Source organism: Pseudoclavibacter sp. RFBA6 (genome assembly GCF_002931575.1).
Lineage (GTDB): Bacteria > Actinomycetota > Actinomycetes > Actinomycetales > Microbacteriaceae > Pseudoclavibacter > Pseudoclavibacter terrae.
In genome coordinates, this window is the sequence record NZ_PSUA01000015.1 from 279472 (window position 1) to 336893 (window position 57422).

At 66.0% G+C, this 57422-nt stretch carries 56 protein-coding genes (2 of these 56 only partly in view); 26 read left to right on the plus strand and 30 right to left on the minus strand.

What is annotated here, in order from left to right:
- Positions 1-472, minus strand: partial view of an LLM class flavin-dependent oxidoreductase gene (locus tag C5C17_RS16025; RefSeq protein ID WP_258066251.1) — the start only. It extends 908 nt beyond the left edge of the window; 472 of the gene's 1380 nt are visible here — the first part of the coding sequence; it begins with the start codon at positions 470-472; its stop codon lies beyond the left edge, outside the window.
- Between the two features lie 230 nt (positions 473-702).
- Here C5C17_RS16025 and C5C17_RS16030 point away from each other — a divergent pair, with 230 nt between their 5' ends.
- A complete protein-coding gene (locus tag C5C17_RS16030; protein WP_104254389.1) occupies positions 703-1797 on the plus strand; it encodes an ATP-binding cassette domain-containing protein in 1095 nt (364 codons plus the stop codon).
- Here C5C17_RS16030 and C5C17_RS19020 read toward each other — a convergent pair.
- Positions 1734-2177: a hypothetical protein gene (locus C5C17_RS19020; protein WP_258066252.1), complete on the minus strand. Its 444-nt coding sequence runs from the start codon at positions 2175-2177 to the stop codon at positions 1734-1736. The genes C5C17_RS16030 and C5C17_RS19020 overlap by 64 nt on opposite strands.
- Here C5C17_RS19020 and C5C17_RS19025 point away from each other — a divergent pair.
- The 4 genes from C5C17_RS19025 to C5C17_RS16050 all read left to right on the plus strand — a co-directional run bounded on the left by C5C17_RS19025 (position 2164) and on the right by C5C17_RS16050 (position 5658).
- A complete protein-coding gene (locus C5C17_RS19025) occupies positions 2164-2730 on the plus strand; it encodes a proline/glycine betaine ABC transporter permease (protein WP_258066253.1) in 567 nt (188 codons plus the stop codon). The two genes, C5C17_RS19020 and C5C17_RS19025, sit on opposite strands and share 14 nt — an antisense overlap.
- A gap of 41 nt (positions 2731-2771) precedes the next feature.
- Positions 2772-3674, plus strand: coding sequence for a glycine betaine ABC transporter substrate-binding protein (locus C5C17_RS16040; protein WP_181028645.1), 903 nt, complete (start codon positions 2772-2774; stop codon positions 3672-3674).
- A gap of 89 nt (positions 3675-3763) precedes the next feature.
- Positions 3764-4552 carry an HpcH/HpaI aldolase/citrate lyase family protein gene (locus C5C17_RS16045; protein ID WP_181028646.1) on the plus strand — a complete coding sequence of 263 codons (789 nt, stop codon included), beginning with the start codon at positions 3764-3766 and terminating at the stop codon, positions 4550-4552.
- The gene (locus tag C5C17_RS16050) at positions 4549-5658 is read left to right on the plus strand and encodes a mandelate racemase/muconate lactonizing enzyme family protein (protein ID WP_104254392.1); all 1110 of its coding nucleotides are present in this window, start codon (positions 4549-4551) and stop codon (positions 5656-5658) included. The genes C5C17_RS16045 and C5C17_RS16050 overlap by 4 nt, the downstream gene beginning before the upstream one ends.
- Positions 5659-5708: 50 nt before the next feature.
- Here C5C17_RS16050 and C5C17_RS16055 read toward each other — a convergent pair whose 3' ends face one another.
- Together C5C17_RS16055 and C5C17_RS18395 are read right to left on the minus strand one after the other, a co-directional pair.
- Positions 5709-6701: an AraC family transcriptional regulator gene (locus C5C17_RS16055; protein WP_104254393.1), complete on the minus strand. Its 993-nt coding sequence runs from the start codon at positions 6699-6701 to the stop codon at positions 5709-5711.
- 211 nt (positions 6702-6912) lie between these two features.
- Complete coding sequence (locus tag C5C17_RS18395; protein ID WP_146079211.1) at positions 6913-7221, minus strand: hypothetical protein; 309 nt, start codon at positions 7219-7221, stop codon at positions 6913-6915.
- Here C5C17_RS18395 and C5C17_RS16060 point away from each other — a divergent pair.
- Genes C5C17_RS16060 through C5C17_RS16080 form a run of 5 tightly spaced genes read left to right on the plus strand, consistent with a single transcriptional unit; the run spans position 7211 to position 9417 of the window.
- Positions 7211-7663, plus strand: a complete 453-nt coding sequence (locus tag C5C17_RS16060) for an Asp23/Gls24 family envelope stress response protein (RefSeq protein WP_104254394.1) — start codon at positions 7211-7213, stop codon at positions 7661-7663. The genes C5C17_RS18395 and C5C17_RS16060 overlap by 11 nt on opposite strands.
- Positions 7660-7860 carry a DUF2273 domain-containing protein gene (locus tag C5C17_RS16065; protein ID WP_104254395.1) on the plus strand — a complete coding sequence of 67 codons (201 nt, stop codon included), beginning with the start codon at positions 7660-7662 and terminating at the stop codon, positions 7858-7860. The genes C5C17_RS16060 and C5C17_RS16065 overlap by 4 nt, the downstream gene beginning before the upstream one ends.
- Complete coding sequence (locus C5C17_RS16070) at positions 7857-8237, plus strand: hypothetical protein (RefSeq protein WP_104254396.1); 381 nt, start codon at positions 7857-7859, stop codon at positions 8235-8237. Before C5C17_RS16065 ends, C5C17_RS16070 begins: the two co-directional genes overlap by 4 nt.
- The gene (locus C5C17_RS16075; protein WP_104254397.1) at positions 8234-8815 is read left to right on the plus strand and encodes a DUF6286 domain-containing protein; all 582 of its coding nucleotides are present in this window, start codon (positions 8234-8236) and stop codon (positions 8813-8815) included. The genes C5C17_RS16070 and C5C17_RS16075 overlap by 4 nt, the downstream gene beginning before the upstream one ends.
- The gene (locus C5C17_RS16080) at positions 8812-9417 is read left to right on the plus strand and encodes a hypothetical protein (protein ID WP_104254398.1); all 606 of its coding nucleotides are present in this window, start codon (positions 8812-8814) and stop codon (positions 9415-9417) included. The genes C5C17_RS16075 and C5C17_RS16080 overlap by 4 nt, the downstream gene beginning before the upstream one ends.
- A gap of 198 nt (positions 9418-9615) precedes the next feature.
- Here C5C17_RS16080 and C5C17_RS16085 read toward each other — a convergent pair whose 3' ends face one another.
- The 6 genes from C5C17_RS16085 to C5C17_RS16110 are packed head-to-tail and all read right to left on the minus strand — an operon-like array spanning position 9616 to position 12572.
- Positions 9616-10020, minus strand: a complete 405-nt coding sequence (locus tag C5C17_RS16085; protein ID WP_104254399.1) for a type II toxin-antitoxin system VapC family toxin — start codon at positions 10018-10020, stop codon at positions 9616-9618.
- Positions 10017-10286, minus strand: a complete 270-nt coding sequence (locus tag C5C17_RS16090) for an Arc family DNA-binding protein (protein ID WP_104254400.1) — start codon at positions 10284-10286, stop codon at positions 10017-10019. Before C5C17_RS16090 ends, C5C17_RS16085 begins: the two co-directional genes overlap by 4 nt.
- Before the next feature lie 13 nt (positions 10287-10299).
- Complete coding sequence (locus C5C17_RS16095; RefSeq protein WP_104254401.1) at positions 10300-11061, minus strand: ABC transporter permease; 762 nt, start codon at positions 11059-11061, stop codon at positions 10300-10302.
- Complete coding sequence (locus C5C17_RS16100) at positions 11058-11837, minus strand: ABC transporter ATP-binding protein (RefSeq protein ID WP_104254402.1); 780 nt, start codon at positions 11835-11837, stop codon at positions 11058-11060. The genes C5C17_RS16095 and C5C17_RS16100 overlap by 4 nt, the downstream gene beginning before the upstream one ends.
- Positions 11838-11839: 2 nt before the next feature.
- Positions 11840-12202 carry a DUF1048 domain-containing protein gene (locus C5C17_RS16105; RefSeq protein WP_104254403.1) on the minus strand — a complete coding sequence of 121 codons (363 nt, stop codon included), beginning with the start codon at positions 12200-12202 and terminating at the stop codon, positions 11840-11842.
- A 1-nt stretch (position 12203) separates the two neighbouring features.
- Positions 12204-12572: a PadR family transcriptional regulator gene (locus C5C17_RS16110; protein WP_104254615.1), complete on the minus strand. Its 369-nt coding sequence runs from the start codon at positions 12570-12572 to the stop codon at positions 12204-12206.
- A gap of 187 nt (positions 12573-12759) precedes the next feature.
- Between C5C17_RS16110 and C5C17_RS16115 the strand changes: the two genes are divergently transcribed.
- Both C5C17_RS16115 and C5C17_RS16120 read left to right on the plus strand, forming a co-directional pair.
- Positions 12760-13296 (plus strand): PadR family transcriptional regulator, encoded by a 537-nt coding sequence (locus C5C17_RS16115; RefSeq protein WP_249312289.1) that lies wholly within the window; start codon positions 12760-12762, stop codon positions 13294-13296.
- Between the two features lie 155 nt (positions 13297-13451).
- The gene (locus C5C17_RS16120; protein ID WP_258066275.1) at positions 13452-15146 is read left to right on the plus strand and encodes an AarF/ABC1/UbiB kinase family protein; all 1695 of its coding nucleotides are present in this window, start codon (positions 13452-13454) and stop codon (positions 15144-15146) included.
- 156 nt (positions 15147-15302) lie between these two features.
- Here C5C17_RS16120 and C5C17_RS16125 read toward each other — a convergent pair whose 3' ends face one another.
- Positions 15303-15929, minus strand: coding sequence for a YdeI/OmpD-associated family protein (locus tag C5C17_RS16125; RefSeq protein WP_104254405.1), 627 nt, complete (start codon positions 15927-15929; stop codon positions 15303-15305).
- Between the two features lie 85 nt (positions 15930-16014).
- Here C5C17_RS16125 and C5C17_RS16130 point away from each other — a divergent pair, with 85 nt between their 5' ends.
- Positions 16015-17721 carry an FAD-dependent oxidoreductase gene (locus tag C5C17_RS16130; RefSeq protein WP_104254406.1) on the plus strand — a complete coding sequence of 569 codons (1707 nt, stop codon included), beginning with the start codon at positions 16015-16017 and terminating at the stop codon, positions 17719-17721.
- 128 nt (positions 17722-17849) lie between these two features.
- On the opposite strand, the gene nhaA is transcribed toward C5C17_RS16130, so the two are convergent.
- From nhaA to rpsF, 10 genes are all read right to left on the minus strand, one after another.
- On the minus strand, positions 17850-19691 hold the full coding sequence (gene nhaA, locus C5C17_RS16135) for a Na+/H+ antiporter NhaA (protein WP_258066254.1): 1842 nt from the start codon (positions 19689-19691) through the stop codon (positions 17850-17852).
- Positions 19692-19826: 135 nt separating this feature from the next.
- Entirely contained in the window at positions 19827-20579 is a 753-nt protein-coding gene (locus C5C17_RS16140) for a S9 family peptidase (protein WP_104254408.1), read from the minus strand.
- 10 nt (positions 20580-20589) lie between these two features.
- Positions 20590-21069 (minus strand): cupin domain-containing protein, encoded by a 480-nt coding sequence (locus C5C17_RS16145; protein WP_104254409.1) that lies wholly within the window; start codon positions 21067-21069, stop codon positions 20590-20592.
- A 71-nt stretch (positions 21070-21140) separates the two neighbouring features.
- Positions 21141-21365 (minus strand): hypothetical protein, encoded by a 225-nt coding sequence (locus C5C17_RS16150; protein WP_104254410.1) that lies wholly within the window; start codon positions 21363-21365, stop codon positions 21141-21143.
- Positions 21366-21491: 126 nt separating this feature from the next.
- A complete protein-coding gene (dnaB, locus tag C5C17_RS16155; RefSeq protein WP_104254411.1) occupies positions 21492-22877 on the minus strand; it encodes a replicative DNA helicase in 1386 nt (461 codons plus the stop codon).
- A gap of 358 nt (positions 22878-23235) precedes the next feature.
- Positions 23236-24804 carry a polyprenol phosphomannose-dependent alpha 1,6 mannosyltransferase MptB gene (gene mptB, locus C5C17_RS16160; RefSeq protein WP_104254412.1) on the minus strand — a complete coding sequence of 523 codons (1569 nt, stop codon included), beginning with the start codon at positions 24802-24804 and terminating at the stop codon, positions 23236-23238.
- 177 nt (positions 24805-24981) lie between these two features.
- On the minus strand, positions 24982-25434 hold the full coding sequence (rplI, locus tag C5C17_RS16165) for a 50S ribosomal protein L9 (RefSeq protein WP_104254413.1): 453 nt from the start codon (positions 25432-25434) through the stop codon (positions 24982-24984).
- A gap of 12 nt (positions 25435-25446) precedes the next feature.
- Complete coding sequence (gene rpsR, locus C5C17_RS16170) at positions 25447-25707, minus strand: 30S ribosomal protein S18 (protein ID WP_068482210.1); 261 nt, start codon at positions 25705-25707, stop codon at positions 25447-25449.
- A 38-nt stretch (positions 25708-25745) separates the two neighbouring features.
- Entirely contained in the window at positions 25746-26339 is a 594-nt protein-coding gene (locus tag C5C17_RS16175; protein WP_104254414.1) for a single-stranded DNA-binding protein, read from the minus strand.
- A gap of 2 nt (positions 26340-26341) precedes the next feature.
- Positions 26342-26731, minus strand: coding sequence for a 30S ribosomal protein S6 (rpsF, locus tag C5C17_RS16180; protein ID WP_104244003.1), 390 nt, complete (start codon positions 26729-26731; stop codon positions 26342-26344).
- Positions 26732-26958: 227 nt separating this feature from the next.
- On the opposite strand from rpsF, the gene C5C17_RS16185 reads away from it, so the two are divergent.
- Positions 26959-28371, plus strand: coding sequence for a hypothetical protein (locus C5C17_RS16185; RefSeq protein WP_146079212.1), 1413 nt, complete (start codon positions 26959-26961; stop codon positions 28369-28371).
- Between the two features lie 102 nt (positions 28372-28473).
- On the opposite strand, the gene C5C17_RS16190 is transcribed toward C5C17_RS16185, so the two are convergent.
- Positions 28474-29904 carry a CCA tRNA nucleotidyltransferase gene (locus C5C17_RS16190; protein WP_104254416.1) on the minus strand — a complete coding sequence of 477 codons (1431 nt, stop codon included), beginning with the start codon at positions 29902-29904 and terminating at the stop codon, positions 28474-28476.
- A 92-nt stretch (positions 29905-29996) separates the two neighbouring features.
- Between C5C17_RS16190 and C5C17_RS16195 the strand changes: the two genes are divergently transcribed.
- From C5C17_RS16195 to C5C17_RS16225, 7 genes are all read left to right on the plus strand, one after another.
- Positions 29997-32411 (plus strand): DUF6049 family protein, encoded by a 2415-nt coding sequence (locus C5C17_RS16195; RefSeq protein WP_104254417.1) that lies wholly within the window; start codon positions 29997-29999, stop codon positions 32409-32411.
- A 2-nt stretch (positions 32412-32413) separates the two neighbouring features.
- Positions 32414-34501, plus strand: a complete 2088-nt coding sequence (gene murJ / locus C5C17_RS16200; protein ID WP_104254418.1) for a murein biosynthesis integral membrane protein MurJ — start codon at positions 32414-32416, stop codon at positions 34499-34501.
- Between the two features lie 71 nt (positions 34502-34572).
- Complete coding sequence (trxB, locus tag C5C17_RS16205) at positions 34573-35565, plus strand: thioredoxin-disulfide reductase (protein ID WP_104254617.1); 993 nt, start codon at positions 34573-34575, stop codon at positions 35563-35565.
- 90 nt (positions 35566-35655) lie between these two features.
- A complete protein-coding gene (gene trxA / locus C5C17_RS16210; protein WP_104244011.1) occupies positions 35656-35979 on the plus strand; it encodes a thioredoxin in 324 nt (107 codons plus the stop codon).
- 24 nt (positions 35980-36003) lie between these two features.
- Positions 36004-36489 (plus strand): Cys-tRNA(Pro) deacylase, encoded by a 486-nt coding sequence (gene ybaK, locus C5C17_RS16215; RefSeq protein WP_104254419.1) that lies wholly within the window; start codon positions 36004-36006, stop codon positions 36487-36489.
- Between the two features lie 104 nt (positions 36490-36593).
- On the plus strand, positions 36594-37916 hold the full coding sequence (locus C5C17_RS16220) for a PLP-dependent aminotransferase family protein (protein WP_104254420.1): 1323 nt from the start codon (positions 36594-36596) through the stop codon (positions 37914-37916).
- A gap of 33 nt (positions 37917-37949) precedes the next feature.
- The gene (locus C5C17_RS16225) at positions 37950-38912 is read left to right on the plus strand and encodes a D-alanine--D-alanine ligase (RefSeq protein ID WP_104254421.1); all 963 of its coding nucleotides are present in this window, start codon (positions 37950-37952) and stop codon (positions 38910-38912) included.
- Between the two features lie 97 nt (positions 38913-39009).
- Here the strand turns inward: C5C17_RS16225 and C5C17_RS16230 are convergent, their stop codons facing one another.
- From C5C17_RS16230 to rpmH, 8 genes are all read right to left on the minus strand, one after another.
- Positions 39010-40050: a ParB/RepB/Spo0J family partition protein gene (locus C5C17_RS16230; protein ID WP_374953926.1), complete on the minus strand. Its 1041-nt coding sequence runs from the start codon at positions 40048-40050 to the stop codon at positions 39010-39012.
- Positions 40051-40448: 398 nt separating this feature from the next.
- Complete coding sequence (locus tag C5C17_RS16240) at positions 40449-41372, minus strand: ParA family protein (RefSeq protein WP_104254422.1); 924 nt, start codon at positions 41370-41372, stop codon at positions 40449-40451.
- A 6252-nt stretch (positions 41373-47624) separates the two neighbouring features.
- Positions 47625-48263 carry a 16S rRNA (guanine(527)-N(7))-methyltransferase RsmG gene (rsmG, locus tag C5C17_RS16245; protein WP_104254423.1) on the minus strand — a complete coding sequence of 213 codons (639 nt, stop codon included), beginning with the start codon at positions 48261-48263 and terminating at the stop codon, positions 47625-47627.
- Between the two features lie 280 nt (positions 48264-48543).
- Complete coding sequence (locus tag C5C17_RS16250) at positions 48544-49053, minus strand: R3H domain-containing nucleic acid-binding protein (protein WP_104254424.1); 510 nt, start codon at positions 49051-49053, stop codon at positions 48544-48546.
- Between the two features lie 43 nt (positions 49054-49096).
- Positions 49097-50107, minus strand: coding sequence for a membrane protein insertase YidC (gene yidC / locus C5C17_RS16255; RefSeq protein ID WP_104254425.1), 1011 nt, complete (start codon positions 50105-50107; stop codon positions 49097-49099).
- A gap of 21 nt (positions 50108-50128) precedes the next feature.
- Positions 50129-50440, minus strand: a complete 312-nt coding sequence (gene yidD, locus C5C17_RS16260; RefSeq protein ID WP_104254426.1) for a membrane protein insertion efficiency factor YidD — start codon at positions 50438-50440, stop codon at positions 50129-50131.
- A complete protein-coding gene (gene rnpA / locus C5C17_RS16265) occupies positions 50437-50892 on the minus strand; it encodes a ribonuclease P protein component (protein WP_258066255.1) in 456 nt (151 codons plus the stop codon). Before rnpA ends, yidD begins: the two co-directional genes overlap by 4 nt.
- Positions 50831-50968, minus strand: a complete 138-nt coding sequence (rpmH, locus tag C5C17_RS16270; RefSeq protein WP_068484134.1) for a 50S ribosomal protein L34 — start codon at positions 50966-50968, stop codon at positions 50831-50833. Before rpmH ends, rnpA begins: the two co-directional genes overlap by 62 nt.
- 418 nt (positions 50969-51386) lie before the next feature.
- Here rpmH and dnaA point away from each other — a divergent pair, with 418 nt between their 5' ends.
- From dnaA to gyrB, 5 genes are all read left to right on the plus strand, one after another.
- Positions 51387-52853 carry a chromosomal replication initiator protein DnaA gene (dnaA, locus tag C5C17_RS16275; protein ID WP_104254428.1) on the plus strand — a complete coding sequence of 489 codons (1467 nt, stop codon included), beginning with the start codon at positions 51387-51389 and terminating at the stop codon, positions 52851-52853.
- 478 nt (positions 52854-53331) lie between these two features.
- Positions 53332-54471 carry a DNA polymerase III subunit beta gene (gene dnaN / locus C5C17_RS16280; RefSeq protein ID WP_104254429.1) on the plus strand — a complete coding sequence of 380 codons (1140 nt, stop codon included), beginning with the start codon at positions 53332-53334 and terminating at the stop codon, positions 54469-54471.
- Positions 54472-54474: 3 nt separating this feature from the next.
- Positions 54475-55656 (plus strand): DNA replication/repair protein RecF, encoded by a 1182-nt coding sequence (recF, locus tag C5C17_RS16285; RefSeq protein ID WP_104254430.1) that lies wholly within the window; start codon positions 54475-54477, stop codon positions 55654-55656.
- Positions 55649-56137 carry a DUF721 domain-containing protein gene (locus C5C17_RS16290; RefSeq protein ID WP_104254431.1) on the plus strand — a complete coding sequence of 163 codons (489 nt, stop codon included), beginning with the start codon at positions 55649-55651 and terminating at the stop codon, positions 56135-56137. The genes recF and C5C17_RS16290 overlap by 8 nt, the downstream gene beginning before the upstream one ends.
- Positions 56138-56302: 165 nt before the next feature.
- On the plus strand, positions 56303-57422 hold the 5' portion of the coding sequence (gene gyrB / locus C5C17_RS16295) for a DNA topoisomerase (ATP-hydrolyzing) subunit B (RefSeq protein WP_104254432.1). The gene runs 1085 nt beyond the window's last position; 1120 of the gene's 2205 nt are visible here — the first part of the coding sequence; it begins with the start codon at positions 56303-56305; the stop codon falls past the right edge of the window.

Sequence of the window (57422 nt, forward strand, 5' to 3'; positions counted from 1 at the left end):
AGCGGTCGTCGTGCGAGCGCTGCTTGCTCACGCTGTGGTTCTTCGCCGCGATGTCCGAGTAGGAGGTCACGACGTTCCAGCCGATGCGTCCCTTCGTGATGTGGTCGAGCGTCGAGAACTTGCGCGCGATGGCGTAAGGATGGTCGTACGCCGTCGACGAGGTGACTCCGAAGCCGAGCCCCTTGGTCGCGGCGGCCATGGCCGGGATCAGGTAGGCGGGGTCGTTCGCGGGGATCTGCGCGGCGTCCCGCAGGGCCTCGTCGACGCTGCCCTTGTAGACGTCGTGGTAGCCGATGTTGTCCGCGAAGAAGATGCCGTCGAAGCACGCACCCTCGAGCAGTTTCGCGTAGTCGACCCAGTAGTCGATGTTCTTGTACTCGGCGCTGCGGTCGGCGGGGTGCCGCCAGATGCCTGAAGACAGGTGCGCTGGACCTGAGTAGTCGAAGGCGAAGATCTTCATGGGTGTACTCACTGCACTACTCCTTTGTGTGCGACGGTCTGTTCATTCTTCGAACGACCTGTTCAATGCATGGCATCACAGTAGGAGTCAATCACGGCCACGTCAAGAACGCGCATCCGCCAATTCCAGAGCAATCCCGGGAGAACCCCTTGACGGAGCGCTTCGGTTCGGTAAAGTGATGCTCAATTGACGAACTCAGCGTTCGTTCAATGAACAGCCAAATGACAAGGAGGTCATGGCACATGAATCCCCGCAGCACCATCAACCCGGACACCACGGTCAACACCGACACCAAGGCGTACCTGCAGCCGAGCATCGTGGTCACCGAGCTGACCAAGGTCTACGAGAAGCCGAAGCCACGAGGCGGCTTCAGGCGAAAGGAAGACGCAGAGCCGACGAGCTTCACCGCCGTCGACAAGGTCTCCTTCGCCGTGAAGCCAGGCGAGATCTTCGTCATCATGGGCCTCTCCGGCTCCGGCAAGTCGACGATCATCCGCATGCTGAACCGCCTCATCGACATCACCGACGGAACTGTCTCCGTCAACGGCGACGACGTGGGCAGCATGGACGACAGCGAACTCCGGGGGTATCGGAACGCGACCATCAACATGGTCTTCCAGCACTTCGGCCTGTTCCCCCACAAGAGCCTCATCGACAACGTCGCCTTCGGACTGAAAGTGCGCGGCGTGCCGGAGGCCACCCGCATGGAGAAGGCGGCAGAGGCACTCCGCATCGTCGGCCTAGGCGAACGCCTCTACGCGCTCCCCGAGCAGCTCAGCGGCGGTCAGCGCCAACGCGTCGGTCTCGCTCGCGCTCTGGCCACCGACGCCGAGATCCTCCTCATGGACGAGCCCTTCAGTGCGCTCGACCCGCTCATCCGCAAGGAGATGCAGGACCTTCTCCTGCAGCTCCAGCGCGACCTCAGCAAGACCATCATCTTCGTCACCCACGACCTCAACGAGGCGATGCACCTCGGCGACCAGATCCTCGTCATGAAGCAGGGCAAGATGGCGCAGCTCGGTCGGGCGATCGACCTGCTCGACAACCCAGCGAACGACTACATCGAGGAGTTCACTGCCGAGGTCGACCGCAGCCGCGTCATCACGGCGCGGATGCTCGCGGTGCCTCCCATGATCGGTGACGAGTTCCGCACCGGTCCCGCCGCACCGAACCGCCCGCATGTCGAACCAGGGATCACTCTCCAGCACCTGCTACCCATCTTCGCCGACGGCGCGGATGCGGTGGAAGTCGTCCGCGCATCCGACGGCAAGAACTACGGGAGCGTGACGCCGACGCAGGCGTTCGCAGCCCTCAGCCCGAAGAGGAGAGCAGCATGAACCCGCACATCGGACAGGGCTTCCAGGCCCTGATCGACTTCCTGCTCGACAACGTCGGCTGGCTGTTGGACTTCACGACCGACCTCGTCTCGCTGGTCGTCGGGCTCATGAACATCGTGCTCATCGCCCCGCACCCGTTCGTGCTCATCGTCGTCTTCACGGTCATCGCGGGGCTGCTCACGCGCAGCATCGGCATGATCATCTACACCGTGCTCGCGTTCGGCCTCATCTACATCTCGGAGCTGTGGGTGCCGACGATGCAGAGCCTGTCGATCGTACTCGTCTCGGTGCTCATCGCGCTCCTCATCGGCATCCCGCTCGGCATCTGGGCGAGCCTCAACAGCACCGTGCGCCATCGTCCGCCCGGTGCTGGACATCATGCAGGCGATGCCGGTCTTCGTGTACCTGATCCCCGCCGTCTTCTTCTTCGGTGTCGGCACCGTCCCCGGCATCGTCGCGACGATCGTGTTCGCGATCCCGCCGGCCGTGCGCCTCACGGAGCTGGGCATCCGCCAGCTCGACCCCGAGCTCGTCGAAGCGGCAACCGCGTTCGGCGCCAAGCGGGGCACGATCCTCAACGACGTGCAGCTCCCGCTCGCGTTCCCCTCGATCATGGCCGGGGTCAACCAGGTCATCATGCTCGCCCTCTCCATGGTCGTGGTGGCGGGGCTCGTCGGTGCCGGTGGCCTCGGCGGCGTCGTCGTCGAGGGTGTCGCGCAGCTCGACGCCGCGAAGGGCTTCGAGGGCGGCGTCGCTGTGGTCGTCCTCGCGATCTACCTCGACCGCGTCACGGGAGGCGCGAAGTACATCACCGAGTACATCCGAAACCGTCGCATGAAGAAGGGGCAGCTCGCCGACGAGCAGCTGCAGGCGTCCCGCCGCGCGGACGCAGCGCGTACCGAGAGTCCCGTCTCGACGCCGGTCGCCTCATGACCGCGCAACGACGTGCCATGACGTTCAAGGGAGAAAGCAGCATGAACAAGAAACTGAAAGCAGGCGCGCTGGGTCTCGCCTCCGTCCTCATCCTCGCCGGATGCTCGGGGGTCGAGCCGAACCCAGGCGGCTTCGGGTTCGACGTGGGCAGCGACGAGACCATCACGTTCTTCGCCACCCCCGGTTACGACGACACCGTGTCACTCACCGCACTCTGGGATGTGCTGCTGACCGAGCGCGACTACACGGTCGAGACGCAGTCGGTCGACCTTGCGGCCGGGTTCTCCGGCATGGCCCGGGGCGACATCGACGCCTACGTCGACGCGTGGCTGCCGATCACGCATGCGCCATACATCGAGCCGCTTCGCGACCAGCTCGTCGTCTTCGACGAGGACGAGCCGATCTTCGACAACAACCGCCTCGTCTTCGCCGTGCCCGAGTCCTCCCCGCACAACACGGTCGCGGAGGCGTTGGCCGCCGGCGACCAGTATGGCTCCGAGATCATCGGCATCGAGGCAGGCTCCGGCCTCATGGGCACCCTCCCCTCCGTGCTCGACGCGTATGGGGCGAGCGACAAGTTCACCGTGACAGCGGGTAGTACCCCCGCAATGCTCGCGAGCCTCCAGAAGGCGACGAACGACGGCAAGAACGTCCTCGTCACTCTGTGGACTCCCCACTGGGCATTCTCCGAGATGCCCATCAAGGCGCTGGAGGACACCGAGGGCGCGTGGGGCGAGGCCGATGGCTCATACCTCGTGACCTCGCAGGCGTTCGCGGAGGACCACCCGGATGTCGCCGAATGGATCAAGAACAGCCGCATCGACGACGAGCAGTTCTCGTCGCTCATGTTCGAGGTTTCGCAGGCCGCGACCCCGCAGGAGGGCGCGAAGGCATGGCTCGAGGACCCGGCGAACCGGCAGCACGTCGACGCCTGGTTCGACTAGGACGCGGTGCGGGGAACGCGTCGAAGCGCGCTCCCCGCACTTGCGTCCCCTCGGCACTCTCACCCGCATCCGTTCACGAGGAGAGACTCATGTCTGCTACCCCACCGGTCCGCTACGGCGCCTGGATCACGCTCAACTCGACCGTTCTCACCGAGCAGGTCGCCCGCCTCGGCTTCGACTTCGTCGTCGTCGACGGACAGCACGGGCTGCTCGGCTACGCGGAGATCCGCGACAGCCTCATCGCGTTGACGGCGGGCGGATGCCAGCTGCCTATCGCGCGGGTGAGCTCGCACGACCCTGGAGAGGTCGGGCGGATGCTCGACTCCGGGGCTAAGGGCATCATCGTGCCGATGGTCAACACGGCCGAGGACGCCAGACGCATCGCTCAGGCGGCGCGCTACCCCACCTCAGGTGGCCAGCGCTCCTACTCGCCGGTTCGCTCCGGCGACCACTTCGGCACCACCCCCGGAAACACCGACCGCGGCGTCATGATCCTCGCGATGATCGAGACGAGGACGGCGCTCGAAGAGGTGTCCGGCATCCTCGACACCCCCGGTATCGACGGGGTGTTCGTGGGGCCCTACGACCTCTCACTGGCGCTCGGCGCGACGATTCCGTTCGAGGAGAGCGTTCTTCCAGAGCTCGAGACGGCACTCGCGACCGTCGCGGCCGAGACACTCAGCCGCGGCAAGATCGCCGGCATCTACGCGGGCTCTGGCGAAGATGCCGCGCTGCGCGCCTCCCAGGGGTACACCCTCGTCAACACGACGCACGACCTCGACATCCTCCTCACCGGCATGGCGGGCGAGCTCGCGGCCGCTCGCGCATCCACCCCCTCCCCCGAAGCCAGTCATTCCGCAGAAAGCAGCACCCGTTGAAGATCACCGAGATCGCCGTCTTCGCCCACTCCCTGCCGGTCCGCAACGCCGCCTACCGAATGTCGATCGGCGAGGTCACGAACGTGCCGACCACGCTCGTGCGAGTCACGGCCGACAACGGACTCGTCGGCTGGGGTGAGACCTCCCCCGTCTCGCCCATCTACCAGTCGCACCACGCGGCGGGTGACCTCGCCGCACTCGCCGAGCTGGCGCCGGGGCTCATCGGTGCGGACCCGACCCACATCGTCGCCCTGCACCGACGGATGAACGGGCTCCTGCTCGGCCACCACCCAGCGAAGGCCGCGATCGACATCGCCGCCCACGACCTGGCGGGGAAGCACTACGGGGTCCCCGTCTCGACCCTGCTCGGTGGGGCCGCGACCGACCGCGTGCCGTCGTACTACGCGATCAGCGCGGGCGAATCCGTGGACTACATGGTCGACCGGGCCGTCGCGCTCGTCGCGGAAGGCTACCCGCGCCTGCAGCTCAAGGTGGGCGGCCGTCCGATCGAGGAGGACATCGAGGTGATCCGCAAGGTCTGGGAGGCGGTCGGCAACCGCACGAAGCTCGCCGCCGACGGCAACCGCGGGCTCACGACGCGCGACACGCTCCGACTCAGCCGTGAGTGCCCGGACATCCCCTTCATCATCGAGCAGCCCTGCAACACGATCGAGGAAGTCGCCTCGATCCGCTCGCAGCTGCACCACGCCGTCTACCTCGACGAAGTGACGCGCGACGTGTCAACCGTGCTCGATGCCGTCGGCCGCGGCCTGTGCGACGGCTTCGGCATGAAGATCACCCGCATCGGCGGCCTGCACCAGATGGCCCTCGTGCGGGACATCTGCGAAGTACGGTCGATGCCCCACACCTCCGACGACGAGTGGGGCGGAGACATCATCGCCGCCGCGGGGGTGCACCTCGCATCCACCGTGCAGCCACGCCTCAACGAGGGGGCCTGGATCGCGCAACCGTACCTCGAGAACAGCTACGACCCTGCCGGTGGAGTGCGCATCGAGGGTGGCCACATCGCGGTCCCCCAGGGTCCCGGGCTGGGGGTGACTCCCGACGAGGCGATCTTCGGCGACCCGGTCCATATCTTCGGCTGAGATCACTCAGCCCTCGGACAGACGAACCATCTGTCCGAGCGCGGGAGGCCTCAGACTCGATCCTCGGGCGAGGAGGTGTCGAAAGTCACCTCGACGTCAACCACCCGCGCCGCCGACAGGGCGCTCCTCATCCGTCTGGCTGTGCCGAATCCCGAGCCCCGTGCGGCCGCTTCGGCACTCGCACCCTCCGCCAGCAGCCGCTGCGCGAGGCGCACCCGGGCCCGCCTCAGGTAGGCGGATGCGGTGTCACCGGTCGCCGCGAACGCGCGGTACAAGTGCGCCCTCGATGCGCCGAGCGCGGTAGCCATGGAGTTCACCGTCGTCGATTCGTCGGACGCGAACCGGGAGACGTACTTGACCGCCTCGCTGTAGACGTGGGCCAGGTCGTTGCCGCTCTTCGCGAGCGTGCGCAGCTCGGTCTGCGTCGCCAGCGCCCAGATGAGTGCCTCGACGCCGAGCCCGACCCGGGTGAATGCGGCGTCTTCGGCGCGCAGCCCGCCGCCGAGGATGGACGCGGAAGCGTCGATGAGGACCTGCAGGTACGCGTCCGATTCCGACGTCGTGCCCACGTAGTTCTCGGTGAACGACTGGGGTCGCGGAAAGAAGACCAGCAGGTTGCTGACGGGCACCGTGGACCTCTTGCTGATGAGGTCCTCGGGGTTGACGAACAGCACGCTGCCGGGCGTGAGCGTCTCGGTTGTGCCTGCGACGTCGACGACGACCTCGCCTTCCAGACAGGCGAGCAGGAGGCGCGCAGCACCCCCGGCGAAGACGCGCGGCACCACGTACCGGAAGCTGGCCGCCGAGTGTCGGTAGCGGCTGAGCGCGAAGGTGTCGCTCTTCAGCACGTCGCCCGTGACGGTGAACTCGTCCGCAGAGGACTGCACATGCCAGCCCCAGCTTCGGACGGTCTCCACGGCACGCTGACCGGCCTCGTCGACGGTGAGCGACACCACCCTGGGGAGCTCTCCCGAAGCCCTGGATTCGACCTCGACCACTCCGAGATCGAAGTCGCTGCCACCCTGACTGACGTGCTCCTGCACCTTCCGACTCCCTTCATTCCGTGTCGCTGCACGAACGCGATCCGTTCCCGCGTCCGGCGACCAGCACCTGGGCAGGTGCGGCGCTCACAGATGAGACGACGCTCGGAGGCAGTTCGTCACGTTTCCCATTGTGGTCGACGACAAGAGCTCACGCCGGGGGTGACCGGAATCATTTCCGTCGTGAGTGTGAGACAAAGTGGTAGTTCCTCGCTCACAGCAAGCAAAGGTCAAGAAAATCCCTGCTCAGGAGCACTTTATGTGCGGTGCTGACTCGCGCGGCACCGCGCAGTTCTCGGTTGCGGACGCAGTGGCCGTGCATATGCTCACCGGGCAGATCAGAATTCACTTCCCAGGGCGCCCCCTTCTCCTTGGATCCCAGCGGCACGACCGGTGAGCATCCGAGCGAAATCGTCGTCTGAAAACTTTTCTGTGACAAATCATGGACTTCACGCGTCTCACCACCAAGCACCGCCGATGCACCCGCATCGGCACACAAGAAGGAGAAAGCAATGTCGAACACCACCCCGACCATCAGCACCACGTCCGCCGACCGCAAGGACCTGCAGCCCGCGCACGGCACACACGGCAAGACCACGATCAACGACAGCGTCGTCGCCCGCGTCGCCGGCATCGCCGCTCGTGACGCCCGCGGCGTCCACGCCCTCGGCGGCGGGGCGGCTCGCGCCATCGGCGCCATCCGCGACGCCCTCAACGCCACCGATCAGGGCCAGGGCGTGAGCGTCGAGGTGGGCGAGAAGCAGGTCGCCGTCGACATCACGATCGTCGCCGAGTACCCCGTCGCGCTGCAGGATGTCGCTGACGGCGTCCGCGCCGACGTGATCGACGCGGTCGAGACGATCGTCGGCCTCGAGGTCACCGAGGTCAACGTCACGGTCAACGACGTGCACCTCCCCTCCGAGGACGACAACGACGATGACAAGGAAGAGGCACGAGTCCAGTGAGCAACTCGTCTCTCACCCGAACCGGCATCCTCATCGGCGCGGTCCTCGCGCTGAGCTGGATCATCCTGGGCTTCTGGGCGTTCTTCTTCGTCGCGATCGCGATGATCGTCGGCGGCATCATCGGGCGCATCCTCGAAGGAAAGCTCGACGCGAGCGCCCTCGTCGATGTCATTCGTGGACGGAACACGTCCTCATGAGCGCGGCCGCGACGGCTCCGGGCGGCGCGGCGCAGCGAGGCACGACACGACTCACCGCGAAGGCCCTGACTCGTCTTGCGTCAGCTGTCACCGGTGATGCGCTCGGGGTCGACGCTGGCAGCGTCAGCGTCGGCCTCGAGGATCACAGGGGCGGCCTCGCGCTGCGCATCAGCACCCCGATCCGCGTTCCGTCCCTCGAGCGAATCCGTTCGCAGGACGCGGTCGTCGAGCGGAGCGGCGGGCCGATCCTCCAACGTGTCGAGCAGGCAAAGGGAGAGATCAGGGATCGCTTCCAATCACTGACCGACTCGCGCGTGGAACGCGTCATGCTGCGGGTCACCAGCCTCAACATCCGAGCGGAGGAACGCGTCAGATGAGCACCAACACCTCCCTGTACTCGCGCCTCTCCCGGCGAGAGACGCACTCGCCCCGCTCCGCGCTCGCGATCACCCTCGCCGTGCTCCTCATCCTCGTCGCGGCCTGGATCGGCACCGAGATCGTGCTATCGCTGCTCGCCCTCCCGGCGCTGCTCGTCGCCCCCGCGGACATGTTCAGCTCCGCGCTGGGCGTACTCGAGCAACCCGCCCAGTACGTCGGCATCGCTGGCGTGGTCGTCGCGATCATCGGCCTCGTGCTGCTCATCGCTGGCCTCGCCCCCGGACGACGAGCACGGCACACCCTCACGTCCGCCCGCACCGCGACCGTCGCCGACAACGCGGTCATCGCCTCCGCCCTCGCCCGCCACGCAGCGCACGCCGGGAACGTGAGCCCCGACAACGTCACCGTGTCGGTCTCCCACCGACACGCCGACGTGCACCTCACCCCCGCATCCGGGCTCCCCGTCGACGCAGCCGCCATCACGGCCGCCGTCAACCAGCAGCTCCAGCAGTACGAACTCACCCCCCGCGTCACCGCCAAGGTGCGCGTCGCAGAGAACGGGAAGGTCGGCGCATGAACAGCACCAACCGAGGCCTCAACCGGCTCCTCATCACCGCCACAGGCCTCCTCCTCCTCGCCATCGGCACCGCAGCAGCCATCGGCGCGTGGCTGCCAGGAGCGAAAGACACCTGGACACCCATCTCCGAAGGCGTGAACACCAACGTCACGGGCTGGCTCCAGCAGACCCCGTTCCCAGGCGCCGACTTCAGCTGGCTCCTCATCGCCGCCGTCGCCGCCCTCGTGATCGGCATCATCCTGCTGCTCGTCTTCGCCCTCCGCCAAGGACAGGGACGAACCGGCACGATCGTGCACGACCGCACCCCCGACGTCGGACCGACCGTCATCGACGTCACCGTCGCCCGGGCTGCACTCGACGACGCGCTGGCCGGCCGTGACGAGTTCGTCTCGACGAGCGTCTCCGCCTACGAGGTGCGCGGCACCCCCACGCTCAAGATCTCGGCGACCTGCCGCCGCGGGGTCTCGCCGCGAGACGCCGTCGACATCGTGGAACGGGACCTCCGTGCCCTCGACGCGCTGCTCGGCAAGGAGCTCCCGGTGCTGCTGCAGCTCACGGGCGGCTTCCGAGCTCGGGTGCAGAAGTCGACGCGCCTCCAGTAACCCGAAGTCAGTCATCCCACCTGACCAACCCCACCCAAGAAGAAGGACCCCATGTTCCTCCGCATCGTCACGTTCGTCCTCGGCCTCGTCGTCAAGCGCCGCAGCGCCAAGAAGAGGCAGCAGCAGGACCCGGGTGCCCAGCGGTAGCCGCACCTCACCGGCGGCCACTGGGCCGCAGGACCGGTGGCCAAACTAGGCTCAAGGATCGACGAGTGACAGCCCCACGTCGTCGAAGTCTCGGACATTCCTCGTCGCTAGCGCGTACCCCCTGGCCGAGCAGATCGACGCGATCATGGTGTCCTCGACTGAGATCGATCTGCCCCGCGCTTCGCGCTCAGATCGAATCGCCGCAAAGGCGCGCGCGGCCTCCACATCGAAGGAGCAGACTCGGTCGCCTGCTTCAGCAACGAGTCGGTCCACAGCCAGCAGCAGGGCCGTGCGCCTGCTCCCCTCCGGCAGCCGCACGGCCCCGTATCGCAGTTCGGCGATGGCGATCGTCGTCAGGACGAGCTGCCCGGCGTTGAGCGCGAGCCACTCCAGAACTCGCCGATCGGGTTCACGGCGCAGGGGTTCGGAGAGGGCGTCCGTACCGACGACGATCACGAGAGATCTACCTCGCGTGGCTTCGACCGCGGCGGCAGATGGAAATCTCCCTCGAGATCGACGACGACGTTCACCCAGTTCGTCACGAAGTCCGGCGCAGGCACCAGGGACTCTTCCAGAATCGCGCGCACCTCGGCCTCCATGGGCCTGTTGTGCTCGGCGGCACGAGCTTTGAGGGCACGCCTCGTCTCTTCGGGCAGATTGCGGATCGTGAGCGTCGCCGTAAGACCTCCAGGAGTGCTAGCAGTGCTAGCACTCCTTCGAATTCAGCACACTGGCTCAGCTGATCTTGCGTCGGTAGATCACGTTCGCCGCGAGGTAGGCGGCAAGCAGGATGCCGGCGCACCAAGCGAGCGCAGCTCCGAGCTCCCCGCTCGCCTGCTCCCCTTCGAGGAGCTGGCGGATGCTGTTGACGATCGACGTCACGGGTTGGTTCTCCGCGAACCACCGGACCGGCCCCGGCATGGTGTCGGTCGGCACGAATGCAGAGCTGACGAACGGCAGGAAGATGAGCGGGTAGGAGAAGGCGCTCGCGCCCTCGACGGTCTTCGCGGAGAGGCCTGCGAGCACGGCGATCCACGTGAGGGCGAGCGTGAAGAGCACGAGGATGCCCGCGACCGCGAGCCACTCGAGCACACCAGCCTCGGACCGGAACCCCATGATGAGGGCGACTCCGACGACGACCGCGACGGAGACGAGGTTGGCGACGAGCGACGTGAGCACGTGCGCCCAGAGCGCGGAGGAACGCGCGATCGGCATCGACTGGAACCGCTCGAAGATGCCGCCCTTCAGGTCGAGGAACAGCCGGTACGCCGTGTAGGCGACGCCGGATGCGACCGTGATGAGCAGGATCCCTGGCAGCAGGTAGTCGACATAGGCGCCGGCGCCGGTGTCGATCGCCCCGCCGAACACGTAGACGAACATGAGCATGAACGCGATCGGCATGACGGCTGTCGTCACGATCGTGTCGGGACTTCGCAGCACGTGGCGCAGCGAGCGGCCCGTCAGGACGGCGGTGTCGCCGACGAAGTGCGTGGTCATGATGCCAGCTTCCTCTCTGTGCCCGGCTGGCCGATGACGGCCAGGAAGATCTCCTCGAGCGTCGGCTGCTTCTCCACGTACTCGACCTTCGCGGGCGGCAGCAGCCGCTTGAGCTCGGCGAGCGTTCCGTTCGCGATGATGCGTCCCTCGTTCAGGATCGCGATCCGATCGGCGAGCTGCTCCGCCTCGTCGAGGTACTGCGTCGTGAGCAGCACAGTCGTGCCGGTGGCGGCGAGCTCACGCACCGCCGCCCACACCTCAAGCCTGGCCTGCGGGTCGAGTCCCGTCGTGGGCTCGTCGAGGAACACGACGGGTGGGTTGCCAATGAGACTCATCGCGATGTCGAGCCGACGCCGCATGCCGCCGGAATACGTCGCGGCGCGACGCCTGCCCGCGTCGGTCAGCGAGAAGCGCTCGAGCAAGGCGTCCGCGACCTCGTTCGGCCGCAGAACGTGCCGCAAACGCGCCACGAGGGCGAGGTTCTCGCGACCCGTGAGCACCTCATCCACCGCCGCGAACTGACCCGTCAGGCTGATCGCGGCGCGCACCTCGGCCGCGTGCGAAGCCACGTCGAGACCGTTGACCGATGCTGCACCACCATCGGCGCGAAGGAGCGTCGAGAGAATGCGAACCAGGGTGGTCTTGCCGGCCCCGTTCGAGCCGAGGAGCGCGAAGATGCTGCCGCGCTCGACGGCGAAGTCGACGCCGGTCAGTACGGCGAGGTCGCCGTACGACTTCGTGATGCCATCGACGACGATGGCCGGAGGAGCGCTCATGGCTACTGCCCTCGCTCCGCTTGCTCGACGGCCTTCACCAGTCGCGCGCGTTCCTTGTCGATCCACTGCTTGCCGGAGTACGACTGGCCGAAGGTCTCGGCGAAGTCGACCGGGTCGGAGCCCACGATGTCGTGGACGGGAGTGCCGTCGGCGGCCGCGCGCTCCCACAGGTCGGCGAGGTCCGCATTCATGCGCACCATCGACTCCCCATCGGTGACGCCGCCGTAGTACATGAGGTAGCGCTGGATGGCCTGCGCCACCTTCGCGTAGGGGGCCGGCAGCGCATCCAATCGCGCCTGTGCCTCCTTGTACAGTTTCTTCTCCTCGAGTGAGCCCGTGAGCGCTTCGATCCACTTGGCGGCCATGTCAGTTGCCTCTTCCTTCATCTGTGCTGGTTGCAGTTGGTTCTGCGGTGGTGGTGCGGAGCTGCTCGAGGCGCTCCGCGAGGAACCCCCAGGTGCGCCAGAACTCCGCGAGGTACTCGGTGCCTTCTGCGTTGATCGTGTAGACCTTCCGCGGCGGGCCCTTCTCCGAGGGGACCTTCTCGACGTCGACCAGCCCCTTCTGCTCGATGCGCACAAGGAGCGCGTAGACCGTGCCCTCGGCGATGTCGGCGAAGCCTTGTTCGCGAAGCCAGGTCGTGATCTCGTACCCGTAGGCGGAACGCGTGGCGAGAATCGCGAGCACGATGCCCTCAAGCGTGCCCTTGAGCATCTCCGTTGCTTGCTTGCCCACGATCACCCTCTCTACTCAGTAATGATGACTACCAGTACAAAGTAACACTGAGTACCAGTACTTAGCAACACTTGGTTCCCTGAGTCCAACCCACATTCAGGAACCCCGGAATGCACAGCTTCACCGACATTCACCGATGTATCGTCGGGTGTCGTCAGGTATCGGCACCCCTTCGAAAGGAATGCTCATGGTCGCTCAGCACACCCCCGGCGGACTCGGCTTCGGCCTCCGCGAAGCCGTTGACGAGATCCGCGAGAGCTTCGCATCCCGTCCCACCACGTCCCGCGCCGGCCGCGGGGACGTCCGCACAGCACTGCTCGTCGCGCTGCTCGAAGGCCCCCAGCACGGCTACCAGCTCATCCAGGCCATCGAGGAGCGCACCAGCGGCGCGTGGAAGCCGAGCCCCGGCTCCGTCTACCCGACGCTGCAGCTCCTCTCCGACGAGGGTCTCGTCGTGCCGGAGGTCACGGGCGAGCGCAAGGTCTACGCGCTCACCGAAGAAGGCCGCGCCGTCGCCGTCGACGCTTCGACGGGCGACCTCCCGTGGGAGTCCCCCGCCGCACGCCGCGCCGAGCGCGCCGCGACCCTCCCGAAGGCCGGCGCCCGACTCGCGCAGGCCGTCGTTCAGGTGCAGAGCAGCGCAACCCCGGACCAGGCCGAGCGCGCCGCGGCCCTCCTCGACGAGACACGGCGCAAGCTGTACTCGATCCTCGCCGAGGACTGAACGTGACAGATGGCCCCGGTCTGACCGAAGAGCGAGCGGCGGCGGCGAGCAGGCTGACCGCCGCCGCCGCGCAGGCGCAAGCAGTCACTCGAGGCCGGGCCGCCCGGGACGGCGACACGAAGCTCTCGGCCGAGGGCCGCGCCAGGTACCGCAGGATCGTCCGCTTCGCGCAGCGCGCGATGCTGCAGATCTGGTGGTTCGAGATCTTCCTGCCACGCATCCGCCTCGGAAAGCTCTCGGAGCGGGGACGTACCGCGCGTATGCAGCGGCTCGCCCGCCGCTTCCATGCACTCGCGGTCGACCTCGGCGGGCTCATGATCAAGGTGGGCCAGTTCATGTCGTCGCGCCTCGACGTGCTGCCTCCCGAGATCACCGCCGAACTCGAGGGCCTGCAGGATGAGGTTCCGGCCGTCGCCTTCCCCGCCATCCGGGCGCAGGCCGAAGCTGAACTGGGCATGTCGCTCAGCCAGGCGTATGCGAGCTTCGACGAAGCCCCCATTGCGGCAGCCTCGTTCGGGCAGGCCCACCGCGCGACGCTCACGCCCGCCCTCGCGGAGGAGACGGGCTACACGAGCGTCGTCGTGAAGGTGCAGCGGCCGGGCATCGAGGACCTCGTCGAGACAGATCTGCGTGCGCTGCGCCGCGTCGGACAGCTCCTCAAGCGAGTCGAGCTGGTGTCGAAGCGCGCCGACGCCCCCGCCCTCGTGGAGGAGTTCGCGGCGACCAGCCTCGAGGAGATCGACTACATCCACGAGGGCTCCAGCGCTGAGCGCTTCGCCGCCGACTTCGAGACCGACCCCCGCGTGGGCGCCGCGCAGGTCGTGTGGGAGCGCACGGCGTCGCGCATCCTCACGCTCTCGGACGTGACCGCGATCAAGATCACCGACGTGGATGCGCTCCGCGCCGCGGGCATCGACCCCGTCGAGGTCGCCAACGAGCTCGCGAGGGCCACGTTCCAGCAGCTCTTCGTCGCCGGCTTCTTCCACGCCGACCCGCACCCGGGCAACATCTTCGTGACGCCGCTGGCGACGCCGCGCATCCCAACTCCATCGGACGTCGACGGTGAGGCCACCGAGGAGCGGCCCGCGCCCGTCACGTGGGAGCTGACCTACATCGACTTCGGCATGATGGGCGTCATCTCCGACACTCTCCGCGCGAGCCTGCGGCAGCTCATCTTCGCGATCGTGTCGCGCGACGGGCCCGGCCTCGTCAGGTCGATGCGCAGCGTCGGCGTCCTCCTCCCCGCAGGTGACACGGCCGAACTCGAGCGAGCCATGACGGAGCTGTTCGGTCGCTTCGGCGGCATGGGCGTCGCCGAGCTGCAGCGCGTCGACCCCGCAGAGCTCGGCGACTTCGCCGACCGCTTCAGGGACACGATCCGGGAGATGCCGTTCCAGCTGCCCGAGAACTTCCTGCTCATCATCCGCGCGATCTCCCTGGTCTCGGGCGTGACCTCCGCGCTCGACAAGGACTTCAACATGTGGGAGGCGGTCGACCCGTTCGCCCGCACCCTCACGCGCGACGAGGGCGGCAACACCATCCAGGCCGTGGCGAAGCAGGCCGTTTCGGCGCTCGCGACCGCCGTGACGCTGCCAGGGCGACTGGATGCGCTGACCACTCGGCTCGAAGCCGGCCAGCTGAAGGTGCAGACACCGAGCGTCGACCGGCACATGCGCTCACTCGAGCGGATGCTGCGTGGCGTCGTCTCCGCGGTCGTGTTCGCCGCGCTGCTCATCGCGGGCGTCCTGCTGCTGCCGCAGCTCGCTCCCCTCGGCATCGTGCTCATGAGCGTCTCGGTCGTCCCTCTGCTCCACGCCGCGGCCGTCGCCTTGGGCCGACGACGTCGCTGACGCCCTGACCGCTCGCCGCCGGGTCGCCAGCTCGTCCCGCTCGCCGCGGCTACCAACCCCACCCCTGGTTTCGGGATGGGTTGCACGCCTCGGGATGGCTTGCAACCCATCTGGAAGCGTGAAAGCCATCTCGAGACGACCACCCCGAGCGGGAACTCAGACCGCGAGCTTGCCGCTCTTCGACAGCTCGGGGTCCGTGCACGACGAGAGGTCGAAGCAGCACGGGCGCCGCTTTCCGGCCTCCAGCTTCGACAGGCCGACCTCGATGCGACGCTCTCGCGTCTTCACGACGCGCGTGGAGTTGATCCACCGCACCCACTCCCACCTCGCCATCGGCGTGATGTCTCGCCAGGTCCCCGCAGAATCGGGGGCGTCCGCGAGAGCCTCCGCGAAGTCCGCCGGGATCTCGGGCTCAGGCCACTCGCCGCCCGGCCGCAGCTCGACGCTGACGGTGTCGCCGTCGGCGGCACGGGCTCCGAGTGCGGCGGCGACGTCGAGCCAGTGCCCGCGCAGGCCATCAGGCTCGATGACCGTCTCGAAAGCTCGCTGAGCAGCACCGGAGTCCGCGGTGGAACCTGAGGCGGACTCGACGCGGACCACGCCCGCGACGGCGACCTGCCCACGCGACGGCAGCATCCGGCTTGCGTCCTCCGGAAGCCGGACGATGAGCCGTTCGCCGTCGTCACCCACAACAGGGACGGCGATCACGCGGGCCGTGAACCGGACGGCGCTCGTGTCCGGAACCGCGGTGTCCTCGGCGAGCGCGCCCTGCTTGTCAGCCATGGCAGAAAGCGTACGCCCCACCGACGCGTGAACGCAGATTCCCACAGTCGTCCACGAGACGCTCATCGCTCAGTACCCTGATTGCATGACTGACCAGCCCATCATCCTCATCGCCGCCGATGAGCGACTCGCGAAGATCGAAGCCGAATTCAGGGCCAGATACGACCGCGACTACAGGATCATCACGGCCGGAGACGCCGAGGGCGCCCTGCAGCTCCTGAGGGAACTCGTCGATTCCGGTGCCGCTATCGCTATGGTCGTCGCCGACGTGTCCATCGGGGAGATCCCTGGACCGACGTTCCTGCGCCGCACGCAGTCGATCTCGCCGACAGCGCGCAGACTCGTCCTCGCGACACCCGGAGCTGGATATGCCGCGAACCTCGACGCTCTGCGGGAAGCAACCGTCCGTCGAGACATCGACACCTTCACCGGCATCCCGATGGGACCGCGCGACGAGGAGTTCCACACGGTCGTCACGGAACTGCTCTCCGAGTGGGGCTGGTCGGTCGCTCGGCCGGCGGTCAGCATCATCGACGTCGTCGCCGAACCGCATGACCGCGAGGCGGGCGCCATTCGGGATCTCCTCGAGCGACTCGGCTTCCCGAACCGCATCCTGACCCCAAACAGCATCGAAGGCGCGGCACTCCTCGCACAGGCATCGGCGGGCTCCTCGTCACCGGTGGTCTTGCCGCTCGCGCGGGCCTACGACGGGCGACTCTTTCCTGCGGCAACGGCGAGGGGCCTCAACGAGCTGCTTTCGACGCAGTTCGACGCCGTTCCTGAAGGGGAGGTCAATGACGTTCTGGTCATCGGCGCTGGCCCCGCTGGCCTCGCCGCGGCTGTCTACGCAGCCTCCGAGGGGCTCACCACGGCGGTGCTCGAGCGGGATGCAATCGGCGGGCAGGCAGGGTCGAGCTCGATGATCCGCAACTACCTCGGCTTCCCACGGGGCATCTCGGGCATGCGCCTCGCGCAGCGTTCCCGCATCCAGGCCGGACGCTTCGGCGCGAAGTTCTACACGGGACGTTCGGTCACCGGCCTGGAGCCGTGCACGCTCGACGGCGTCCCCAGCTACCGGGTGCACCTCGGTGACACCGAGCTGCGTGCACGGACCGTCCTCATCGCGACCGGGGTCGCGTATCGGCGCCTTGGCATCGAATCGGTCGATGTGCACACGGGCGCCGGCGTCTACTACGGGGCAGCCACCTCGATGGCCAGGGAGATGCAGGGCAAAGACGTCATCGTCGTCGGCGGTGGCAACTCTGCCGGTCAGGCGGCCGTGCACCTCGCGAAGTTCGCGAGACACGTGACCATCCTCATCCGGCGCGCCTCGCTGAGCGAGTCGATGTCCGAGTACCTGATCCGCGAGCTCGACTCGACCCCGAACGTCTCCGTCGCCAGCAACAGCGAGATCGCGGATGGCGGAGGGGACGCCGCCCTCGAGTGGGTGACCGTGCGCGACCGGATCTCGGGCGAGGAGCATCGCTTCGACGTCAACGGGCTGTTCTGCATGCTCGGCGCCCAGCCGGACTGCACGTGGCTGCCCGAGGGAATCGCGCTCGACAAGGCGGGCTTCGTCCTCACGGGACGAGACGTCCCCAAGGATGCTTGGACCGCGGGCATGCCTCCCGCCGACCTCGAGACCACCCTGCCTGGCGTCTTCGTCGCCGGCGACGTGCGCTCCGGGTCGATGAAGCGGGTCGCCTCGGCCAGTGGGGAGGGCGCGTCCTCACTGCCCCTCATCCACGCTCACCTCGCCGCCCTCCGCGCCCGCGAGTTCGGCGCGGAGTAGGCTCGCCGGCCCTCCCACGCGGCCGGCTGCGCATCCACACGAGAGGTGCCGCTTCGTTTCGAAACGAAGCGGCATCTCTCGTGTACCTGCAGATGGATGCGGCGCGCGCGAGTCAGGAGCACGCGGGGTCAGGACCGGCGACGGATCGCGAGCTCCTTGCGCTGCGCCTCGATCGTCGCGATGAGGGTGCGTGCGTCGTGTGCGCCGCTGTGCCGCGTCTCGCCGAGGAAGAACGTCGGGGTTCCGCGTGCTCCGCTGTCGATGGCGCTCTGCATGTCGGCGCGGATGCGCTGCGGCAGCGTCTCGTCGAGCATGTCGGCATCGAAGCGGTCGAGGTCGAGGCCGATCTCCTCCGCGTAGCCGCGCAGGTACTGCGCGTCGAGTCGCTCCTGGTTCGCGAAGAGGAGGTTGTGCATCTCCCAGAACTTGCCCTGGTTGGCGGCCGCCTCCGAGGCGATCGCGGCCTGGAACGCATGCGGATGGTAGTCCTCGAGCGGCAGGTGGCGCACGACGTAGCGCGCCCCGCCGTCGCTGAAGTGCTCGCCTAGGTCCTGCCACATGCCGGTCGCCCGAGCGCAGAACGGGCACTCGAAGTCGAGGTACTCGACGATCGTGACCTGCGCGTCCGGGTCGCCCAGCATGTGGTCTCGCTCCGGGTCGACCGGGCGGGAGAGGGTCGTCGGCAGGTCAGCCGTGGTCTCGTTCATCTTGACGCGCGCGAAGGTGAACGTGAGCCAGCCGATGACCCACGACAGCACCATCGCGATGAAGACGCCGACGATCGCCTGCCCGGCGACCTCACCCTCCAGGGCCAGCGAGATGATGAGCAGCGACATCGTGAAGCCGATGCCGCTGAGCGCGGCACCCCCGAAGACGCTGCCCATGCCGACGCCCTGCGGGAGCGAGCCGAGACCGGCTCGTACCGCGATCCAGCTGCCGAGCGCGATGCCCCCGAACTTGCCGAGCACCAGTCCAGCCACGACACCCCAGGTGACGGGCGAGGTGAGCGCGTTGCCGAGCATCCCGCCCCGCAGGTCGACGCCCGCATTTGCGAGCGCGAAGACCGGAACGATGAACAGCGCCACCGGGCTCAGCAGCACCTCGTGGAGGCGCTCGTTGACGGAGATCGACTTGGCGAGACCGAGCCGCACGTTGCGTGCGGCGTCGGCGCGGGGCGACTGCCAGAAGTCTCGGAAGAGGCGCTTCGCGCGGACGACGTCTTCGCGGTCAGGGTCTGAGGCGGGTATGAGGAGGCCGGCCGCCATTCCCGCGAGCGATGGATGCACGCCGGACAGCAGCGTCGCCGCCCACAGCACGACGATGACGACGATGTACGGCGTGCTGCGCCACTCGTTCGCTCGAGCGAGCAGGAAGAGGAGGACGAGGCAGACGACGGCGATCGCGAGCGGCATCCACTGCACCGACTCGGTGTAGACGATGCCGATGATGGAGACTGCGAGGAAGTCGTCGACGACGGTGAGCGTCAGCAGGAAGACGCGCAGCTGGCTCGACATCTTCGGGCCGACCAGTGCGAGCGCGCCGAGGAGGAACGCGGTGTCGGTGCCGATGACGGCGCCCCACGCCTCCGGCGCCTCGCGTCCGGCGATGGCCAGGTAGATCAGGGCTGGCAGGACGACGCCTGCCACTCCGGCGACGATCGGCACGAGGGCCTGGCGTCGGTCTCGCAGGGAGCCGACGGCGAACTCCTGCCGCACCTCGAGTCCGATGAGGAAGAAGAAGATGACCATGAAGCCGTCGTTCACCCAGTGGTGGAGGCTCATGTCGATGCGGAAGTCGCCGATTCCGACGGCCGCGTGCGTCTCCCAGAGGTGCACGTACGACTCCGACCAGGGAGAGTTCGCCCAGAGGAGCGCGAAGACCGCGACTCCCACCAGCAGAAGCGCGCTTCCAGACTCTGTGCGAAGTCGGTCCGCGACCAGACGCACCCAGTCCTGTTTCTGCTTCCCCAATGGATCCCCCTCCACGTCGGCGCGGGTCTGCGTTCAGACCCCTCGCACCGGATGGAAAGCATACGTCCCCGCGGAGACGCGCGCGGACCTCAGGCAGGCCCCGCTCATCCCTCCCAGGCGTCGAGGTCGACCGCGTCAGCTGTGGCGAGCGGATGCGTCGAGCCAGGCATGCACGTCTGGCCAGTGCGGCGCGTCCGGCGCGATCGCGGCGCGGTGCTCGAGGCTCGCGGGCTCGATGAGCTCGATGTCGGCGCCCGCCTGCCTGGCGGCGGCGACGTAGGCCCGGGTGTGGTCGACGGGCACACGCGCGTCGTCGGCGCCGTGCACAAGCAGCGCTCGCGGCTGCAGGGGCAGATGCTCGATCGGTGACGCAGACGCGTAGACCTCCGGGGCTTGGGCAGGCGCCACGCGGAAGAAGTTCGAGACGGCTCCGTCGCCGTTGCCTTCTTCGTAGCCGCGCGCGAGGTCAGTGACCGGCGCGAGCGCTACAACCGCGTCGCCTGGTTCTCCGCCGAGCAGCGCGAGCTGCCCGCCAACCGAGTGCCCGACGATCACGAGCCGCGCATCCGGCGTCAACCGGAATGCCTCACTGCGCGCCACCGAGAGGCCACGCGAGAGGTCCCCACGCGTCGCCGACCACCCATCGTCGCCTCGCCGGTACTCGAGATTCGCCACGGCCCAGCCGCGTCGGGTGAACTCTGGCACCAGCGGCAGCATGAGTTCGGCGGTGAACTGCGATCGCCAGTACCCACCGTGGATGAGCACCGTGAGCCCGCGAGCGGGCCCGGAAGGTGCCCAGAACGTCAGATGCTGGTCTCGGTCCGGGCCGTATGCCTCGCGCCTCGCTTTCGGGTCGACCGGCAGGCCCCGGACGCTCGCATCCGTCACGTGCGCCGTCTCACGCGCCTTCCACGGCCCCCTCTGGCAGGAAGTCGACGCCGTTCAGGGCTGAGAGACGCACGACTTCGGCCGGGTCGGTCACGTTGTGAAGCAGGCTGAAGAGGTTCGCGAGCTTGCCGCCTGGGCTCACCCAGAACAGCGACTTCGCTGCCTTGTCCTGTTTGTTGTAGTAGGCGTGCGGGATGCCCTTCGGCATCTGCACGAGGTCGCCCGGGCCGGCCGTGGTCCATTGGCCGTCGAGGTAGAGGGTGTAGACCCCCTCGAACACGTAGATGAACTCGTCCTGGGTGGGGTGCACGTGCGGCGGGACCCCGGTTCCGGCTGGGTCGAGCGAGAGCCATGAGTAGGTCGAGGCGCTCTCGGCCTTCGTGATGTAGGTGTGGCCGAGCACATTCCACACACGGCCGGCCACGGCCTCGTCAGCTCGGACGATACCTGCGGGCAGGTCGCCCAGGACGATCTCTTCAGAACTCACCATTGGGTTCCTCCAGTTGGGGTCGGTGCGCTCAGTCTGGCAGAAGCCGCGCAGCCTCGGCGACCGCGTTCGGGCTACTTGCTGGTCTGGTGGCGGATCGCGAGGACGCCGGTCGTCCAGGCCGTGGCGATCGCGGCGCAACCGCTGCTGCCGGCGATGATCATGGGTGCAGAGCTGGCCATGACCCCGGCAACCAGCATGACGAGGACCGCGAGCAGCAGCGCGCCCATGGCGATGGTGAGGATGCGGATCGCCCGGCGCTGCTTCGTGGTGGCCGGCTGCGTCGCGTCTGCGTTCATGGTGTACCCCTTGTCTGTGTCACCGCGAGTAGGTGCTGCATTCAAGGTACGAAGCACAGGGGTTCCGGCGCTTCGGTCCTGGGGCTGAACTCGATAGCCGGAGGGATGAACCCGGGGCGCGTCCCCTTACTGACCCGTCGCGTACCCCGGAGCCATGTCCATGAAGCGGGAGAAGTGGCCCTGGAAGGTGACGGTGATGGTGTCCGTCGGTCCGTTGCGGTGCTTCGCGAGGATGAAGTCAGCCTCGCCGCCTCGCGGGCTCTCGCGGTCGTACGCGCCTTCACGGTGCAGCAGGATGATCATGTCGGCGTCCTGCTCGAGCGAACCGGATTCGCGGAGGTCGCTCGCTGCTGGCCGCTTGTCGGCACGCTGCTCGGGACCACGGTTCAGCTGGGACAGCGCGATGACGGGAACGTCGAGCTCCTTCGCGAGCAGCTTGAGTGCACGCGAGAACTCGGAGACCTCCTGCTGGCGGCTCTCGACGCGCTTGCCGCTCGTCATGAGCTGCAGGTAGTCGATGACGACGAGGTTCAACCCTACCTTCTGCTTGAGCCTGCGGCACTTGGCGCGGATCTCGACGAGCGTCATGTTGGGGCTGTCGTCGATGTAGAGCGGGGCGTCGGAGATGTCGCCCTGCGTGCGAGCGATCTGCGTGAGGTCTTCTTGCGTGAGGCCTCCGGCACGCATGTGCTGCAGGCGCACACTGGCCTCGGCGGAGATGAGGCGCATGGCGATCTCGCTCTTGCCCATCTCGAGGCTGAAGAAGATCGACGGCTTGCCGTGGGTGATGGATGCGGAGCGTGCGAAGTCGAGGGCGACCGTCGACTTTCCGAGGCCGGGGCGAGCCGCGACGATGATGAGCTGGCCACCGTGGAAGCCGTTCGTGATGCGATCGAGGTCACTGAACCCGGTCGGCACACCTGTCATTCCGCCCGATTTGTTCTGGGCGGCGTCGATGTCGTTCTGCGCCTCGAGGATGGCCTCGGCGAGGACGACGTAGTCCTCTTTCTCCACGGCGCCCGTGACACCGTAGATCTCGGCCTGCGCCTGGTTGACGAGGTCGACGACCTCGCCCTCTGCGAGGTAGCCCATCTGCACGATGCGCGTTCCAGCTTCGACGAGGCGTCGGAGCACGGCTCGCTCGGAGACGATCGCCGCGTAGTAGCCGGCGTTGGCGGCGGTCGGGACGATGCCCGCGAGCGTATGCAGGTACTCGGCACCGCCGGCACGCGAGAGCTCACCGGACTTCGTCAGGTGGTCGGTGACCGTGATGACGTCGGTCGGCTCACCAGCCGCGTAGAGCGCGTGGACGGCGTCGAAGATGATCTCGTGCTTGGGCACGTAGAAGTCGATGCCGCGGACGGCTTCGACGACGTCGGCGACTGCGTCTTTCGAGAGCAGCATGCCGCCGAGAGCCGACTGCTCCGCAAGCAGGTCGTGGGGAGGGGTGCGAACACCGTCGTGCGTTTCGCGCTCGCCCTGTGGAGGGGAACCGAGGTGCGCGATCGACACGGATGCTCCTGACTGCGCTCGTATGCCTGAGAGAGATTTCCCCACAGTAGTCCTCACCTCCCCCAACGAGCGAACCAAGAAGATGACACCTGTGGATAACCCTGTGTGTAACTGTGGAGACGCGCCGTGCGGCTTGTGGAAACTGTGTGGACAACGTAGCTACCACATGGAAGGTTTCGACCACGAAATAGCTCGTGACCAGCCATTTATTAGAATGCTTAAGTTGTGCACAAGAGACGTGAAGCATCCCTTGAAGGTTGAGTCTCGCGCGCCCCGCTGTGCATAACACCCGGCGGCGCACCCACGCAAACCGACGATATCCGGGCGTTTTCCACAGGCCGACGCGGCGACGGTGCCGTCAGAGGGCGCTCTCTGTGCGCTGCTGCAGCCTGCGCTCCCGCCGCGCGACGATCCGGTTGACGAGCACCTGACCGTACGGCACGGCGATGACCACGGCCCGGCCGGAGACGTTGTTCGCACGCCACCACCAGACCAGCACGGAGAGTGCGAACAGCACCGTGATGGACGCGACGACGATGCGCGTGTACGGGCCCTCGAAGAACGAGTCGGTCGGTTCGGCGAGCGTCACGGTCGTGAAGAAGATCGTTGCGAGCACGGCGAGGTGCTCCTGACCTCTGCGCCACGGACCCGCAACTGCGGCGAAGGGCAGTATCCACAAGACGTACCAGGGGTGAATGGCCGTCGAGGCGGCGACGACGACCGCGGTGCACAGCACGAGGCGGAGAACGGGATCGATGGGCCGCTTCGTGATCACCAGCCAGGAGGCGACGAGACCCGCGATCGAGAACGCGATGACCTTCAGGATCACTTCGAACACGAACGGATCCAGTCCGACGAGTTCGGCGAGGCCGCGCACCGTGCCAACCATGAGGGTCAGCGGCGAGTACCAGTGCTGGATCGCGCCTGGCACGGTGAGTGCGGTCACCCAGCCGAAGCCGAGGCCAAGGACGAGCCCGAGCGCGCCGACGAGCCCGAGCGCGAGCGCACCGTGGAGCGCCCAGCTCTTCACCCGATCCGAGAGCGGGAGCTTGCTGGGGCGTCCGACGAGCGCCACGATCGGCAGGGCGATGAGGGCGATGGGCTTGATCGCGACCGCCAGCGCGATCCACACGACCGCGAGAATGCGGCGGCCCTTCAGCGCGGACAGGAGACCGAAGCCCATACCGGCGAGCATGAGGCCGTCGTTGTGCCCGGAGGCGATGAACAGGAGCAGCGTGAGGGGGTTCGCAGCGATCATCCACGCGACGAACGCGCGACTGCGTCCCCGAAGGGCGGCGATCTTGAGGAACGCGACCACCATGAGCACGGCGCCAGCAGTCGCGGCGAGACGGTTCAGGAACAGCGCGTACTCGGGCGTCTGAGCCCCGAGCCAGGAGAACACGGCGGCGACGGCGATGAAGAGCGGCCCGTATGGCGACTCGGTGCTCGACCAGAAGGGGTCGACGCCCAGCGAATACCAGCCGGCGATCTCGTTGACGCCGTGCTGGTACGGGTCGATGCCGGCTGCCATGAGGCGGCCAACGGCGACGTACGAGAACATGTCGCGGCTGAAGACGGGGACGCAGATGAGCAGTGGCAGGGCCCAGATGATGGAGGTCCTGATCACCCGCCGCAGGGACGCGTCGTTGTCGGAGACGCTCGAGCGGAAGCGCAGCCAGGCGATGAGCAGCAGGAAGCCGCCGACGATCAGGAGCATCGTGCAGAGCCGCGTCAGGTCGGGCGAGCTGCGGAGGAACGCGATGGGGAACCACTCGCGTAGGCCCAGCCCGTCTCCGATCCAGCCAGCGCCGAACGAGCCGACGAGGATGCACAGCGACCCGATGAGGCCGAGCAGCGTCGGGCTCACCGTCAGCGGGAACCGGCGCGGCTCGCGCTCGGTCGCCGATCGGTGGACGTGCTGCGGCATGTTCGTGAATCAATCAGGAGAGGTTCTGGCAGGATGCTGGACTCCGCTGACCTTATAGCGTTCCTCCTTGCGTCTGCCCCACGGTGGCGCCGACGCGCCAGACGGTGTAGCCGCTCGGGGTGCAACGAGAACGGCCCCGGACATCGAGATGTCCGGGGCCGTTCTTCTGCTGCCGTGTTATCGCTGGGCGATGACCTGGAGCTTGACGGTCGCAACGAGGTCGTCACGGAGACGAACAGTCGCCTCGTGGTTGCCCGTGTACTTGATCGGGTTGGGGAACTCGACCTTGCGCTTGTCGATCTTGCCGAGACCGGCTGCTTCGACAGCGGTCGCGACGTCGGCGCCGCGAACGGAACCGAAGAGGCGGCCTTCGGCACCCGACTTCACGTGGAGCTTGACGAGGGCGGACTCGAGCTTGTCCTTGAGTGCCTTCGCCTCTTCGAGGGTCGCGAGTTCGCGTGCGGCGCGAGCGGAACGGATCTGCTCGACCTGCTTCTCGCTGCCGCGGGACCAGCTGACTGCGTAGCCCTTGGGGACGAGGTAGTTGCGGGCGTAGCCGCTCTTGACCTCGATGACGTCACCGGCTGCACCGAGGCCGGAGACCTCGTGCGTAAGAATTACCTTTGCCATGTCGACTACTCCTTAGCGGCCAGAGCCGGCGTAGGGCAGGAGCGCCATTTCACGTGCGTTCTTGACTGCACGTGCGATGAGGCGCTGCTCCTGGACGGAGACGCCGGTGATGCGACGTGCGCGAATCTTTCCGCGCTCCGAGATGAACTTGCGGAGGGTGTTGACATCCTTGTAGTCGATGACTCCGACCCGGATCTGCTTCGCGGGAGCAGCGGGCTTGCCGCCCTTCCCGCGTACACCCTTGCGGCGGTCGCCGCTTGACTTTCCAGCCATTGGGATCTTCTTTCGTTGAGTGTGTTTGCGAGCGCCCTTTAGAAGGGGGGCTCGTCAAAATCGTTCGATGCGCCGGGCGTCGCCCAGCCGGATGCGCCGTTGTCGCGAGGCTGGCCCGCGGGCTGTCCCCACGGCTCGTCCGCAGGGGCGGACTGACGTCCACCGCCACCGGCGTTGCCGCCGCCGCTGTTGCCGCCGAAGGAGCGCTGCTGGCCTCCGCCGAAGCCGCCCTGGCCACCGCCACCCTGCTGTCCGCCGGCACCGCCGGAGGACGTGCGGGTGAGCTGAGCCGTGGCGTAGCGAAGGCTCGGCCCGATCTCTTCGATCTCGAGCTCGATGGAAGTGCGCTTCTCGCCTTCCTTCGTCTCGTAGGATCGCTGCTTCAGGCGACCCTGCGCGATGACTCGCGAGCCCTTGGAGAGGCTCGAGGCGACATGCTCAGCGAATTCACGCCAGACGCTCGCCCGAAGGAAGAGAGCCTCGCCGTCCTTCCACTCGTTCGCCTGACGGTCGAACACGCGGGGGGTGGATGCGATGGTGAAGTTCGCGACTGCGAGCCCGTTCTGCGTGTAGCGCAGTTCGGGGTCAGCCGTGAGGTTGCCCACCACGGTGATGATCGTGTCGCCGGCCATGACTACGCCTCGGTGGTCGCCGCGGGCTTCGCTGCGATAGCAGCGGCCTTGGCAGCCTTGCGAGCCTCGTCGCGCTTCGCCTCGGAGGCGACGCGTGCGATGGCCTCTTCTGCGCGGAGCACCTTGGTGCGCATGACGGCCTCGGAAAGGTTCAGCTGGCGGTCGAGCTCGTTCGCCGTTGCCGAGGTCGACGTGAAGTCAACGACGGCGTAGATGCCTTCGCTCTTCTTGTTGATCTCGTAGGCGAGGCGACGACGGCCCCAGATGTCGGTCTTCTCGATGGTTCCACCGTCGTTGCGAATGACGTTGAGGAACTTATCGAGGCTCGGAGCTACGGTGCGCTCGTCGATCTCTGGATCGAGGATCACCATCAACTCATACTGATGCACGATAAACCCACCTCCTTCGGTCTAGAACGGCTGCAGACGATCTGCAGCAGGAGGGTTATTGCGCGTGTCTGGGCAGTTGATCGCACAGACAACCTCGCCAGCATAGTCGTTTCTTCCTCCTAAATGCCAGCCAATTGGAAGAACTCCCCTTCTCGCGAGCGAATATGCTCGTTCCAGCACAACCGGCGGCCCCCGTGGTCCGCTGATACGCACCACTACCTAGGGGAATCATGAGCGATCCAACAGGCGGCGCGGGCGAACGCGACCCGAACGCCCCAGTGCCACAGAACCCAGCGCCGCAGAATGGCGACCCGGCCGCACCGCAGGCGCCGCAGGCGTCCTTCGGCGACCAGCCCGCCAACGGCGAACAGGGCGGCTACGGCGTCGGCAGCAGCTACGGCTCCAGCGGCGACAACTACCAGGCCCCGAGCAACTACTCAGCTCCTGGTGGTTCGTACGAGGCCCCAGGTTCCGCCCCCGACTACCAGGGCGGGCAGTCCTCGTACTCGGGATCCACCGGATCGAGCGTGCCGAGCGCGTCGTCGAACTCCGGATACTCGACCCCGAGCTACGGCTCGTCGGGCGACTCCTCCTACTCGTCGCCGAGCGCCGGCTCGTACACGGGTGACACCTCGTACACGGCTCCGTCAGCTTCGGGCAGCGACTACTCCGCCCCCGGCTACGGCAGCACCCCCGACTACTCCTCCGGCAACAGCTACGGCAGCGAGCCGAGCTCCTACGGATCCGCCCCGGCTCCGGATGCCTACGGCGCGCCCGCGCAGAACGCGTACGGCTCGGCACCTCAGGACCAGAACGCCTACGGCGCATCCGCGCCCAACGCGTACGGCTCCACTCCCCAGGACCAGAACGCAGCGGGCGCCTACGGTGGCGCACCCGCGTACGGTGCAGGCGGTGGCGCTGGCGGACAGCAGCAGTACGGCAACTACGCCCCGCAGGGCCAGGGCGGCGGCATGAACACGCTCGGCCTGATCGCGCTCATCGCTGGTGTCCTCAGCATCGCGATCGCGTTCATCCCGTTCTTCGGATACTTCGGAATCGCGCTGGCCCTCGCGGCCATCGGCCTGGGCATCGCGGGACTGGTCGTCAAGCGCTTCAACGCGAAGAAGCTTCTCGCGATCATCGGCCTCGTGCTCGGTGGACTCGGCCTCATCGTCGGCCCGATCATCACGACCTGGACGAGCGTGGCAACGGTCACCAACACGGTCGGCGACAGCGTCGACGACTACGAGACGCTCATGGACGACGAGTACTCGACGCTCGAGAACGGTGTTCCGTCTGAAGGCGAGATCACCGTGGAGATGACGGTGACGAGCACGTCGACCTCGCCCATCGATGTCAGCTACAGCTACGACAACGACCTGTCGGGTGCCGACCGAGTCCAGGTTGACACCGAGGCCCTCGCCACCGCGGTGCCGTGGTCGGAGACCGTCACCATGAAGTACAAGGCCGACTACGGGTACGACAGCTCGTCCGCCTACCTGTCGGCGTCAACCGTCGACTACACCGACGACCAGCTGACCTGCACGATCACGGTCAACGGCAACGTGGTCCAGGAAGCGACGAGCTCGAGCTACGTCTCCTGCTCCGGGTACAGCCTCGCGGAGTACCTGACCGCGGAGTAGGTTCCAGTCACCTCCACGCGAACGGCCCCCTCTTCGGAGGGGGCCGTTCTGCATGCATCCGTCAGGCCGGACGAGCCGTCTTCTCAGACAGACGCGGTGCGACTACGGGCGGTTCGCTTCCCACCATTCGAGGAGGCGCTGCTTCGCATCGTCGTGCTCAAGCGGGCCCTCGTCGAGCCGCACTTCGAGCAGGTGCTTGTATGCCTTCCCGACGAGCGGGCCTGGGGCGATCTCGAGGATCGCCATGATCTGCTCGCCGTCGAGGCTCGGTCGCACTGAATCGAGCTCCTCCTTCTCCTGAAGCTCCAGGATGCGCCGCTCCAGGTCGTCGATCGCGAAGAGCAGCCGGTCCGACTTGCGCTGGTTGCGGGTCGTGATGTCGGCGCGGATGAGGATGAGGAGGCGCTGCAGTTCCGGGCCGGCGTCCCGCGCGAAGCGGCGCACGGCCGAGTCCGTCCATCCGGCGCCCTCGTAGTTGAAGACCCGCATGTGGAGCTCCACGAGGCGCGAGACCGACTTCATCGTGTCGTTGTCGAAGCGCAGCGAGGTGAGTCGCTTGCGCGCGAGCTTCGCACCGACGACGTCGTGGTTGTAGAAGGTGACCTTGCGGTTCTCACCGAAGCGGCGCGTCTTGGGCTTCCCGATGTCGTGCAGCAATGCAGCGAGGCGGAGGACGATGTCCGCGTCGGCGCCGGGGTTGCGTTCGCGCTCGAGTGCGATGGCCTGCTCGAGGACCGTGATCGAGTGCTCGTAGACATCCTTGTGGCGGTGCGCGTCGTCGCGCTCGAGCTGCAGGGCTGGGAGCTCTGGCAGCACGAGCTCGGCGAGGCCGGTCTCGACGAAGAGCTCGAGACCCGCGCGCGGCGTGTCGGTCTTGAGCAGCTTCACGAGTTCGTCCCTGACCCGCTCGGCGGAGATGTCGAGGATGCGTCGACGCAGCTCCACGATGGCGTCGAAGGAGTCGATGTCGAGCTGGAAGCCGAGCTGGGACGTGAAACGCACCGCCCGCAGCATGCGCAGCGGGTCGTCGCCGAAGGAGACGGCCGCCTCGATGGGCGTGCGCAGCGTCGCCTCCATGAGGTCCTTCGTGCCGTCGGAGGGGTCCACGAGCGTGAGGGCAGGCAGCTGCAGCGCGAGCGCGTTGACGGTGAAGTCGCGGCGGTGCAGGTCGCCCTCGATCGTGTCGCCGAACGCGACCACCGGCTTTCGGGACGTGCCGTCGTAGCTGTCAGCCCGGTAGGTCGTGATCTCGACGGTCTCGCCTGAGAACCGGGCGCCGATCGTGCCGAACTCGCGGCCGATATCCCAGTGCGCATCCGCGATGGGCGCGACGATGCGCAGGATGTCGTCCGGGCGCGCGTCCGTCGTGAAATCGAGGTCGGTGACCTCTCGCCCCAGGAAGGCATCGCGAACGGGGCCGCCCACGAGGGCGAGCTCGAATCCGGCCGCTTCGAAGGCGGCGGCGAGCTCGGCGACGGGCGACGCGGTCGCGAGTCCGCGAAGGCGTTCCATGGCGGACTGCACGTTTTGCATCCGCTCATTCTACGAGCCGCGGCGGATGCTCGCCGTGCGCTCGAGGGCGCGTTCAGCTCGCCACTTCCCCGTCCGTCCTTACTATGGAGGTCATGGACCACGCACCGCGCGCCGCTGTGCCACGGTTCCTGCGTGCCTGTGCACGCCGGGTTGTCCCTGCGACGCTCCTGGCGTCGCTGCTGGCGCTCGGGGTCACCGGGGGCGCGTCAGCAGCACCCACGAGCCAGCCCGCAGGGGCCACGACGAGCGTCGGAAGCGCGATGGTCGGGACGGCCACGGTCGAGCCGCGGGCGATCGCCGACGCCCCGGACGGACAGGTCTCCATCTACGCCGCGCCCGCTGACGGTGGGCTCGTGCAGCCCGGCGGTCCGCTGGTCGTCGAGCTGGTCGTCGTCAACAAGACCGATGCAGAGCTCGCGCCTGCGCAGCTCGAGCTGTCCGTCGGCTCGTCCACGATCGACACGAGGTTCGCGCTGGATGCGTGGAGCGAGTCGAGCAGTGAGGCTGAGCTCGACCGTCTTGACCTCGTCGCAAGCCTCGGCTCCGGCCCGATCGCCGCAGGTGAGACCACCACCGTGAGCGTCTCGGTTCCCGCTGACGGCCTCCCCTTCGCGGCAACCGACGACTTCGGTCCGCGAGCCATGGCGGCGGCACTCGTGAGCGGCGACTCGAAGCTCGCGCAGGCTCGTTCGACGATCGTGCTCAACGGGGTTGCGGCCGCTGAACCCACCCTCGTCTCAACCGTCGTCCCCATCACCTCCGGGCTGCTCGCCGACGCAGATGAACCGCTGCTCAGCGTCGACAGCCTTCTCGAGCAGACGGCGCCAGGTGGGCGCCTCGACGAGATCCTGAGCGCGGTGGAGGCCAGCCCGAACGCCACCGTCGCCATCGATCCGCGCCTCCTCGCATCCATACGCGTCCTCGGCTCGGCCGCGCCCGAGTCGGCGCTCAGCTGGCTCGACCGCCTGACGGCGCTGGAGAATCAGACGTTCGAGCTGCCGTTCGCTGACGCGAGCCTCACGCTCCAGTCGCAGTGGGGTGCGCAGCAGCCGCTCGAGGTCACGAACTTCGACTTCGACATCGACCCCGCGAACTTCGCCGACCCGGCAGCCACGGCGACGCCGACGCCGACCCCAACGGCTACGGAGACGACCGACACAGGGACCACAACCCCCTCGGAGGACGGCGACGCCGACACGTCGAACGGCGTCGACGCATCCGCCACCCCCGAGGCAACTGATGCGGAGTCGCCCACCGCATCCCCCACCGAGGAAGCCGAGCCTCTTGCGCCTCCGCTTCCCACAACCGAGAGCCTCGTGAGCTTCCCGTACTCCATGAGCGGAGTCGTCTGGCCGCAGGCGGGCACGGTCCAGTCGACCGACCTCGACAAGTTCCGCGGCTGGGGTGGCGAGTCGATCATCCTGGATGACACCAACGCGGGTGTGAGCGCCGACGCGGACTTCACGGAGAGCGCGCAGGCCACCGTCGCGGGGTGGAACGCGGTCGTCGCCGAGAAGATCCTGGATGACGCGTTCGACGACGCCGTGCACGCGACGACCGACGAGGAATGGAATGAGGCGGCGACCCGTATCGCGACGCTGCTTGCCGTGGTCACGCGCGAGCTGCCCTACGAGCCGCGAACGCTGGTCGGCACGGTCACGCGGGACGAGTTCGACGGCGAGCGCCTCGCGCAGACGCTGCAGTTCGTGGATGGACTCACCTGGGCCGCCACGACACCCCTCACGTTCCCCGGAGACGACGACACCGATCGCCGCGAGGCCTCGCTCATCGACGGAAGCGTGGGCGAGACCGCGTTCAACCGGATGACCGGCGTCATGCAGACCATCGAGCGCGCCCAGGTCATCTCGACGATCTTCGACGACCCGCTCGACTACAGCGACCCGGTCCGCACGGCAGGCGTCGGGGCCCTGTCCACAGGGTGGGCGAATGACCCGGCAGGGGCGCAGACGGCAGTGAGCGGTCTTCGCGACCACGTCACCTTCACGGAGTCGAACGTGCAGCTCGGCGACACAAGCGAGGCGCTCATCGTCGGCCGCGACACCGAGCTGCCGCTCTTCGTCTCCAATGCGGTCAAGGACCGAAAGGTGACCGTGCTCGTCGAACTCAGGCCCACCACGGGTGCGGTCGAGACCGGCGACGCCGTGGCACTGTCGATCGAGCCGAACTCCATGTCCCGCGTCGGCATCCCGATCACCGCCATCGCCAACGGCACCACCTACGTCACCGTCAACGTCATGACACCCGAGGGTGAGCCGCTCGCCTCGACGAAGCAGATCCGACTGGATGTGCGCGCCGAGTGGGAGAGCATCGCCATCCTCATCGCGAGCATCGGCCTCGCCGTCCTCTTCATCGCCGGCCTCGTGCGCACCATCCGTCGCCGGCGGGCGGCGGTGGCCGGGTCCGCCCCGGACGACGACACCCGGGCAGAACCGGAAGCTGACGTCGACACGGACGCCGTCGACGCGACCGAGAGCACCAAGGAGTAAGCATGGCTCAGGGCATCGCTCGGGCGAGCGCGCTCCTGGCATCCGGCACGATGGTGTCGCGCGTGCTGGGCTTCGTGAAGGCCATCGTCATCGCGCAGACCATCGGCGTCATCGGCGTCTCCGCAGACGCGTTCGCCGGTGCGAACCAGCTGCCGAGCAACATCTACTCGATCATCTCGGTCGGCCTCCTCAACGCCGTCATCGTGCCGCAGGTCGTGAAGGCGGCCAGGCACGAGGATGGCGGCCAGCTGTACGTCAATCGACTCGTCACGCTGGCCATGGTGCTGCTCGGCGGGCTGACCATCCTCGCGACCGTGGGCGCCCCCATCATCGGCGCGCTCTACGGCGCGAGCCTCAGCTCGGAGCAGCTCGGGCTCCTCGTGGCCTTCGCGTACTGGTGCATGCCGCAGATCTTCTTCTACGGCATGTACGCCGTGCTCGGCGAGATCCTCAACGCGCGCGGCCTGTTCGGACCGTTCGCGTGGGCACCCGTCATCAACAACGTCGTCGGCATCGCGGGGCTGCTGCTCTTCAGCTCCGTCTTCGGCGCCGACCCGACGGGCACCGGGCGCAACATCGACTCGTGGGACCCGACGATGATCGCCATGCTCGGCGGCACCGCGACGCTCGGCGTCGCCATGCAGACCATCGTGCTGCTGTTCTTCTGGCGTCGCGCGGGGCTCCGCTTCGGCCTCGACTTCCAGTTCCGCGGCACCGGGCTCGGCCAGGTCGGCAAGCTCGCCGGTTGGACCCTCGGGATGCTGCTGGTCATGCAGCTCGCGGGGCTCGTCGAGACGATCGTCGCCTACCTCGCATCCGGCGAGAACGCGTCGATCGCGGCTATGCAGAACGCGTTCCTCATCTTCGCGCTCCCACACGCCGTCGTCGCCGTCTCGATCGCCACGGCCTTCTTCACGCGCATGAGCGTGGCCATCAGCGACGACAGGCCCCAGGACTTCATTCGCGACCTCTCCGAGGGTTCGCGACTCATCGGCATGTTCCTGCTGTTCTCCGGGTTCGGTCTCGCCCTCGTCGCCGTGCCCTTCGCGCGGATCTTCGCGACGACGGATGCCGGCATCAACTCGATCGCGGCGATCCTCATCGCCTTCCTGGTCGGCCTCATCCCGTTCAGCGGGCTGTTCATCGTGCAGCGTGCGTTCTACGCGCTCGAAGACACCAAGACGGTGTTCTTCGTGTTCCTGTTCACGGTTCCGCTGCACATCTTCGGCATGGCGCTCGCCGCCATCGGCCCTGTCGAGTTCATCGTCGTCGGGCTCGCCCTCATGCAGTCGATCATGTCGACGCTGCGACTCGCGATCCTCCTCGTCATCCTCAGGAAGCGGATGGGGCAGCTCGACTTCGCGAACATCACCCGCTCCTACGTGCGCTTCACGGTCGCCGCCATCGCCGCATCCATCCCGGCGCTGATCGTCATGGTCCTGCTCGGCACGTTCCAGGAAGACGGCTTCCCTCGATCCGGGATCTTCCAGGCCCTGATCTCCTGCGCCATCGGTGCCGGCATCATGGCCCTCTTCTACTTCCCGCTGCTCTGGGTGCTCAAGTCGCCCGAGTTCCGCGGCTTCGCGAGGCCAGTGCTCGCCCGCTTCGGCGTCAAGACCGGTGGGCCCTCCAGCGCAGCACGCGGCGAGGACGACGAGGGCGACCTCGACGCCGACCTCCTGGCGACGTTCCCCGACACCGCCACCGTCTCCGGCAGCGACTCGGCACCGACGCCCTGGAACCTCGCATCCGAAGAAGCTGAGCCGGACACTGCCGAGGAGCGCAGGCAGGCCGAGGAGCAAGAGCAACGTGAGGAGCGCGTCAACGCCGCCTCCTGGGCCTTCGGGGGCGCTACCGAGGACCTCTCGACCGCCGGCATCATCCTGCCCATGCACTCGCGCACGACCGAGATCCCGAAGGTCGGTCGCACGGAGCCGCCGCGCACACGTCGCGAACGCCGCGAGGAGGAGCGCCGGGCCGTGATCGAGCTGGCAGCCCGCCGAGAAGAGGAAGCGCGCCTCGCCCGCGAAGCCCGGGACGGCACCGATGACGGCGATGGGCGCGGTTCACCACCTCGTCCGAAGGAATAGTCGCTAGTCTCAACGCGTTTGCCTGTATGTCGAGCCGCGATTCCCGCGGTCCGAAGAAGTGCGGAGGACTCATGCGGAACGTCATCATCATCGGCTCCGGCCCCGCGGGCTACACCGCCGCCATCTACGCGGCGCGCGCGGGCCTCAAGCCGGTTGTCATCACCTCGAGCGTCGAAGTCGGCGGCGAGCTCATGAACACGACCGACGTCGAGAACTTCCCCGGCTTCCCCGAGGGCATCATGGGGCCCGAGCTGATGGAGCGCATGCAGGCGCAAGCCGAGCGCTTCGGCGCCGAGCTCGTCTACGACGACGTCACCTCCGTCGAGCTCGACGGTGACGTCAAGCGGGTCTCCACCTCGTACAGCGGAGACTTCGAAGCGCGCACCGTCATCATCTCCACGGGGTCCGCGTACCGGAAGCTCGGTCTCGACGCGGAAGCCCGTCTCTCCGGCCGCGGCGTCTCCTGGTGCGCGACCTGCGACGGCGCGTTCTTCAAGGACCAGCACATCGCCGTCGTCGGCGGCGGCGACTCGGCCATGGAGGAGGCGACCTTCCTGACGCGCTTCGCCAGCAAGGTCACGATCATCCACCGCTCCGAGAACCTGCGCGCGTCGGTCATCATGCGCGAGCGCGCGGAGCACAACCCGAAGATCGACTGGATGCTCAACTCCCGCATCGAGGACATCGCCGGCGAGGCCAGCGTCGAGGGTGCGAGCGTGCTCAACACCGCGACCAACGAACGCACCGAGCTGCCAGTCACCGGCGTGTTCGTCGCCATCGGCAACGACCCGCGCATCGAACTGTTCAAGAACATCCTCGACATCACCGACGAAGGCACCATCTGGGTCGACGGCCGCTCCTCGCGCACCAGCATCCCCGGCGTCTTCGCGGCCGGCGACGTCATCGACCCGCACTACCGCCAGGCCATCACAGCCGCAGGGTCCGGCACGGTTGCCGCATTGGACGCCGAGGCGTACCTCGCCGCGCAGCCCGAGCCCATCGCGGACGAGTCCGAGCAGCAGGCAGCAGCCGCGGTCACCGAGAACGAGACCGTCATCGTCTGACCCGCTGGTGCCGCATCCGCTCAATCCGGGCAGGCACTCCGCGCCGAACACCATCCACCACGAAGCACGACAACTCCCACGGAGGTACCAATGTCAGAACCGATCGTCGCCACCACGGCGAACTTCGACCAGATCGTGGCAGACGCCCCAGGTCCCGTCATCGTCGACTTCTGGGCCCCCTGGTGCGGCCCGTGCCGTCAGGTCGCGCCTGTGCTCGACCAGATGAGCGAAGCCCACGAGAACCTCTCCATCGTCAAGGTGAACGTCGATGACGAGCCCGACCTGGCCATGAAGTTCCGCATCACGAGCATCCCCGCCCTCAAGCTGTTCTCGAACGGCGAGGTCGTCAAGGAGGTCGTCGGCGCGTACCCGCGCGCGGCCCTTGAGAAGCAGTTCGCCGACTACCTGGGCTAAGCCGCAGAGCTAGGTCACGCAGATATGGCGCGAGCGCCCATCACCCCCGCGACGAGGGCGCTCGACGCAGCCGGGGTCGAGCACGTGGTTCATAGCTACGTGCACGACCCCGGCGTCTCTGCGTTCGGGGCGGAAGCGGCCGAGAAGCTCGGCATCGACGAGGCACGCGTCTTCAAGACGCTCGTCGTGCAGCTGGATGACAAGCAGCTCGCGGTCGCCGTGGTCCCCGTCAGCGGGTCCCTCGACCTGCGCTCCCTCGCCCATGCGGCCGGCTGCAAGCGCGCGGCCCTCGCCGACACGGCGCTCGCCGAGAAGCGCACCGGATACGTGCGCGGTGGCATCAGCCCGTTCGGGCAGCGGATGCGCCTGGCCACGTACCTCGACGAGTCCGCGTTCGCGCATCCCACCATCTTCGTCTCCGGTGGTCGGCGCGGCCTCGACATCGAGGTAGCGCCCGGCGCTCTTCTGCACGCTACCGAGGGCCAGCGCGTGCCGATCGCGCGCGACTGACCCCGGACGCGGCAGGGCCATGCAGTCCACTTCCTGCATGCGGTTCGCGATGGAACTCTTCGCTCGGGCGTATCCTGGGATTTCGACTCTCGCGAAGGAACCCCGTGACGCATCCAGGAGACGTCGGCCCGCAGACAGGCCGCAACCTTGACCCGTGGTACACCAGCTACGCCGACCGCACCGCCGGTCTGGCCGCCAGCGAGGTCCGAGCCCTCTTCGCCGTCGCCTCCCGACCCGAGGTCGTGTCTCTCGCCGGCGGCATGCCGTTCGTGAAGGCGCTCCCAGAGGAGCTCATCCACTCTGCCTTCACCACGATGATGCGCGAGCACGGCTCCGAGGCGCTGCAATACGGCGGCGGACAGGGCATCCCCGAGGTTCGAGAGCAGATTCTGCAGGTCATGAGCCTCGAGGGCATCAACGATGCCTCCGCGGATGACGTCGTCACGACGACCGGCTCGCAGCACGCACTCGACCTCGTGTCGAAGCTCTTCCTCAACCCCGGCGACGTCGTCCTCGCGGAGGCACCCAGCTACGTCGGCGCGCTCGGCACGTTCAAGTCCTACCAGGCGGACGTCGCGCACGTCGCGATCGACGACGACGGCCTCATCCCCGAAGCGCTAGAGGAGACCATCGCACACCTGCGCGCCGAGGGCAGGACCATCAAGTTCCTGTACACGGTCGCGAACTACAACAACCCCGCCGGCGTCACCATGAGCCTCGAGCGTCGCATCCGGGTGCTCGAGATCTGCAAGCGCGAGCACATCCTCATCCTCGAGGACAATCCGTACGGGCTTCTGTACTTCGACAAGCCCGGCCTCCCCGCGCTGCGTTCCATGGACGCCGAGAACGTCATCTACCTCGGTTCGTTCTCGAAGATTCTCTCGCCCGGCCTGCGCGTCGGCTGGGCCCTGGCACCGCACGCCATCCGAGAGAAGCTGATCCTCGCCGTCGAGGCGTCCATCCTGTCGCCGTCGACGTTCAACCAGTGGGTGGTGACGGAGTACCTGCGGCAGAGCGATTGGCAGCAGCAGATCGAGGGGTACCGTGCCGTGTATCGCGAGCGCCGCGACGCCATGGACCAGGCCCTCAACGAGCATCTGCCGCAGCTCAGCTGGACCAAGCCAGACGGCGGTTTCTTCGTGTGGGTGCGCCTCACGGAGCAGCTCGACTCGAAGCAGATGCTGCCTCGCGCCGTGAAGGAACTCGTGGCCTACACGCCGGGCACCGCGTTCTTCGCCGATGGCCGTGGCCGCCACGAGATGCGCCTCTCGTTCTGCTACCCCACTCCCGAGCGCATCAAGCTGGGCGTGCGACGCCTCGCGAACGTGATCAATGGCGAGCTCGACCTCGTCGAGACGTTCGGCACATCGACGCGCCGCGGGCCGGACGAGGACCGCGTCAACATGCCCCCGCCGAACATCTCCTGACCGCGGCACCTGCCTCCTACGAAGGGAACCCCATTGAGCATCGAGGGCCTGCACGTCGTCATCCTCTCCGGCGGCATCTCGCATGAGCGAGACGTGTCGCTGCGCTCCGGTCGGCGCGTTGCGGATGCGCTCAGCCGCGCAGGCGCGGACGTCACCATCCGCGAGCCTGACGCGTCTCTGCTCGGGTTCCTGGAGGAGACGCAGCCCGACGTCGTGTGGCCGCTGCTGCACGGCTCGAGCGGCGAGAACGGAGCCCTTTACTCGCTGCTCCGGGCCGGCCGCTTCCCGTACGTCGGCTCACGGCCGACCTCCGCGCGGCTTGCCTGGAACAAGGCGACCGCGAAGGCTATCGCGAAGCGCGCGGGCCTGGCGACACCCCCTTCCATCGTGCTCGAGAACAGCACCTTCCGCGAGCTGGGAGCTGAGGCGGTGATGCGCCTCATCGCGCGCGGAATCGAGCTGCCAGCTGTCGTGAAGCCCGTCGAAGGCGGCTCCGCGCAGGGCGTCACGTCGGTGACGTCGTTCGAGGAGCTCCCGCAGGCGCTCGTCACCGCGTTCACCTACGACGACACCGTCATCATCGAGAAGCGCATCGAGGGCCGTGAGGTGATGGTCGGCGTGCTCGACCTCGACGGCGAGCCCCTCGCGCTCCCCGCGGTCGAGGTCGTCGCGAACAACGGCGTGTACGACTACGAGGCTCGCTACAACGCCGGTGAGACGACCTACTACGCGCCGGCCAGGCTCTCCGAGGACGAGGCCGCGCGCGTCAGTGACGCCGCACTCCTGGCGATCGCGAGCATCGGGCTGTCGGACATCGCCCGTGCGGACTTCATCGTCGACGAAGCGGGTGTTGTCTGGTTCCTCGAAGCCGACCCGATTCCCGGACTCACTGAGACCTCGATCGTGCCGCTGGGCATCGAAGCGGACGACTCGGAGTTGAGCGCCATCTACGCGCAGCTGGCCGCCGCGGCCGCCGCGCGCGGGCCGCTCGAGTAGCTCCACACCGAGCCTCGGACAACGGAGCGGGTGGATGAGCCGCAAGGCGCATCCACCCGCTCCGTTGTCCGTGCGGTGTTCTCAGCGCTTCATGCGGCTACTTGCCGGGCGCGGACTCGCCGAGTTCTTCAAGGATGCGGTTGAGATCGGCGATCGAGGCGAAGTCGACGACGATCTGCCCCTTGGTACGGCGCAGGGTGACCTTGACGCGGGTGTTGAGCCGGTCGCCGAGCTGCTCGCCGATCTCGTCGAGGTAGCCGGTGAGACCGCTGCGTGGTTCCTTGTGGATGGGTGCCTGCGTGTCGGCCTTGGCGCTGCTCGACTTCGCGGCGGCCGCCTCAGCGGATCGAACGCTGAGGTCTTCGTTGACGATCTTGTCGGCAAGCTGCTGCATCGCAGCGGGTTCCCCGGCGCTGAGGATCGCGCGTGCGTGACCGGCTGAGAGAACTCCGGCCGCGACACGACGCTGGACTTCCAGCGGGAGGCGGAGGAGGCGCAGCGTGTTGCTGATCTGTGGACGCGAACGGCCGATGCGTTCTGCGAGCACCTCTTGGGTGATCCCGAAGTCGTTGAGCAGCTGCTGGTACGCCGATGCTTCTTCGAGCGGGTTGAGCTGACTGCGGTGCAGGTTCTCGAGAAGCGCGTCACGCAGCATGACGTCGTCTTCCGTGTTCCGGATGACGGCGGGGATGCTCTCCAAACCTGCGGCCTTCGTCGCGCGCAGGCGACGCTCGCCCATGATGAGCTCGAAGTCGGCCTCATCCCGCAGCGGATGATCGGCAGGGATGGGGCGCACGACGATCGGCTGGAGCACGCCGAACTCCCGAACCGACGTGATGAGCTCCTGCAGCGCATCTTCGTCGAACTCCGTCCGAGGCTGGTGCGCGTTCGGAACGATGCGGTTCGGATCCAGAGCCCGCAGAGTGGCGCCGGGGATCTCAACGAGGCCGTCGGTGTCTTCGTCCTCGGTTGCGTCATCGAGGCCTTGGTTCTCGGCAGTTGCGGCGGCCGTCGCAGTTGCGGTGTTGTCGAGTGTTCCAGCCGCTGGCACCGCTGAATCGATCTTCCTCGATTCAGTAGCGTCCGTCGATGCGGTTGTTCCGATCGTGTCGGCCGACACGGCGGCTTCGTCATCCACGGGCGGTGTGGCGGTGGTGCGCGCTTTCGATGCCACTGTTGCTGTCTTCTTTGCTGGTGCCTTGTCTGGCCCGGTCTTCCTGCCGGTACCGGACTTTGCCGTCGCGGCATCCACTGCGGGCACCTTTGCTCGGGGAGCGCGCGCGGGCGTCGCCCGCTTGGGTGTGGCGGCTGCGGGCTTCTCCGAAACCGGAGTCGCCGTCGAGGCGTCCTCCGGCGCTCCGTCTGTGTTCGTCGCAGACCCGGCTGCATTGGTGCGTGACGATGCAGTGGTTGGGTAGGCCGGTGTCTCGCTGTCGAAGAACACGTCTGAAGGGCGCGAGGCGCCTCTGTCTGAGGTCGGGATGAGAGCGCCGATGCCTCGTCCGAGTCCGGTGCGTTTCTTGGTTGCCATGGTGGTTATGCTCCTCGCTGGGCGATTTCGACGGCCGCCTCGAGATACGCGATCGCGCCGGTCGAGGTTGGTTCGTGGGAAATGATGGTCTTGCCGAAGCTCGGGGCTTCGGAGATGCGCACGGTGCGCGGTATGGCGACCTTGAGCGTTTCTTGCGGGAAGTGCTCGCGAACGTCAGCGGCGACTTCCTGGGAGAGGTTGGTTCGCCCGTCGTACATCGTCAGCAGGATCGTGGTCAGCCGAAGCTGCGGGTTGAGGTCCTGCGAGAGGAGGTTGAGGTTCGAGATCAGCTGACCGAGTCCTTCGAGTGCGTAGTACTCGCACTGGATGGGGATGAGCACCTCTCGAGCGGCGACGAATGCGTTGATCGTCAGCAGCCCGAGGGAGGGAGGGCAGTCGATGAAGATGTAGTGGAACTCTTGCTCAGTGCCGGTGGTCTCGTCGAGGAGGGCGGCGATGGCCTGTCGGAGTCGGTAGTCGCGCTTGTCGAGGTTGACGAGCTCGATCTCTGCGCCTGCGAGGTCGAGCGTGGCCGGGACGCACCACAGCGTGTCGATATCAGGGCACTGTTGCATCAGCTCACGCAGTGGCTCGCCGTCGAGGAGCGCTTCGTATGTGCCAGCGGTTTCTCCGCGGTGTTCGATGCCAAGGGCCGTGGAAGCGTTGCCCTGGGGGTCCAGGTCGATCACCAGGACCCGGGCACCGAGGGTAGCGAGAGCCGCGGCCAGATTGACGGCGGTCGTCGTCTTACCCACGCCGCCCTTCTGGTTGGAGATCGTGAAGATCCGCGTGTGGTTGGGGAGGGGAACTTCCTTCTTGACCAGGCTTTTCCTGCGCTGGTTCAGCTCAGACAATGCTGTCGCGAGCGGTGAATCGTCGAGCCCCGACGCTGGTGGCGTCGCTGCGTCGCCGGCAGATGAAGCTTTCAAGAATGCTCTCCCTCAAGTAGACGTCTCAATTGTGCCTCACATCCACAATGGAAACGCGGCGACGCTCAGAGTTGTGGAATCGCCGAGTCTGGTCGCGCCGGGCCAGTTTCACGTGAAACACGGGACTCTACTTCAACCTCAGCCACAGGGTTCGGTTGTCAAGTTAGTGCGGGGAGCAGAGTCAACACGGTCGGTGCTCTCTCGTCCCCGTTTGAAGTCGCGAAGATTCGGAAGGGGTGAAGAGCTGAGCTCACTTCTCACGGGGGTCCGGTCGGGGCCATAGTTTTCGTGTACGCACACTGGATCTCTGTCGCGTGGGAATGCGTCGCCCTTCCTCGGGCCGCGAGGCCAGACTCGCAATCGGATGAAAGACCCAGCACGCACCGTCAGGAGTTGATGAAGGGGTCTGGTCAGTTCATGCCCGTTTCACGTGGAACGGGAGGCAAGCGCATGAATATTCGGATCTAGACCACGGCGGGGTGGCTGAAGCAATCTTCCTCCCGGAATGGCAAGGAGTCTCTGCGCAGGTGCGCACCGCACAGGGGCCGGTCGCACCGGTCAGGATAAACGAGATTAGAACTGAAGTGGACGGGGCTCTCTCTCATCCCTCTCCATGCCCGCGAAAGCTTGCCTTCCACTCAGGCCCAGGATAGGAACCGCCCGGAATGTAGGCCTGGGACCGGCGGCCACGGAGCCCCGGAGCCGCACCACCGGCCTGAGTAGGCGCGGCCGCACGGACTGAGAGATGAGCAGATGGGGGCATCAAGACGGACGGTGCGTCTTGGCCCCGTGGCTTACAGCCTGGAGTTTCACGTGAAACAAGCCCGAAAGCGCAACTTGACTAGAAACCTCTCTTCCGAAGCTCCGGTCAATGCGTACGGACTCCGCATGCCGCCAAGCCCTTCACACCCCTCGCTTTCGCACCACGCAGCGCCAGAAGTCGAGGTTCGGCAGCTCCATGAACACGCCTGCCCGCCCGAACGTATTGCCACGACCGAGCGTTCCACGTGAAACCTCCGGTGGTGAGAGCGCGGATGCGAACGCGCTGCGGAATGCACACTAGCGGTAGAAGTAGAACCCCGCGCCAAGATCGTGATCTCGCCTGACCGAATCGGGGATCGACGACACTCAAGGGTCGAGCGACCCAGCGAGTTTCCGAACCCGTGTCAGCCCAGTGCATTTCGTGACTGCGAACCGCGCTTGAGCTCAGAGCGCTAATTGCTAGGGATAACCCGCAACTACTGGCACTGACTCTGGCACATTAGTTGCGCCACGAAGTCTCGAAGCAACAGAGTCATCAGAGTCGTGCAGCCGGTTGCGCCCACCTCGCAACACCTCACACAGACCGCCATCTCTGTGCTCCAGGTCCAGGGCAAGGATCCACCCACGTCCACGTCCCACGCAAAGGACATGAATGTATAGAACGGTTCGCCCGAGTCACTCCCGGCTCACCTGGCCCGACTTCTGCATGATCCACCTAGAGCTCGCTCCGCTCTGGACAGGGAGTGGTGGGATGCAGTCTTGCCCGGCCCCGGCCCCAGCCCAAGCCCAAGCCCAAGCCCAAGCTGCTTCGTGCTCAGATCGGGATCAAGACCGAGAGATGACCGCATGCCTCGGCATTGAGTTCACCGATGGACAACCCGATGCGGCGTCGTTCCACGTGAAACATGTCGAGCATCGCGCACGGTGAAGTCCTACGTTGGGGCAAGCAAATACTCTGGCAGCAGCAGAGGAGCGTGGGTCGATGCGTGGTAACTCGTGCCGACTCATGGGCCCGCATGTTGGCACTGACTGCCCCGACCTGGTACTCCCAGTCCAGTCCTCTGCTTGCGTGTCGCACAGCCTGGCCCTCGCAGGCTACGGCACACAACACATTGGGCTGTCTAGTTCGCACACCACCAGCCGGCCTCGTTTACTCATCCCAGGGTTGGAGCAGTTCTGCACGCGCTCTTGCGGTGCGATTCGTGTCAACTAGTACTCGCCCTCTTGGTACCGCACGGGCTCCGATCTTTCACCTGGAGCGGCCACGCGCTGGACGTGTACGTGTGTGAGCGAGATCTCACCCCAGGCACCATTCGTCGGCAATCCCGGCCTGGCTGGCACCAGCACTCGATAGACCAATGATTCTCCCGCCTCCCCTGGATGAGGTTCCCTGGCGTGTATTGGGTGGCGTCTGGCAGGAGGAGCGAGTCGGAGAAGGGACAGGTCGGTGCGCGCCAGTCCCAGTCGGTCTATTTCTGGTTGTGCCCACCTCCTCTGTCTTGATGTCGGCCGCTCGGCGCCTCAGTCGCGAAGGAAGTTCGTACCGATCACGCACCCCACGGGCCAGCCCTTGGGAGCATGGAGAACTCTTCTGCCCAACCAAGACGAGTTCAGACGACGCAGGGTCTGTCTGTACTGGATCCGTTTCACGTGCAACGCGTTGCCTCCCCTACGTCGTCCCGGCCGGCAGCGCCCCAACGCTGAGCCGTGCGGCGATTCTGCTCCCTCGATCGGAGTCGGCCACTCTGTGGGCCAGAAAACGTCGAGCGGGAAGTGTTCTGCGGGTGTCCTCCACCGTACTCAACCGGAGCGAAGACCCATCCCAACTCACACTCAGCAGCAGGCCCATCCATCCAGATGAGTTGAGACTCCTTGGATTGTCCGACGACTGTTGGGCATGCGGGTGCCTTGTGCCCCTCCCCAGTTCTAGCAGGTGCCAACATGACCCATGACATGACCCCCTCCACCAGACGGATCCAGGCATAGCTACCTTGTCCCCGCACCGGCGCTCGAGGCACAGTACAAGTACATTGGACCGCCCAACAATGAGAAGAAGACAGCGACCGCTCACGCAACTGCCCGTTCTGCTGGATACGTCAGCGCCGCCCATGCTCCGCGGCCTTCCTGGGTTTGAAGGAGTTCCTGGGACCCTGCTGAGCGGGACCCCGTCCGGCCTGCTCGATGTGCAGGGCGGGGAGTCACACACAACCAGCGTGCACGCCGGGCCGGTCAAGTCGCGCCCCGCCGTTACGCGGCGTTCAAGTTCAACATATGGTCGGCGCGAAGTTTCACGTGAAACGACTACTGACCGGGAGCCCGACCCGGAGTGTAGGCCGCCGTTTCACGTGAAACAGACGCCGGGAACCCGGGCATCCACGCGCTCGAGCCCGGGCCTCGGCTCCGAATCATGGCTTATGAGAGGGGCCAAGCCGGTGGAACGGCACCGACCACAGCTCTAGCCCCCCACGCCTCGGTGAGCGTGAGCGTGAGCGTGAGCGTTGACGTTGACGTTGACGTTGACGTTGACGTTGACGTTGACGTTCGCGTTCGCGTTCGCGTTCGCGTGAGCATATGTAGGCGCGGGCGTAGGCGAGCGTGCGCCTAGGCGCAGGCGTGCGCATGGGTGTGGACGTCGAGTCAGACGCAGACGCAGACACAGGCACAGGCACAGACGTACACGTAGACGTAGGCATAGAAGTAGACGTAGGCGTAGGCGTAGGCGTAGGCGTAGGCGTAGACGTAGACGCGTGTGTGCGCGTGGCGTGGGGCGTGGGGCGTCCAGGAGTAGACCTCGTCGACGTAGCCAGGACGTGGACGTAGACGTAGACGTACGTGGACGTGGACGGGACGTGGACGTGGGCCTGCCGATCCGAGCTCAACAGAACAACGGCATCACGTGGATCCTCGGTGGGCTGAGGGATGAGGGGCTAGTTGTTTCACGCGAAACAGAGAAGCTGACCACCGTCAGCGTCCACGTGAAACGGAACCCCGTCCCGGGCTTCTGCAATGCGAACACGAATCACGAGGCGTGGCCGTTTCACGTGAAACGGTCAGTCAATACCAACTCCCATTCGTCAGAAGTGGACCAGGACCAGGGACCGGCAACAGCCTCGGGCATCGGTCTCGGTGCGGAAGTGCTGACCCAGGTACAGAAAGCAACAGCTGTCGCAGACGGCAGCAGCGTCACGGATCACAAAATCAGGCGACAGAGTTGGGCCTAGAGCGGACCTCATCCGGGAGCAATACGAGGGCCCGCTAGATGCATTGCCCGCGCGTGCAGAGAGAATTGCGGCACCGCGCTACCGAGTGCTGAACTTTGCAGCGGGCCAGGGCCTCAGCAGGAGGTCGGATCCCTTGGACCCGCCGTCTCACAGCTCACGACTCGCACGTCAGGACTCGCACCTGAGGTCGCGGCCGCGACTCGCTACTGACGGCTCCACCGCCGCAGACATTCCAGCATCTTCAGATTGCCCCGCTCATCGAGCACAATTCGGCAATCAATTGCACGCGACGAGGCCGGGCGCCCGTCACAACGTCTACATGTAGATAACAGCGGTTGGATTGGCAGCATCGAGAGCCGGCAGCTGCCGAGAATCGGTCAGTGGCTGCGCACAACAAGCGTGCCGCGTTCTGCATATGCCGTGTCTCGACTTGTCCAACCGACAGCCGTTGGCCAATATGCTCCCCGTCAGGGCGGGGGGGCATATTTTCGTGGGGCCCTGCGGCCCGACCGATCAGCGTTTGGCACGAAACGCTGCGGCCGTGCGATTCACGTGAAACGAGGATCGTTCCGGCACGCAGTCGACGCACGTCAGCGCTGCGATCGGCGTGGGCATCGCGGGCTGGGCAATACAGGTCTGAGGGGTCGGCGGCATTCTGCGTTGCTCAGCACGCCGGAATAGCGTGCAACAACGCAACAGCCCTAGCAAGACCGACCGGGAAGTCCATTCCGCATACCAATCAACACTGAGCCGATCCCGACACCGGACACCGACACTCGGCGGGGACCGTAAAGCTAGACCGCCCTCGACCCCACGTTTCGATCGCCAGAATGAGCACGGTGGGTGATTGGTGCTCTGGCGCGCTAACGACTGCACTCTTTCTGCTCCTTCTGCAGCCGCTCTAGACTGGGGTCGCACTACAGGCGAGTGTCCGTTTCACGTGGAACGGCCCGAATATCGGGAGCTGAGTGCGACCACACCACAAGCAATCACTCCAGATATCGGAGTTTTCTCGTTCTGTTCCACGTGAAACCCGATGTCCGCGCTCGAGGGACGGCACGATCGGATCCTGAGCGCCTGGGTGCCTCTTCGGCACGCTGAGTCCTTCTGCGGCCGGCCACCTCGTCAACTTCGGGTTGTGTCATCGCGCATCCATCCCGTAAACCCATGACCCATGACCCATGACCCAACGATGTCCACCGAGATTTGGCACTTCCATGGCCTCTCGGACGAGAAACCCACGGTTCCACGTGAAACATCCTCATACGAACAACGGGATCCAACCGGTTGGGGCGAGACTTCTTGAAGGTTCTTGGTCAGTCCGCGCCCAACCTGCGACCCTGCGCACTCATGAACGACGACCGCCGGTCCTTCATCCGGCATTGTCCCTGAATCGATCGTCCTAGTTCGCACACTGGGGGCCGACCCATCAAATAAGCAAGGATCTGATAACCGATGCCCGCTACGACAACGTAGATTGCCAAGCCTCGTAAATCGCGTGCATACGGACATCCCACGCGCTCTTGCCGAGGGAGAGACAGGCACTCCCCACTCCGCGTGAGTGCGGGGCGGGCAGACAGGCCAGCGGACTGGATGGGTGGGACCAGCCCCAGATCGCGCCTTAGAGCTACGGCAGCAAGTCAGGCCCAATGCATGTGGGGAGGCGATGGCCGGCGTCTGCGACAGAGCTGCACTCCGACCTCGACGCTGCTTGGGTGACGAGAACCTGTTGTGCACGCACGCGCCCATGCCTGTCAGCTCTACCCAGCCTCGGATTCTCGAGACAACGTCGCCGAGACCCTCAGGGCATTGCAGCTCAAAGGACCACGAATACCTCCAGGTCGCTGGCGCGTAGAGCGGGTGTCAGCTGCGCGACCCTTCAGGACGCAAACACTGAGACCCGAGGGACGCGGGTGCGAGGAAATCTCCTATGTTCTCGCAGTTTCTCGATGACCGCGCGTTGGGGATGAATCCGCGACGTGTTTCACGTGGAACGAGAACAGAATCGCCTCTTTGTCGCGAAAAACGCCAACAATGAGCAGAAAGAGCTGCTCTCTTGGCAGAAACTGCGATGGGTGCGCGCATTCGGAGACACATCACTACTCTGCGCGCACGACGACGCCGATTGGTCAGATACAGATCGTTCCCGGCTGCGTCGAGACCTCCGAGGTGAGTCGAGACAGCGCCCTCAAACCGGGGTTCAAGCCCTCTTGCATCAAGCCATATCGATATAAGTCAAAATTGCAGCCGAGGGCGCGGAGCGATCGATCTAGTCGACCGTTGCGCGGATGACCCGCGTGGCCTCAGTATCGAGGTTCTCGCCAAGCTCCTCGACTCGAACATCCGTGAGGCCGAACTTTCGGATCGCCTTGCTGGCCTTCTCGATCTCAGCTTCAGCCGATCGGCCCTTGAGGAACACGAGCTCGCCGCCGGAGCGAACAAGAGGTACCGTGATCGGGATGAGCTTGCTGAGCGCAGAGACGGCCCGCGCGGTCAGCTGATCGAAGGTGAACTCATCGTGCACCTCCTCGGCTCGCGCACGACGCACCTGCACGTTCGTGAGAGCGAGGGCATCCACCTCACGCTGCAACCACTCTGTACGCCGCTCCATGGGCTCAATCAGAACGAAGTTCACGTCGGGACGCGCAATAGCCAGCACGAGGCCGGGAAGACCGGCGCCTGAACCGATATCTCCGACGAGCCCGGGACGCAGCAGAGGAGCCATGAGTACTGAGTTGACGATGTGTCGAGTCCAGAGGCGGGGGTATTCGAGCGGACCGACGAGCCCGAGCTGCTCACCGTATTTCGCGAGGTCAGACGTGAACGCACGAGCGAGTTCGATCCGGTCCTCGAAGAGCACCTTCGCGATAGCCGGCTCGATCTCGAGTTCAATCGGGTGGTCAGTCATACGGCATGCCCCTCTCGCAACGTGAATATGTCGACGCAGTCGCGAATCGCGATCGCGGTCAGTTCATGCCAGTTTGACACGATGGGCTTCTTGACAAGACGGGACAACCAGGATCGACGGCCTGTCTGTGGATAAGTCTGTGCATAACAGCGAAGCGACGCCGGCAACATGGCCTTCTCCGGGGAAAGCGACGCTGACCTGGGGTTTTACCCGTAGGGGTCATTCCGCGCCAATTCCCCAGATAATCGCCTGTGGAAACTACTGTGGATAACTCCGCGCGTCAGGCCGAGGGTGCCGGGCGGATGACTGTGTGACGCTCACGCGCTTCGCCTTCCGACTCAGACACGTAACCGCGCTCGGAAACGATGTCGTGCACGATCTTGCGTTCGTACGAGGACATCGGAGGCAGGGCGGCGGACGAGGCGCCTTCCTCGATGCGGGTGATTGCCCGGTCGACGAGCCCGGCCAGCTCGCCCCGCCGCGCATCGCGTGAACCGCCGATGTCGAGGATGAGCCTTGAGAATTCACCCGTCTCCGCCTGCACGGCGAGGCGAGTCAGATGCTGCAGCGCATCCACCGTCTCCCCATCAGCCAGCTTCGAGAGGTTCGACTCTCCGTCGGAGTTCACCGAGATGTACGTGCGCGACTCACGAACCTCAATATCGAGGTCACCATCCACATCGCTGATGTCGAGCAGCTCTTCGAGGTAGTCGGCGGCGATGTCCCCGTCGTCGCGGATATCCGACGTCTCTGCGTCAGCGGGGACGGCCTCGGAGGTTGCTTCAGTCATTCGGGTTCCTTAAGAGAAAGAGAGGGGACGAGGCGAGGGGAAACTACTTCTTCGCGGGCGGGGTGCTCTTGCCAGATGCGCCACCTGCGCCGGGCTTCCCGCCCGTTGCCTTCTTCTTGGCTCGGTTCTTCGAGACGGGCTGAGCACGCTGAGCCGGCTGCTGCACGGGGGCCTCCACGATGACGTTCCCCTTGGAGTCCTTGCGCTCCGGCTCAACCCACTTGCCGCGAGCCTTCAGGCGCTCCTCACGAGCCTTCGCAGCCTCAGAGCCGGGAGTGGGCATGTTGCGGATGATGATGTACTGCTGACCCATGGTCCAGAAGTTCGAGATGAGCCAGTAGGTCATGACACCCAGCGGGAACATGACACCGGACACGAGGAACGTGAGGGGCAGGATGTAGAGCAGCATCTGCTGCTGGCGGTACATCGGCGACTCCTTGGTCGCCTGCGACACGTTCTTGGAAGTGATCTGCTTCTGCGTGATGAACTGCGAGACCGTCATGACGACGACCATGACACCGGCAAGGATCTGGACGCCGACGTTGCCATCGTTGTTGAGGAACGTCGCACTCAGAGGAGCGCCCCAGATATCCGCCTGCGAGAAGGACGTCGCGAGCTCCTGGTTCAGCGCGCCTACACCGACCGTGTTGTGCTGCGCCCCGTTGAGCACGGAGAAGAGACCGAAGAAGATCGGCATCTGCACGAGCAGCGGCCAGCAGCCCGCCATCGGGTTCGAGCCAGTCCGCTGGTAGACAGCCATGGTCTCGCGACGCATGGCCTCCATCGAGAACTGGTCGCGCTTGCCCTTGTACTTGTCCTGGATCTTCTTGATCTCAGGAGCGACATCCATCATCGCGCGCTGGGACTTCACCTGCTTCACCATGAGAGGGATCATGGCGGAGCGGACCACGAGCACCAGGCCGAGGATGGCGAGGATCCACGTCCAACCATCAGTGCCGTTGAGACCGAGCGTCGTCCACAGCGTGTGGAAACCGACCAAGATGAGCTCGATGACCCATTTGATCGGCCACAAGATGGTTCCGAGGATATCCATGAGTGCGGTGACGTCTTTCTCTTAAGTTCCGCTAGTGCCCAGGACGACGAATCCGCGAGCAGTAGTGGTGGTGGTTCGGTGTTCTGGCTCAGGCACGTCGTCAATGCCTCCAGCAGCCCAGGGGTTGCAGCGAACGAGTCGTCGCCCGGTGAGGAAGCCGCCCCGGAGGACGCCATGAACCTGCACAGCTCTTAAAGAGTACGCGGAGCAGCTGGGGTGATACCGGCAGACGTCACCGTAGAGCGGTGAGATCACCAAGCGGTACGCGTTCAGCAGTGCGATGACCACGTTCCGGGGGACGAGCGCGGCTCGTCGAACGGCACGCACGTTCATCTCCCCGACTTCGACGCACGAAGATCAGCGTCGCTGGGCGCACCGATTCGACGCACGCCGCGTAGCGACCCGAATCTCGCACGCTCGCGTAGATCATCGAACCCGAGCTCCGCCGCTTCCGGATGAACCCGATACACGATGTCGAAGCCAGGACCGATCTCAGGGAGCAGCTCCCTGGACACCGCCTTGAGGCGCCGACGAATGCGATTGCGCACAACGGCCACACCTACCCGCTTCGAGACAATGAAGCCGAATCGGGTAGGTGTGTCATGTTGTTCGCGCTCGCGCACGCTGACCGTGATTCCTCGAGCACCTACACGAACCCCGCGTCGAACGATGGCCTGATAGTCATCGCCCTTGGTGACGCGGTTCGCGTAGGGAAGCAAGAAGCTACGCGGAGAGCTCGGTGCGACCCTTGCGGCGACGAGCCGAGAGGATCGCGCGACCCGCACGGGTGCGCATACGCAGGCGGAAGCCGTGGGTCTTCGCGCGGCGGCGGTTGTTTGGCTGGAAAGTACGCTTCGACATGAGAACTCCGGAAGATACGACCCGATCGGCGGACGCCGTACGGATTTTCACAAGTGCCCTACCGAAGGGCACAACTGCCTTAACCTACGTGACCCGGGCCCGGCAGTCAACTGACGCCAGAGGGCCGGCATTATGTTCACACCGGTGCTCGGCAGGCGCTCGACATGCCGAATCCTCCCAAAGCGATTGGCGCGCGTGGCGATCCGGCGTAGGCTGGGCCCCTACCTCCGCGAGTTATGCACAGGCACCCGCCTGTTTGTCCACAGAAGTTGTGGATATCTCACCGGGTAGATCACAATGACTTGCGCACCAGTGCCACACGGCCGGTGCGTTGACCATGCTGCGAGTGTGCAGCCACGAAGACGCGGTCCGCAGAGATGCGGTCTCGTGAAGTACAGAGGGACGGGGGAGTGCTTCGGTGGCCGACCCGGTTTCGGAGACGTGGCAGACGCTGCTCTCCACACTGCGTGAAGACGATCGCGTTCCCGCTTCCCTCCTCGGGTTCCTCGGACTCGTCGAAGCCAAGGGAGTGATGAGCGGCGCGCTGCTGCTCGAAGTCCCCAACGACATGACCCGCACGATGATCGAAACGCGTGCGCGCGTGCCGATGCTCGCGGCGATCGCGGAGCTCGACGAGTCCGACATCAAGACGTTCGCGGTGCTCGTCAACCCGGATGCGGCTCCGCGAGCATCCGTCAGCGACCCACTCGACTCGCACGACTACATCGAAGTCGCTCCGCCGCGGGCCACGCCCGCCCCGACCAGCTCGGTGACCGTCGTCGAAGCAGAATCCGTCGGACACCATCCGTCGTCAGATCAAGGCGCGCGCACGCAGCCCGACCCTGAGTCCCGACTCAACCCGCGGTACACGTTCGACAACTACATCATCGGTGGCTCGAACCGATTCGCGCACGCCGCGGCCGTCGCCGTCGCCGAAGCGCCGGCGCGTTCATACAATCCGCTGTTCGTATACGGCGGCTCCGGACTCGGCAAGACGCACATGCTCCACGCGATCGGCAACTACGCCGAGTCGATCTACCCGGGCATCCAGGTCAGGTACGTCTCGAGCGAAGAGTTCACGAACGACTTCATCAACTCCATCGCGAACAACCGGACGCAGTCGTTCCAGGCGCGCTACCGCGACAACGACATCCTGCTGATCGACGACATCCAGTTCCTCCAGGGCAAGGACTCGACGCAGGAAGCCTTCTTCCACACGTTCAACACCCTGCACGAGCACAACAAGCAGGTCGTCATCACGAGCGACCTCCCCCCGAAGCAGCTGACCGGCTTCGAAGACCGGATGCGCTCCCGATTCGAGTGGGGCCTCATCACCGATGTGCAGTCCCCCGATCTGGAGACGCGCATCGCGATCCTCCGCAAGAAGTCGCAGGTCGACAACCTGCTGATCCCGGACGATGCGCTCGAGTTCATCGCGGCACGGGTCTCCTCGAGCATCCGTGAGTTGGAGGGCACACTCATCAGAGTCACCGCCTACGCCAACCTCAATGGCGAGAAGGTCGACCTGGCGCTGGTCTCCACAGTGCTGAAGGACCTGGTGTCCGATCAGGACACTGGCGTCGTCTCACCCGTCGACATCATCAACCGGACGGCTGCGTACTTCCAACTGACAGTCGACGACCTCTACGGATCCTCGCGATCGCAGGCGATCGCCACCAGTCGGCAGATCGCCATGTACATCTGCAGAGAGATGACGAACCTGTCCCTCCCCAAGATCGGGCAGCTGTTCGGTGGGCGAGACCACACGACGGTGATGTACGCGCACCGCAAGATCACGAAGCTCATGACCGAGCGCCGCGACGTCTACAACCAGGTCACAGAGCTCACCGCGCGCATCCGCCAGAACGGAAACGGACGCTCCTGAGCACCCTCCAGCTCCGCATCACGGGCCCTCGTGGACGGATGCGGAGTTTTTCCTGCCCTCAGGCCCTGTGGATAACTTGTGGATTGTGGAATCGACACGCGAGCACGGACTGTGGAAAACGCGCTCGGCGCTGTGGAGTCCGAGAAGTTGTGCACCCCAGTGCTCGTCAGCGTGCACAGGGCGTCCACCGCTCCGCCACAACTTACATTTTTGTAGTTCCCATGCGGGCGCTGGGGAGTACTGAGTTATCCACAGTGTGCACAGCTGTTAATACGATGATGACAAGAAATCTATTGATATTGGGCGAGTCGATGACATTGGTGAACGGTGGTCGGCCGACGCTCGGTGGACTGGTATTTTCGCGTGCGCGACGACGAGCTCGTGCCGTGGGAAGCAGCACAGGATGCTCTGACGCTCGGGCGCAACACACGGAATCTGGGCGGCTACCATTGGGTCATTCCAACGAGAGGAACGCCTAGTGAAGTTTGTGGTCAACCGTGACGTCTTCAGCGATGCGGTGTCGTTTGTCGTCAAGCTTCTGCCTCAGCGCCCGACCCTCCCCATCCTCAGCGGTGTTGTCGTCGAGGTCGGCGACGCAGGGGTCACGCTCTCGTCATTCGACTACGAGGTCTCCAGCCGCACCAGCATCGACGCTGATGTGCAGGAGCCAGGAGCCGTCCTCGTGCAGGGACGCCTCCTCGCTGACATCGCGAATCGACTTCCTCAGGCTCCCGTCGAGCTGAGCCGCGACGACTCCGGAGTTGTCATTCGCTGCGGCAGCGCGTCGTTCCACCTGCCGACGATGCCGATCGAGGAGTTCCCGAGCCTGCCCGTCGTCGAAGGCGCGAGCGGTTCCATCGCGGGTGACGTGTTCTCGGAGGCGATCTCCCAGGTCGCGGTCGCAGCCTCCCGCGAAGACGTCGCCCCCGTGATCACGGGTGTGAACCTCTCGCTGCAGGCCGATTCGATGAGCCTCGTCGCGACCGACCGCTACCGTGTCGCAGTGCGGACCATCGAATGGCAGAGCTCCCTCACGGAGACCGAGACAGCTCTCGTGCCAGCCAAGACGCTCGCCGAGGTCGGCAAGTCGCTCGGCAGCTCCGGTGAGATCACGATCACGCTCGTTAAGGACGACATCCGTGAGCTCATCGCCTTCTCCGCTGGCAACAAGACCGTCACCTCGCTCCTCATCAAGGGCAACTTCCCCGCAGTGGAACGCCTCTTCCCCGCTGAGACGCCGCACTACGCAGTGCTCACGGTCAGCGACATCGTCGACGCGGTTCGCCGCGTTCAGCTCGTGCTCGAACGCGAGGCAGCACTGCGCTTCACGTTCACGACCGAGGGACTCCACCTCGAAGCGCTCGGCAGCGAGCAGGCTCAGGCAAGCGAGAACCTCGACGCAGTCCTGCACGGCAACGACATGGTCGTCTCGCTCAAGCCTCAGTTCCTGCTGGACGGAGTCGGCGCCATCCACTCGCCGTTCGTGCGCATCGCCTTCACGAACTCCGAGAACCCCAACAAGCCGGGACCCGTGCTGCTCACGAGCCAGACCTCGCGCGACGAGGGCGAGTCGACGAACTACCGCTACCTGCTGCAGCCGAATCTGCTCATGCGGTAACCAGTGCACGTCACCCGTCTGCAGCTGCACGACTTCAGGAACTACGAGTCCGCGGATCTGTCGCTCGGCCCCGGCGCTCACCTGTTCGTCGGGTCGAACGGCCAGGGCAAGACCAACCTCGTCGAGGCGATCGGCTACCTCGCAACGCTCGGCTCGCACCGAGTCTCCAGCGACCAGGCGCTCGTGCGCTTCGGCCAGGAGTTCGCCGTCGTCAAGATGGAGCTGGCTCACGAGACCCGCTCGCTGCATCTGGATGTGCAGATCGCGAGCTCCGGTGCCAACAAGGCGAGGGTCGGCGGCCAGAATGTCAGGTCCCGTGACCTGGCTCGGTACTTCGCGAGCGTGCTGTTCGCGCCGGAAGATCTCACGCTCGTGCGTGGTGAACCGGGGGCCCGGCGCCGGTTCCTCGATTCCCTGCTCGTGACCCATTCGCCGAAGCTCGGCGGCGTGATCGCTGACTACGAGCGGGTCCTCCGCCAGCGGAACTCCCTGCTTCGGTCGATGCGTGGCCCACGATCGTCGGAAGCGATGATCGCGACCTTGGATGTGTGGGACGAGCGGATGCTGGAGCTCGGCTCCCAGATCATCGCCGAGCGGCTGATGCTCTGCGATCGGCTGCTTCCGCACCTTGCCGGTTCGTACCAGCGTCTGGTCGGCGCTGACCACCGGCCGACGCTGTCGATGCGCGTCTCCGCCTTCGGCCACGCTGCCTCCGTCATGGGCGACGCCGATGGCGAGGGCGCGGAGGTCGAAGGCGGCGAAGTCACGACGGCGGAGATCCGCGAGCGTTTCACCGCGCAGCTCGCCGCGATGCGTACCCGCGAGATGGAACGAGGCGTGAGCCTCGTCGGTCCCCACCGTGATGACGCCGTGTTCTGGCTCAACGGTCTGCCGGCGCGAGTCACGGCAAGTCATGGTGAATCCTGGTCGTTTGCGCTTGCACTCAAGCTCGCGGCCGCCGAATTGGTGCGCAGCGAGTCGCGCGCGGGCGATCCTGTGCTCATCCTCGACGACGTGTTCGCCGAGCTCGATGCGTCACGCCGGTCCCGCCTCGCCGAGGCGATCGGTGATTTCGAGCAGGTCCTCATCACGGCCGCGGTCCTCGAGGATGTTCCTGAGGGGCTGCGCTCGCAGATCATCCGGATCAGTGCCGGAACGATTCAGACGGGCGACGTCGATGAGTGAGGGCGCTGAGGTGTACGCGCGCTTCAAGGAGGTCTTCGGCGGGAAGACGACGTCCCTTCGCCGGCGCCTTGCGGCAAAGGCGAAGGATGCGGAAGGCACCGAGCTGTCCGAGCCGTTCGGCTTCGGACGGGATCCCGTCGCCGCTGGATCGGCCCTTGCCGCCCTGACCAGGCAATTCGGTTGGAACGGACCGCTCAAGCAGGCGGAGCTGATGGACGCGTGGCCCGAGATCGTGGGCAAGGAGACGGCGGCGCACTCCACTCCGCTGCACATCGAGGATGGCGTGCTGCTGGTGCAGTGCGACTCGACTGCGTGGGCGACGCAGCTCCGGGGGATGCAGACGATGCTGCTCACGAACCTCACGGAGAGGTACGCGGAAGCGAAGGTCGAGCGCATCCGCTTTCTGAACCCGGGTGCCCCCTCGTGGAAACGCGGTCCCAGATCGGTTCCAGGGCGTGGTCCACGCGATACCTACGGTTGACAAGGCAAATACGGTACGTCCCCTCGTTTTCGTCGCTTCACGCTCCATTTTCGGGCCTCGAGTCGTGTTCCTTGGTAGACTGAACAGTCGCTGGATCCGCGTCACGCGAGTTTGCTCGCAACGCGGATCTTGCATGTCGCCACACAGCAAGGAGACGCCCGAGTTATGGCACCAGAAACTTCCGACCCCGAGAACACGACTGAGACGCCAGACGACGCTCTGCAGTCGGACGGTCCAGGAACGTCGGAAGGCCAGGAGGGGGCTCCCGCCGAGGTGGTCGAAGCCCGCTCGCAGAACGATCGGGTTGAGAACGACTACGGCGCAGGCCAGATCCAGGTGCTCGAGGGGCTCGAGGCCGTTCGCAAGCGCCCCGGCATGTACATCGGCTCCACGGGTCCCGAGGGACTTCACCACCTCGTGTACGAGATTGTGGATAACTCTGTGGATGAATCGCTCGCGGGCTACTGCGACGACATCCAGGTAACGCTGCAGGATGACGGAGCCGTCCGCGTTCGCGACAACGGCCGAGGCATCCCCGTCGAGATGCACCCGGTCGAGGGAATCTCCACGCTCGAGGTCGTGCTCACCAAGCTGCACGCCGGCGGAAAGTTCGGCGGTGGCGGCTACGCGGTCTCCGGCGGTCTCCACGGCGTGGGCTCCTCCGTCGTGAACGCCCTGTCGTACCGCCTCATCGCACAGGTCAAGCGCGATGGCTTCGAGTGGGAGATGGACTTCGAGAACGGCGTGCCGACCGGGAACATCCGGAAGGGCGAGCCGACCGAGGACACCGGAACGACCATCACGTTCTACGCGAACTCCGAGATCTTCGAGACCGTCGAGTACGACTTCGAGGTGCTCCGCGCGCGTTTCCAGCAGATGGCCTTCCTCAACAAGGGCCTGCGCATCTCGCTCGCCGACGACCGCGACCAGTCGACCCTCACGGGCGACGGACTCGCGGCACAGATCACCGAGCTCCAGGACGAGACTGCCGCTGACGTCGACGACGCCGAGCGGACCGAGACCGGCGAGCCGAAGGCCGTCACCGAGTCCATCGAGATCCCGCAGAAGCGCGCGCAGACGTATCTGTTCGAGCGCGGACTCGTCGACTACGTGCAGCACCTCGTCAGCCGTCGCAAGAAGCAGCCGGTGCACGAGGAGATCATCGAGGTCAACGCCGAGGACACCGAGCGCAAGATCTCGCTCGAGCTGGCGATGCAGTGGATCGACTCCTACTCGGAGTCCATCCACTCGTTCGCGAACACGATCAACACGAAGGAAGGCGGCA

Bases quoted from the DNA above. Each gene is read 5' to 3' on its own strand.
- C5C17_RS16030 (WP_104254389.1), top strand. From the start codon at position 703: ATGAATCCCCGCAGCACCATCAACCCGGACACCACGGTCAACACCGAC.
- C5C17_RS16060 (WP_104254394.1), top strand. From the start codon at position 7,211: ATGTCGAACACCACCCCGACCATCAGCACCACGTCCGCCGACCGCAAG.
- rplI (WP_104254413.1), bottom strand. From the start codon at position 25,434: ATGGCAAAGGTAATTCTTACGCACGAGGTCTCCGGCCTCGGTGCAGCC.
- trxB (WP_104254617.1), top strand. From the start codon at position 34,573: ATGCGGAACGTCATCATCATCGGCTCCGGCCCCGCGGGCTACACCGCC.
- murJ (WP_104254418.1), top strand. From the start codon at position 32,414: ATGGCTCAGGGCATCGCTCGGGCGAGCGCGCTCCTGGCATCCGGCACG.
- C5C17_RS16095 (WP_104254401.1), bottom strand. From the start codon at position 11,061: ATGACCACGCACTTCGTCGGCGACACCGCCGTCCTGACGGGCCGCTCG.
- trxA (WP_104244011.1), top strand. From the start codon at position 35,656: ATGTCAGAACCGATCGTCGCCACCACGGCGAACTTCGACCAGATCGTG.
- C5C17_RS16075 (WP_104254397.1), top strand. From the start codon at position 8,234: ATGAGCACCAACACCTCCCTGTACTCGCGCCTCTCCCGGCGAGAGACG.
- yidC (WP_104254425.1), bottom strand. From the start codon at position 50,107: ATGGATATCCTCGGAACCATCTTGTGGCCGATCAAATGGGTCATCGAG.
- mptB (WP_104254412.1), bottom strand. From the start codon at position 24,804: ATGCCGCAGCACGTCCACCGATCGGCGACCGAGCGCGAGCCGCGCCGG.
- rpmH (WP_068484134.1), bottom strand. From the start codon at position 50,968: ATGTCGAAGCGTACTTTCCAGCCAAACAACCGCCGCCGCGCGAAGACC.
- C5C17_RS16190 (WP_104254416.1), bottom strand. From the start codon at position 29,904: ATGCAAAACGTGCAGTCCGCCATGGAACGCCTTCGCGGACTCGCGACC.
- C5C17_RS16045 (WP_181028646.1), top strand. From the start codon at position 3,764: ATGTCTGCTACCCCACCGGTCCGCTACGGCGCCTGGATCACGCTCAAC.
- C5C17_RS16195 (WP_104254417.1), top strand. From the start codon at position 29,997: ATGGACCACGCACCGCGCGCCGCTGTGCCACGGTTCCTGCGTGCCTGT.
- C5C17_RS16290 (WP_104254431.1), top strand. From the start codon at position 55,649: ATGAGTGAGGGCGCTGAGGTGTACGCGCGCTTCAAGGAGGTCTTCGGC.
- C5C17_RS16125 (WP_104254405.1), bottom strand. From the start codon at position 15,929: ATGGCTGACAAGCAGGGCGCGCTCGCCGAGGACACCGCGGTTCCGGAC.
- C5C17_RS16070 (WP_104254396.1), top strand. From the start codon at position 7,857: ATGAGCGCGGCCGCGACGGCTCCGGGCGGCGCGGCGCAGCGAGGCACG.
- C5C17_RS16145 (WP_104254409.1), bottom strand. From the start codon at position 21,069: ATGGTGAGTTCTGAAGAGATCGTCCTGGGCGACCTGCCCGCAGGTATC.
- rsmG (WP_104254423.1), bottom strand. From the start codon at position 48,263: ATGACTGACCACCCGATTGAACTCGAGATCGAGCCGGCTATCGCGAAG.
- C5C17_RS16250 (WP_104254424.1), bottom strand. From the start codon at position 49,053: ATGACTGAAGCAACCTCCGAGGCCGTCCCCGCTGACGCAGAGACGTCG.
- rpsR (WP_068482210.1), bottom strand. From the start codon at position 25,707: ATGGCTGGAAAGTCAAGCGGCGACCGCCGCAAGGGTGTACGCGGGAAG.
- C5C17_RS16080 (WP_104254398.1), top strand. From the start codon at position 8,812: ATGAACAGCACCAACCGAGGCCTCAACCGGCTCCTCATCACCGCCACA.
- C5C17_RS16150 (WP_104254410.1), bottom strand. From the start codon at position 21,365: ATGAACGCAGACGCGACGCAGCCGGCCACCACGAAGCAGCGCCGGGCG.
- C5C17_RS16185 (WP_146079212.1), top strand. From the start codon at position 26,959: ATGAGCGATCCAACAGGCGGCGCGGGCGAACGCGACCCGAACGCCCCA.
- ybaK (WP_104254419.1), top strand. From the start codon at position 36,004: ATGGCGCGAGCGCCCATCACCCCCGCGACGAGGGCGCTCGACGCAGCC.
- C5C17_RS16100 (WP_104254402.1), bottom strand. From the start codon at position 11,837: ATGAGCGCTCCTCCGGCCATCGTCGTCGATGGCATCACGAAGTCGTAC.
- yidD (WP_104254426.1), bottom strand. From the start codon at position 50,440: ATGAACGTGCGTGCCGTTCGACGAGCCGCGCTCGTCCCCCGGAACGTG.
- C5C17_RS16115 (WP_249312289.1), top strand. From the start codon at position 12,760: ATGGTCGCTCAGCACACCCCCGGCGGACTCGGCTTCGGCCTCCGCGAA.
- C5C17_RS16175 (WP_104254414.1), bottom strand. From the start codon at position 26,339: ATGGCCGGCGACACGATCATCACCGTGGTGGGCAACCTCACGGCTGAC.
- C5C17_RS16040 (WP_181028645.1), top strand. From the start codon at position 2,772: ATGAACAAGAAACTGAAAGCAGGCGCGCTGGGTCTCGCCTCCGTCCTC.
- C5C17_RS19020 (WP_258066252.1), bottom strand. From the start codon at position 2,177: ATGATGTCCAGCACCGGGCGGACGATGGCGCACGGTGCTGTTGAGGCT.
- C5C17_RS16130 (WP_104254406.1), top strand. From the start codon at position 16,015: ATGACTGACCAGCCCATCATCCTCATCGCCGCCGATGAGCGACTCGCG.
- C5C17_RS16105 (WP_104254403.1), bottom strand. From the start codon at position 12,202: ATGGCCGCCAAGTGGATCGAAGCGCTCACGGGCTCACTCGAGGAGAAG.